The sequence below is a fragment of the Brevundimonas sp. genome, assembly GCF_030656255.1.
GTDB lineage: Bacteria > Pseudomonadota > Alphaproteobacteria > Caulobacterales > Caulobacteraceae > Brevundimonas.
Genome location: NZ_JAUSOE010000104.1, coordinates 1 through 57,671, shown reverse-complemented (window position 1 = coordinate 57,671; position 57,671 = coordinate 1). Strand labels below are relative to the sequence as shown.

Here is a 57,671-nt window from a genome sequence, read left to right as displayed (position 1 = left end):
GAACAGGTCCGAGAGGAAGGCGTGCAGCGTATTGGCGCCGACTGTCGGCTGCGACGTCTCGGTGTGCGGCCGCACGAACTCGTGGGCGCGCGCCAAGGCCGCGATCCGCGTCCGCAAGGACGCGGCGAACGCCCGCGCCTCCGGATACTGCCGCGCCGACAGGGCCACCAGGGCCGTGATGACGGCGAAGATGTTCTTGATCCGGTGGCTCAGCTCCTGGCTGATCAGTTCGCGGCCCTGCTCCAACCGCTTCAGTTCATCGATGTCGGTGCAGGTGCCGAACCAGCGGGTGATCTCGCCGTCCGGGTTCCGCACAGCCACCGCCCGTCCCAGGGTCCAGCGATAGACGCCGGAATGGTGTTTCAGTCGGTATTCGATCTCATAAGGCTCGCCGGACGCCAGGCAACGCCGCCAGCGGTCCATGGCTTTCGGCTGGTCCTCGGGGTGGAACATGTCGTTCCAGCCCTCGCCGTCGGTCGATCCGGCGGGCACGCCGGTGAACTCGTACCAGCGCGCATTGTAATAGTCGTGGAAACCGTCCGGCCGGGTCGACCACACCATCTGGGGCATGGCGTCGGCCAAAACCCGAAACTGGGCCTCGCTGGCGCTGAGCCGAGCGGCGACGGCTTCCAGCTCGGCGTCCGCCTGTTTCCGGTCGGTGATGTCGACGACGACGCCCGGAAAACGCATGGGCGCGCCGTCCTGATCGAAATAGACCTGGCCGCGGGCCACGATCCAGCGCACCTGGTCCTGGGCGTTACGGACCCGGTACTCGCTGTGGAAACGGCCCTCCCCGGACATGGCGGCCTGAATCTCGGCGTGGACCCGCGCCTCGTCCTGGGGATCCACGGATCGAGTGAAGTCGGCGATCGGCGCGCCCGTGCGGGCCACGGCGGGATCGACGCCGTACATGGCCGCAAACCGTTCGTCGGCGACCACCCGGTCCGCCACGATGTCCCAATCCCATGCGCCGACATAGTTCGACGCCTGCAACGCCCGACGGGTGGTGTCCTCGCTTTCCTCGCGCTGGCGCAGGACGCGGCGGAGCTCCAGCTGGGACATGACTTGGTCGGCCAGGGTCTGCAGCGCCATCTCCTGCAGATCGGTCAACCCCTGGGGACGGGCCTTGGTGTCGAGCACGCACAGGGTGCCCAGCGGCAGGCCGTCCTGCGTCTTCAGCAGTCGCCCGGCGTAGAAGCGCAAATGGGGTTCGCCCGTCACCAGGGGATTGGCGGCGAAGCGCGGATCCAGGGACGCGTCGCACACCACCATCCCATCCGCCTGCAACAGCGCATGGGCGCAGAAGGAGGTGGCCAGGGGCGTCTCGCGCACGCCCAGCCCCGTCTCGGCCTTGAACCACTGGCGGTCGGCGTCGATCAGATTGACCACGGCGATGGGCGCCTCGCAGATGCGCGCGATCAGAGCGACGATGTCGTCGAAGGCGGCCTCTCGGTCGGTATCCAGAACCCCGTAGTCTCTAAGGGTCGCCAGACGCTTGGACTCGTCCCACCGCGGACTGTCTTTATCGGCGTGGGTCAAGCAGGCGTCCTCGCTGGGCCGGGTGTTCCGGTCAATATATCAACGCCCTAATCCCGCGAAGCGTTGCAATGCGCAGGTCGGCTAATTTCAGGATGCCGGTCGGCCGACTTCTTCGACAGGCATGTCCGCAACGCCTTCCGGCGCGACCGTAACGACCGCAGCCGGCTGTTCCAGCGCGCGCAGCCGGGCGTTTATGGCGACGACTTCCTCCTGGGTCGGCAGACGACGGCCGCCCAGGCTGACGACGCCGACGACACGCTGCTGGCCGTCGATTTCGACCGTCTTGATCGGCGCCTCCCCGTCGGGCCCAGCCACACTGTCGGGATCGGCGCCGCCGGTCGCCTGACCGGGCTGAACGCCCGGCCGCGGCCGCGAGAACCGCGCCTCGTCGATCAACGGCTCATGACCCTTGTAGACGGTGCGGAAGGCGGCGGTTTCGCCGTAGAGACCCTTCCAGCGATAGAAGACGTGCAGGCCGATCTTGTTGACCCGGGCCACCGACGGCGCCCACCAGGGGTTCACATAGTCGGCATGATAATGGGTGGCCGTCCCGACCTGCTGGGCGACCGCGCCGTTCAGCGCCCTCTCCGCCACCTTGCGCGCCCGCTCCCAGGCCCAGGCGACCGGCGTCTGGGACAGGGAGCCGTCGCAGGTGAAACTGAACTGGCAACCCGTGGTCCGCTCGGCGCCTTCGAACACCACGCCGCATACGGTGTTGGCGTAGTTGGGATCGCGCACCCGGTTCAACACCACCTGAGCCACGCCGGCCTGACCGGCGTCCGGCTCCAGCGCCGCTTCGAAATAGACGGCCTGGGTCAGGCACCGCAGGGCGCGACGCCGATCTTCGGCGCTGCCCTTGAAGACAAAGGACTGGGCGGGACGCAGGGCGGCGGTCGCCAGGATCGCCCCGTCTGTGGAATAGGCCGCCGGCTGCAGAAGACTGGGATCATGACGCTGGGCCACGGCCAGCTGCGACGGCGTCAGACGCCCTTTCACGGCGTCCAGCCCCTGAGCGCTCATATCGCCGCCGGTGATCCGGGCCACGGCCTCTGCCGTGCGGTCGGCGTCGGGACGCACGCTGGACCCGGCCGCCATGGCGACGCCCAGCACGGCGCCGGCCGCGGGCAGAGCCGCCGCCGAGCGCCTCAGCGCCGTCCAGATCGTCTTCCAGTGGACCAGTGTCATTCAAATCCAGAAACGAGACGACGCTCCGTGAGCCGGAGCGTCGTCGTCATCAGCCCTATGCGCGGACTTCGGGGCGGTTTTCGGGCGCCCGCAGACCGATGTTATCGGCCGCCGAGCGTGGAGCGCAACATCCAGGCGAACTTCTCGTGCGAGCCCAGGCGCTGGGTCAGCAGATCGACGGTCACGTCGTCCCCGTCGCCGTCAGCCACGTCCAGGGCCGCCCGCATGGTGGCGATCAGGGTCTCGTGGTCGCGCATCAGTTCGCGCAACATTTCGGGCGCGTCCTTCTGGGGATCCCCGTCACGGATGCTGGTCAGGTTGGCGAAGGTGCCATAGCCCTGGGGCGCGAACTCGCCCAAGGCCCGAATACGTTCGGCGATGTCGTCCAGCGCCTCCCACTGATCGCGATACTGTTGCTCCAACAGATTGTGCAGGGCGAAGAATTCCGGCCCCCGCACGTTCCAGTGATAGCCGTGGGTCTTCAGATAGACGGCGTAGGCGTCCGCCAGGACGCGCGTCAGCTGTTCGGCGACGTCGCCCCGTTCGGTCTGGGACAGGCCGGTGTCGATCGTGTCAGTCATGTTGCGCTCCATGGGTGGATTAACTTTACGCCGGAGTAGGTCCGGTCGAATATGGCTGTCAGGAACGCGAAGCGCGAGCGAGCGTTGCATGAACAAGCGTCACTTTAGAACGACGCGTCGGGAGCGGGCGAAGCATGGACCCAGGCTCGGTCTTCAGGCGACTTCGGGACGCCGACGGCGGTCTGCTGGCGCTCGCTCGGCTCAAGCCAGGTTCGATCTGGAGCCGTATTATCATCGGCGTGATCGGGGCCGGCGCCGCCCTGTTGCTGCGCGCGGCCGGGGCCGCCTTCTACGGTGAAATCACCGGCTTCATGATCCTTCTGCCGGGCGTCATCCTGGCGGCCCTGGCAGGGGGCCGGCTTTCGGGCGCCACGGCCCTGGCGGCAGGCCTGATCGGGGGCTGGGCCGTGGTGATCGTCAGCACCGGTTCTGAACAGCGCATGCCCCCCGGCCTCAGCGCCGTGGCCACCTTCAACTTCATCGTCGTCGGCCTTTTCTGCGCCTGGCTGGGCGCCTCTTTGCGGGCGACTCTGGCGCGGCTGGATGCAACCGTCTCTGCGCTGTCCCTGTCCAACGCCCGCATCGACGAGACCGAAGGGCGGTTGCAGATCGTCAGCGAACTGGCCCCCGTCATGCTCTGGATGACCGACGAGACTGGCCATGTCATCCATCTGAACAACGACCAGCGACTGTTCTGGGGCGGGCTGGACGATCTCGGTGATTTCGACGCCGACGCCTTCCTTCACCCCGACGACCGGGACCATGTGCTGACCGTCTGCGATCAGGCCAATCACGACCATGTCGCCTATGTCGTCGAGGGGCGGCATCGTCGCCACGACGGCGAATGGCGCGTCCTGCGCAGCGAGGCCAGGCCTCGTCTGAACGCCGACGGCCGCTTCATGGGCATGATCGGCGTCAACATCGACGTCACCGAAGCCCGCGCAGCCGAAGCCGCCCTGCGCGACAGCGAAATCCGCTTCCGTCTTCTGGCGGACACGGCCCCCTCGCCCATCTGGCTGACGGATGTCGAAGGGGCGGTCGAATTCGCCAATATCGCCCTGACCGACTTCTATGGCGGCACGGCCGCTCCCTTGAGCGGCCAGGGCTGGAAACAGACTATCCATCCCGACGATCAGCCGCAGGTCGAGGCCGCCCAGGCCGCCGCCCGGCCTGATCTTCGCCCCTATGGATTCGAGGCTCGGTTCCGGCGTCACGACGGGGAATGGCGCTGGATGCGCGTCGCCGTGGAGCCGCGCTTCGACAAGACCGGCGTCTTTCTTGGCTACGCCGGCATCTCCTTCGACACCACCGAGAACCGTGAGGCGCTGGAAACCGCCGCCCGCGCAGAACGGCAGCAGGCTTTCCTTCTGGCCCTCAGCGACCGGCTGCGCGACCTGTCCGACCCCTGTCTCATCATGAACGAGGTCGAGGCGTCGGTCAGGGCTCTGATCACGGCCGACCGTGTCGGTTATGGCGAGATCGATCCGGATTCCGGCCTTGTTTCCGTGACCGGCCAGTGGACCGCCGAAGACGTGGACGTCTGGAAAAAAATGAGCCTCGGGGCCTTTGGCGAAGGCCTGATCGCCGACCTCGCCCAAGGCCGCACTGTCAAAATCGACGACGTCTACGAGGATCCGCGCACCGCCGAGGCCGCGGACGCCTTCGACGCCATCGGGACTCGCGCCCTGATCCGTGCGCCCCTGATCCGCGCGGGTCGTCTGCGCGCCTTCCTGTTCGCCCACGCCTCTGGTCCCCGTCGGTGGACCGAGGCCGAGGCGCGCCTTCTGGAAGAGGTCGCCGCCCGTACCTGGACCGAAATCGAGCGCGCCCGCGCCGAGATCCAGACCCGCGAGAGCGAGCAGAGGTTCCGGGCCATCGCCGATACGGCGCCGGTGCTGATCTGGGTCACGGATCAGGATCGCCAGCGCTCCTTCGTCAACCAGGCCTATGTCGACTTCTTCGGCGCCGACTATGAATCGGCGCGGGCCGCCGACTGGCGCTCGGCGCTTCATCCCGATGACGTCGCCCGCATTGTCCAGGAATCGGCCGACGGCGAGGCGACCGGCCAGCCCTTTTCCATGGAGGCCCGCTATCGCCGCCATGACGGCGAATGGCGCTGGCTCAAGTCCTTTTCGCGCCCCCGCCTGACGGGACCAGGGGTGGTCGGTTTCGTCGGCGTCGCCTTCGACGTCACCGACATGCGCGAGGCCCAGGCGCGGCTGACCGAATCGGAAGTCCGCTTCCGCACCGTCGCCGACAGCGCCCCGGCCCTGATCTGGATGACGGACGCCACGCCGTTGATCGTCTTCGGCAACAAACGCTATCGCATCTTCTGCGGCATCCGCTCCAGCCGGCAGTTGGCCGACGCCTGGCGCCGGCTGATCCACCCCGACGACGAGACCGTGTTCGACGCCGCCTTCGCCCGCGCCTTCCAGGCCCGTGACCGGTTCGAGGCGCTGAGCCGGGTCAATCATCCCACCCTGGGCCTGCGGTGGATCCGCACCGAGGGCGTGCCGCGCTTCGACGCCTCGGGCGTGTTCCAGGGCTATGTCGGCGCCAGCCTGGACGTCACCGACGCCAAACGGGCCGAGGACGACCTGAAACGCATCAACGAACTGCTCGAGGACCGGGTGGCCGAAGCCTTGACGGAAAAGGCCGCCGCCGAAGCCCACCTGATGCATGCCCAGCGGATGGAGGCCGTGGGCCGCCTGACCGGGGGCGTGGCCCACGACTTCAACAATCTGCTGACCGTCGTCATCGGCGCCCTGGACATCATCCTGCGCTCGGACGATCCGGCCAAGAAGAAGAAGCTGGGCGAGGCCGCCCTGGCCGCCGCTCGGCGGGGCGAGAGCCTGACCCATCAGTTGCTGGCCTTCTCGCGTCGCCAGGCGCTGCGCCCTGAAGCCATCGATCTGAACGGATTGATCCGCGAGGGCGAGCCCCTGCTGCGTCGCGCCGTCGGCGAGGCGGTCGATTTCAAGGTCAAGCTGAAGCGCGGGGGCGTCCGCGTGAATGTGGATCCGGCCCAGTTCGAGGCCGCCCTGCTGAATCTGATCGTCAACGCCCGCGACGCCCTGGGCGACGTCACCGGCGGTCCGCTACGCGACGGCGGCTCAAGGGATTCAGCCTCGGACGCGCAGGTCCGCGAGGGGGCGAGGATCACCGTCCAGACCATGGCCTGTGCGGTCGAACCCGGTCAGGTCGCGGAACTGGCCCCCGGCGACTATGTCTGCGTGTCGGTCTCGGACAACGGATCCGGCATGTCGGCCGAGGTCATCGACCGCGTCTTCGAACCCTTCTTCACGACCAAGCCCGTCGGCAAGGGTACGGGACTGGGCCTCAGCCAGGTCTATGGCTTCGCACGCCAGTCGGGCGGCGGGGTCCATATCGCCTCGACGGTCGGGCGTGGATCCGAGATCCGCCTCTACCTGCCGCCCCTGGTCGCTCAGGAAACCGCCACGCCCGCCGCTGCGCCCGCCGCTGCGGAAGACCCGTTCGCCACGGGCCGCCGCATGCTTCTGGTCGAGGACGACGCCAGCGTGGCGGCCGTCGCTCTGGATCTCCTGGAGAGTTTCGGCCTTGAGGTCGTGCTGGCTGAAAACGGACCCGACGCCCTGAAGGCCTTACAGGCGGCGCGCTTCGACATCATGCTGACCGACATCGTCATGCCGGGCGGCATGAGCGGCGTCGACCTGGCCCGGCAGGCGGCGCGAGACTGGCCGGACATGCGCATCGCCCTGACCTCGGGCTATGTCGGCGACGACGTGGATCAGGTTCTGGCCGACACCCCCTGGCCCTTCCTGCGCAAACCCTATTCGACGGACCAGTTGCGCAGCATCATCGACGGCCGCGCCGCCCTTCCCGCCGAATAGGCCCGGCCGCCGGGCAAAGAAAAACGCGCCGCAGAAACCCGCGACGCGTCGATCTTCAGAGCAGAGCCTTCAGAGACTTAGCGACGCGCCTTGCGGGCGGCATAGCGGGCGTCGCGCTTGGCCTTCTGCTCTTCCTTGGTCAGTTGCTTGCGCGCCTTGCGGTCGGCGCGCTTCTCGGCCTCGACCGCTTCCTGGGCTTCGAGATCGGCGGCCATGCGGGCCGCGTCCTTCTCGGCCTTTTCGCGGCGCTGTTCGGCCTTGGCCAGCTCGTGCTGCTGGCGCAGGGCTTCCTTCTCGGCGGCGCGTTTTTCGGCCAGGCGTTCGAATTCAGGGTCGGGGGCGGCGGCCTTCGGCTTGAATTTGGCGAGCAGGGCCTTTTTGGCCTCCTGCTGGGCGGTAATGCGGTCGGAAAATCCGGTCTTCAGATCTTTCATGCGAAAGCGTCAGGGTTCCTTGTGAACAGCCAGGGGCGGCTATCGGGGATCGGGCGGCGACGAAAAAACGCACGGCCAGAAGCGGGCCGCACAAAGCCGATACGCGCGCCAAAAGCAAGGTTCACCGCAGCGAAATCGGACGGACGCACGATTTGACGCGCATATGTCGCGCATCGCCCGTCCAGTGATGCAGATAGGTCGCGCCCCTGCCGAAACAAGGGCGCGGTCCACTCTAGTTCGGTTTCTGGGCCTGACCGACGGCCGCTCCGGCGGCCCCGCCGACAGCCGCGCCGACCGGTCCGCCGACGACGGCGCCGGCCACTGCGCCGCTCGCCGCCTTCTGTTCGATCGTGGTTCCGCAGGCGGCCAGGGCCAGGGTTGCGGCGGCGACGGCCGCCATCACTAGGGGTTTCGACATGAGGCTTCTCTCCAAAGGTGACGCTTCAACGCGACCGCAACGCACAGGTTCCCGAACCAGAACCAAGTCGCGAATACGATCCCTGATCGTAAAATGAACAGAACCCCACAGGCGTTTTAGCTGACATCGCCGACTGTCACATTTGCGAACGAAGACCTACTGCAATGCAATACAGTATTCGATATCATGACTGTCACATTCCAGCCCGGATTGTCATTCCCTCTGTGTGATACAGTGAAAATACCTAATCGTTTCGACGCCTTAACCGCAGGCTTGCGAATCAGCCACATTCAGGTCACAAACTTCGCTATATAGGCCCGTCCTCGACGTCGGGCACAGTGAGCCGAGCGTTGAACGCAGTTGGAACGCGACCGTCAGAGTCGCCCAGCAGGCGAGACTACCCGGGGGCAGCATTTCTCGCCCTGCTGAACAGGACTAACTCGTTGTCGCATTCCTCTCAGACGCGCGCCGCGTCGCGCGCCGATCGTGTGGCGAAGATCAAGCCCATGACGGCTGCAGCGGCCTTTGGCGGTCTGGTGGGACTGGCGATCGGCGGCGCCTATCTGGGCGGAACCCTGGCGCAGGCGAATACGCTGCGCGCCCAGGCCGAACGGATTCAGGGCGCCACCGCCGCCGGCTTCACCGAAGAAGCCCTCTCGGCCGCCGCCGGGGGCCTGGACGCCAGCGCGCTCTCGATCGCACGTCGACACGATCCCTACACCAGCGCAGGCTCCGCCCAGCGCGACCGCCAGGCGGAACTCCTGGCCGCCCGCCTCGACCAGTTGAACGACAACCGCGACCCGAACCTGCGTCGCGCCAATCTGACCACGCCGGTCGGCGCCAAGCCTTTCCGCATGGCCAACGCCCTGGACGCCAGCCGCGATCTCGATTGCCTGACCCAGGTCGTCTATTATGAAGCCCGCGGCGAAGGCCGCGACGGCATGCAGGCCGTGGCCCAGGTGGTCCTGAACCGCGTCCGCCACCCCGCCTTCCCCAAGACCATCTGCGGCGTCGTCTATCAGGGCGCCGCGCGCCGTACCGGCTGCCAGTTCTCGTTCACCTGCAACGGCGCGATGCGCGGTCGGGTGAACTCGGCGGCCTGGAACCGCGCCAAGAGCATCGCCTCGGGCGCCCTGTCGGGCTCGGTCTATTCGGCCGTCGGCAACGCCACCCATTTCCACACCACCGGCGTCTCGCCCGTGTGGCGCAACTCGCTGATCCGGGTGAACCAGGTCGGCAGCCACCTCTTCTATCGCTTCGGCGGTCGGTCGGGCTCCAGCGGGGCCTTCACCTACGCCGCGCGTCCTTCCACCTCGGGCGACCAGCCCCGCCTGATCCAGGCCGGGCTCGATCCGGTCGAGGCCGCCCGCCAGGCCGGCCAGGCCGTCGCCTATTCCCTGGTCCTGGCCCAGGAAGGCCTGACCGCTCCGGAACCGACCGCCCCGGCGCCCCAGCCGCGCCCGCAGACGACGCCTCAAGCCGAAACGACCGCGCCGCGCGCCCAGCCCGCGTCGCAGCCGGCCAACCAGACCGCCGCCCGCACGGCTCGGCCCGTGTCCACGTCCGCCAAGGTCGAGGCCACGGACGTTTCAAACCCGGTCTGATCGCAGCCGGGAGCGTCTTTTCGAAGCCGCTCCCGCGCTACGTCCTCACAGCGCGTCCAGGCCGATGTCCAGCACCGGCGCGGAATGGGTCAGGGCGCCGACCGAGATCACGTCCACCCCGGTCTCGGCGATGGCGCGCACGGTCGTCAGATCGACCCCGCCCGAGGCTTCCAGCATCAGCCGCCCCGCGACCCGCTCCACGGCGGTCCTCAGGTCGTCCAGGCCGAAGTTGTCCAGCATGACCACGTCCGGCGCAGCGCCCTCGGCGATCAGGTCCAGCACGATCTCCAGCTGATCCAGCCCATCCACCTCGACCTCGACCTTCATCAGATGGGGCGCAAAGGCCCGCGCCCGCCGCACGGCCTCGGCCACCCCGCCGCACACGGCCACATGGTTGTCCTTGATCAGGATGGCGTCATCCAGGCCGAAGCGATGGTTCATCCCCCCGCCGCACGCCACCGCATGTTTCTCCAGCGCCCGCAGGCCCGGCGTGGTCTTGCGCGTATCCGCGATCCGCGCCTTGGTCCCGTCCACCGCCTGAACATAGGCCCGCGTCAGGGTCGCCACGCCCGACAGGCGCCCGACCAGGTTCAGCGCCGTCCGCTCGGCCGACAGAAACGCCCGCGCCTCGGCCTCGACCACCGCCAGCACCGCCCCGGCCTCGAAGGCCGCGCCGTCCTTGAGCCGCCGATCGACCGAAGCCTTCGGGTCCATGGCCAGCACCGCCAACCGCACGCAGTCGATCCCCGCCAACACGCCGGGCTTGCGCGCCACAAAACCCGCCTTCATCCGGGCGTCTGCGGGAATACAGGCCATGGCCGTCACATCGCCCGCCCGGCCCAGATCCTCGGCCAGGGCCATCCGCACCACCGGCTCGATCAGAACATCCGGCAAGGACCGGCTCATGCGGCGGGCTCCAGCACGGCCGGACGCATCGCAGAGCGCACATTCCGCACCCGCGTATGGTCCGCCACGGCCGCCGTCTGCGGATAATCCGAGCGATAATGGCCGCCCCGGCTCTCACGCCGATCCAGCGCCGCCTGCACGACCAGACGCGCCGCCTCCAGCGCCGCCGCCGGGCCATGCTGGGTCTCCTGCCGGTCGATAAGGGCGATCAGGCCCGACAGGCCCGCCTCATCCCGCACCACCCCCGCATGGGCCGTCATCGCGGTTCTCAGCTCGGCCAGGACCGCCTCGGGCAGGTCCGGCGTAATCTCGACCGGTAATGGCCGTCCGCCGCCGGTCTCCAGCGCCGCCGCCTGTCCCGCACGCCGCCCGAAGGTCGCCGCCTCAAGCAGGGAGTTGGACGCCAGCCGGTTCGCCCCATGCACCCCGGCGGCCGCACACTCGCCGACCGCATACAGGCCCGCCACCGTGGTGCGCCCGTCGGCGTCGGCGGCGATCCCGCCCATATGATAATGACAGGCCGCCATCACCGGAATCGGACTGATGCGCGGGTCCAGGCCGCTGCGCATACAGGCGGCGAAGACGGCTGGAAACTCGTGCGGGAAGGCCTCGCCGATGGCCGCGCGTGCATCCAGATAGGCGCCCCGTCCCTCCATCCGCGCCGCATGGACCGCCCGCGCCACCACGTCGCGCGCCTTCAGGTCCGCATCGGGCGCCTCGCCCAGCAGGAACCGGCCCTCGCCGTCGATCAGACGCGCCCCCTCGCCCCGCAAAGCTTCGGTCGCCAGCGGCGCAGGATCCAGACCCACGTCGATGGCGGTGGGGTGAAACTGCACGAACTCGGGATCCAGAATTTCCGCCCCCGCCCGGGCCGCCAGCGCCAGGCCTTCGCCCTTCAGCGCCGCCGGCGTCGTGGTGGCCGCAAACAGACCGCCCGCCCCGCCGGTGGCCAACACCACCGCCGTCGCCGTGATCTCGACCAGACGCCCGCCCGGCCCGCGCGCCGCCACCGCCCCGACCACCCGGCCGTCGGCGTCCTGAACAAGCGCTTTCAGCCGCGCGTCTTCCCAGACCGTGATCCGCTTCTCGGCCCGCACGGCCGCTACCACGGCCGACAGGATGGCCCGTCCGGCCCCGTCGCCGCCGACCCGCGCCACGCGCGCCACCGAATGGGCGGCCTCCAGACTGACCACGAAGCCGCCGTCCGCATCCCGGTCGAACGGCGCGCCCAGGGCCGCCAGCCATTCCACCGTCTCGCGCCCCGCCTCGGTCAAGGCCCGCGTCGCCGTGGGCTCGACCAGGCCCGCGCCCGCCGCCTCGGTGTCCTTCGCGTGCAGCTCCGGCGAATCCACAGCCGTCAGCGCGGCCGCCATCCCGCCCTGAGCCCAGGCGGACGAACAGGCGTTCAGCAAAGGCTCCGGCGTCAGCACCAGAACCTCAGCCCCCGCCCGCGCCGCCTCCAGCGCGGCCGACAGGCCCGCCAGACCAGCGCCGACGATCAAGGGCCCGTCATGTCGCGTTCGGTTCATCGCCCGACTCCCAGATAGTTCAGGCCCAGGCTCACCGCCCCGGCCGGATCGCCCCCGACCATGGGCAACAGGGCGCCCAGGGCCGCCGCCGCGCACACGACCAGGGTCAGAAGGTAGAGGGCCAGGCTCTTGCCCGCCTCGGGCCAGCTCAGCGTGCCCCAGGCCGCGCGCCAGACGCCGCGCTTCAGATGGGCGAAGACCGACAGGGCCAGGAAGGCGGCCAGGATGAACCGCCCGGTGGACAGTCCCCACCAGACCACGGCCACGCCGATGACCAGCAGCACGATCTGCTCCAGCCGCGGATGCACCCGCGTCAGCACCGGTCCCAAGGCCCTGGACCCGTCCAGCGGCGGCGCGGGGACCAGGTTCACCAGGTTCAGCATGGCGATGAAGAAGGCGCCCATCAGCCACTCCCCCTGCCCTGTGGCCAGCCACACCCCGACAAACGGGATCATGGCCAACAGGCCGAAGGCCGGCCCGGCCAGGGACACCAGAACCCCGTCCCATTCGCTCTTCGGCTCCCGTCGCGCCTTGGCCAGCCCGCCCAGGAAGGGAATGATATAAATCCGCGCCGGCCCCATCCCCATCCTGTTCATCGCCAGGGCGTGCCCCGCCTCATGGACGAACAGACCGATCAGCACTGCGCCGGCCACGATGGCGCTACCGGTGATCCACCACAGGAAGCCGCCCATCAGGGCCGTCGACAGCAGGGCCCAGATCAGGCTCTGATCCTTCTCGACCGGAATCTCGGCCGGGGCTGCGGGGGCGGCGCGCACGGCCGGGTCCTCGGGCTTGGGATCCCAAGGGCCGGGGATGCGATCGGGCGTGCGGTTCGGGGTGTCGATATTGCTCATGGCGTCCAGATGGGCGCAGCAACCGGTCCCGACCACGAGACCGATCGCCGCGTCACGCTCAGATCAGCTCCACATCGACGTGATGGCGCGCCTTGACCAGGTCATAGCGGGCCGGGACCGCCGGCGGCGGCAGGTCGATCATCCGCTGCACGGCAAGGCGTCCGCGTTCGATCATGTCGGCCGGAACCGTCACCTCGAACTGCATGTGCAGCAGGCAGTCGTGGATGTTCTGCAGCGTGATCCGCTTCATGTGCGGGCACAGGTTGCACGGGCCGATGAACTGCACGCCCGGCACGTCCCCGGCCACATTCGCGGCCATCGAACATTCGGTGATCATCACCACCTGTTTGGGCCGACGCGCCTCGACGTAGTCGGTCATGGCCGCCGTCGAACCGGCGAAGTCCGCCGCCGCCAGCACGTCTTCAGGGCATTCGGGGTGGGCCAGAATTTCCGCGCCCGGATAGGCGGCCCGCATCTCGGCGATGTCGTCCACCGTGAACCGCTCGTGGACCTCGCAGCGGCCCTTCCAGGCGATGATCCCGACTGTCGTCTGGGCCGCGACATTGCGCGCCAGATATTCGTCGGGGATCAGGATGACCCGATCCACGCCCCATTCCTTGGCCGCCCATTCGACCACCTGGACGGCGTTGGCGCTGGTGCAGCAGATGTCGGTCTCGGCCTTCACATCGGCCGTGGTGTTCACATAGGTCACGACCGGCAGGCCCGGATAGCGCTGCTTGATCAGCCGCACGTCCGCCCCGGTGATGGACGAGGCCAGCGAACATCCCGCCCGCAGATCGGGGATCAGCACGGTCTTTTCCGGGCTCAGGATCTTCGAGGTCTCGGCCATGAAGTGCACGCCGGCCTGGACGATCACCTTCGCATCCGACCGCGCGGCCTCCTTGGCCAGGCCCAGGCTGTCGCCGACATAGTCGCCGACCCCGTGGAAGATCTCGGGCGTCATATAGTTATGGGCCAGGATCACGGCGTCGCGCTCGCGCTTCAGCCGGTTGATCTCGCTGATCAACCGCGCCTGTTCGGGCCACTCCAGCGGCGTGACGTGGTCCTTGACCTTCGCCCACACCCCGGCGGTCTCCCGCTCCAGTTCCTTCGTCAGACCAAAGGCCCCAAGGGTCGAACCCTCCGCCATGACCGTCTCCCTAGACCCTTATGCTCAAAGTTAGCATAAGCAAATCCAATGTAGGCCGATGGGGGCCGCGCGCAAGAGAAATCCATTGCGCCCCTCTCACGCATGGGAGAGTTCGCCGCCATCAACGCACGAACCTTTCACAAACGGGGCAATATCGCTTAGACGGACGGCGACTTCATTTCCTCACCCCCGCTTCGCCCGACATTTTGATGCAAGACACCATCCGCCGCATCCTCACCGCCCGCGTCTATGACGTGGCCGAGGAAACGCCCCTCGATCCGCTGCGTCGCCTGTCGGCGCGGCTCGCGCGGCCCGTGCTGCTGAAGCGCGAGGACCTGCAGCCCGTCTTCTCGTTCAAGATCCGCGGCGCCTACAACAAGATCGCCGGCCTGTCGCAGGCCGAACTGTCAAAGGGCGTGATCTGCGCCTCGGCCGGCAATCACGCCCAGGGCGTGGCCCTGGCCGCTGCCCGCCGCAACATCCCCGCCGTCATCGTCATGCCCACCACCACCCCCGCAATCAAGGTTGCGGCCGTCCGCGCCCTGGGCGGCGAGGTGGTCCTGCACGGCGACAGTTTCGACGAGGCCTACGCCCACGCCCGCCATCTGGAGAGCCAGACCGGCGCGGCTTTCATCCACCCCTTCGACGATCCCGACGTGATCGCCGGTCAGGGCACGGTGGGGCTTGAGATCGCCCGCCAGCACGCCGACCCGATCGAGGCCGTCTTCGTGCCCATCGGCGGCGGCGGCCTGGCCGCCGGCATGGCGGCCATCCTCAAATTCCTGCGCCCCGAGACCCGCGTCATCGGCGTCGAGCCGGTCGACGCCCCCACCATGAAGGCCGCCATCGACGCCGGCGAAGTCGTGACCTTGAACGAAGTCGGCCTGTTCGCCGACGGCGTGGCCGTGCGCCGCGCCGGGGATCACACCTTCCGCCTGTGCAAGGACCTGCTGGACGAAATCGTCCTGGTGGACACCGACGCCATCTGTGCCGCCATCAAGGACATCTTCGACGACAGCCGCGCCATCGCCGAACCCTCGGGCGCCGTCGCCCTGGCGGGCCTCAAGGCCTGGGCCGCCGCCCATCCCGGCGCGGGAACGCTGATCGCCGTCAACTCGGGCGCCAATCTCAACTTCGACCGGCTGCGCCATGTCGCCGAACGGGCCGAGATCGGCGAGGGCGCCGAGGCCCTGCTGGCCGTAGCCATGAAGGACGACCGCGACGACTACCGCCGCTTCCTGGACAGCCTCGACGGTCGTTCGGTGACCGAGTTCAACTACCGCTGGTCCGGCGACGGCGAGGCCCAGATCTTCGTCGGCGTCGCCTTGCGCAACGGCCCGCACGAGCGCGACGACCTGATCGCGACCCTGCGTTCCAACGGCTACGCCGTCGAGGACATGAGCGACAACGAGACCGCCAAGCTGCACGTCCGCTACATGGTCGGCGGCCGCACCGTCGGCCTGCCCCACGAACGGATCCTGCGCTTCCAGTTCCCCGAACGGCCGGGCGCCTTCCTGCGCTTCCTGAACAGCCTCCAGCCAGCCTGGGCCCTGACCCTGTTCCACTACCGCAACCACGGCGACGACGTCGGCCGGGTGCTGGCCGGCGTCAGCGTCCCCCCCGAAGAACAGGCCCAGCTGTCCGCCGCCCTCGCCGACCTCGGCTACCCCTACGTCGACGAAACCGCCAACCCCGCCTGCCGCCTGTTCCTGGACGGCGTCTAGACACGCCAAGGGCGGCGACCGTTTCCAGCCGCCGCCCTCAAATCAACCTGATTTAATTCAGGCTTTTTCGATCGCAGCTGCGATCTGATCGGTGCTGTGTCCCGTCAAATCCTTGGCGATTTCGCCGGCCAGCTTGGACTCCAGGTCCTTGTGCCAGTGTTTGCGCAGCTCACCCAGGGTCTTGGGCGCCGCAATCACCAGCAGTTCATCGATCTTGTTGGTGACCGACCATTTGTTCAGAACCTCGGCCACGCCCATGGCGAAACCGTCTTCGGCCTGGGTGTCGTTATCGGGGTTGGCCTCGCTGGAGCGACGGCCGGACGAGCCGGACACCCGATCCTCCATCGCCGGAATCTCCAGCGGCGACAGCCGGATTTCCTGGGCGTTCGTGTTCTTGAACAGGACCAGCTTTTCGCCGTCGACCACCGCCACCAGCGCGCCATTGGATAGTTTCATCGTCGATACTCTTTCGGTCTATGGTCTAGGGTAACGATCCCGGAGCCAGGCCGTTGCCTATCCATTGCGATGACCTGGTGTCGCGGGCCAGCCGATGCGAGCCTCTGCATGATCCCGCCTGCCCGCCTTGACCGTCGAAGCCTCCTGACGGGCGCGGTCGGCCTAAGTCTGCCGGGTTGCGCCGCCCTGCCGGCCCCGACGCTGCATCAGACGCCGCCCCAGGCCGTCTGGACCTTCGACCGGCTGACCGACATCGGCGGCGTCGCGACCAAGGTCGAGGGCGCTCCGGTCCTGATCGACAGCCCCTATGGACGGGCCGTGCGGTTCGACGGGGTGGACGACGCCTTGTTCATAGACCAGCACCCTCTGGCGGGCGCCGAGACCTTCACCTTCGAGGCTCTGTTCCGGCCCGACGGCGGCGCCTTTGAACAACGCTGGCTCCATCTGGCCGAAGAGGCTCCACCCGGCCAGCCGCCGTCCCAGACCCGGTTCCTGTTCGAGATCCGCGTGGTTCAGGACCGCTGGTACCTGGACGCCTTCACGCGCGGCCCCGGCTATAACCACACCCTGATCTTCCCCGAACGCCTCCATCCCTGCGGCCAGTGGTTCCATGTGGCCCAGACCTTCGACGGGCGGCTGTACCGGTCCTATGTCGACGGCGTGCTTCAGGGCGAGGCGCCCCTGGCCTTCACGGCGCAAGGCCCCGGCCGCGCCTCTGTCGGCTGTCGCATCAACCGGCTGAACTATTTCAACGGCGCCGTCCGCCAGGCCCGGTTCACCCCCGCCGCCCTGCCGCCCGAACGGTTCACCCGGCGCTAGATCAGTCGCCCGCCGGCGCCCTCGTGCGCCAGCAGCCAGCGTTTGCGCTCCAGCCCGCCCGCATAGCCTGTCAGGGTTCCGTTCGCCCCGATCACCCGGTGACAAGGCACGATCACCCCGACCGGATTGGAGCCGTTGGCCAGCCCCACCGCCCGCACCGCCCTGGGCGATCCGACGGCGGCGGCCAGCTGGCCATAGCTGCGTGTTTCGCCGGCGGGAATGGCCCGTAACGCCGCCCACACCGCCTGCTGAAACACGGTCCCGCCGGTCTTCACCACCACCGCGTCGAACGCCGCCAGATCGCCGTCGAAATAGGCCGCGACCGCCGCCCGCACCGGCTCAGGCGCCCGTCCTTCCGTCAGGGCGACCGGGCCGTAATGGCGACGCAGCAGGCGCCGCATCCGGTCCTCATAGTCGTGGAAATCCAGCGCCCGCACCGCCCCCTCGGCGTCGGTGACGACCAGCACCTGGCCCAGCGGCGAACCGATCCGATCCAGGGTCAGGGCCAGGCTCAAGCTCTGGGTCACGGGCCGCAGCACCGCCTTCGCTTCAATCTGTTCAGACATCGCCCGTCTCCTTCATCTTCCAGTACAGCGCCCCATAGGCCCGCCACGGCCGCCACCGCTCGGCCCGCGCCATCAGGGCCGCATCCGTTGTCTCAAGCCGGTCGCTGGGCGCATCTTCTCCGGCGTCGATCCAGTCGCCCGCAGGCCGCAGTCCGGCCCAGGCCTCAACGGCCGCGCGCAGGTCCGGATCGCCGGACAGATCGCGCCGGATCGCCTCGGGATCGGCGGCCAGGTCGAACACCCGCCGCACCCGCGCCAGCACCCCGGGCAGGGCTTTCAACTCGTCCACCCGCGCCTCGACCGCCGCCCGGCCCTCCGCCCCGGCGCGCACCGAAACCTCGCCGTCCGTCCCATCCATCGCGACCCGCAACCTGCGCCGCCAGACCCCGTCGGCCACCGCCTCGTCCGGCGCGCCCCGCGCCGCCAGGGCCGACATCATCGCGGTCCAGTCATAGGGCGGGCGATAGGCCAGGCCCAGTTTCACCGCGCCCCCGCCCTCGCTCTCCACCTTGCGCCGACGCAGCTCGGACGGCGGCCGGCCGTACAGGGCCTGAAACGTCTCGTTGAACCGCCGCACGCTGCCGAAGCCCGAGGCCATCGCCACCTCGGCCATCGACAGGTCGCTCTCATGGATCAGCTGTTTGGCCAGAAGCACGCGGCGCGTCTGGGCCACGCTGACGGGCGCCGCCCCCAGATGCTGGCGGAACAGCCGCCGCAGATGCCGTTCCCCCACCCCCAGCCGCGCCGCCAGGGTCTCGGCGTCGCCCCCGTCCAGCGCCCCCGCCTCGATCAGGGCCAGGGCCCGGCTGACGGTGTTCGACGTGCCCCGCCACGCCCCCATCTCCGGCGCCGTCTCGGGGCGGCAGCGCAGACAGGCGCGAAACCCCGCCGCCTCTGCCGAGGCCGCCGTGGGGTGGAACACCACATTCTCGCGCCGGGGCGTCCGCGCCGGACAGACCGGCCGACAATAGATGCCGGTCGAGGTCACGCCCGTGAAGAACCGCCCGTCGAACCGGGCGTCCCGCGCCCCCAAGGCCCGCCAGCAAGCCTCCTGATCCAGCGTCTGTTCCATGGCCCGCAGGATGGCGGTTCAGCCCGGCGATGTCTCGCGGTTTTCGGACATGGATGCTCAGTCCTTCAGATAGAAGATCGCCTCGACCGTCGTGTTCAGCGCCCGCGCCAGATCCAGGGCCACAATGGTCGAGGGGATGAAGACTCCGTTCTCCACCGTATTGATCGTCTTGCGCGACACCTTGGCGGCGTCGGCCAGTTGGGCCTGGGTAAGACCAGCCGCCGTGCGGACCTCCTTCAGCCTCAACCCCAGCCGACTACTCCCCATCGCCGGACGCCTCTCGATCCAGAAGCGCGAACCGCAAGGCCGCCGCCCCCGCCGAAGCCAGCAGAGAGAAGGCCAGCACCAGCGGCGTCCAGTTCGGCGCCCACACGCTGGCGGCCAGCGCCAGGGTGGCGCCCGCCATCAGGACGATGAAGGCCAAGCCCGTCGCGCGCGCTCGGATATGACGGGACAGTTCGTCGTCCAGGAACTTCTTCATCTTCCGCGAACCGCCGTCCCACTCCATCACCGTCATAACAATGAGCCAGCTGAACGTGACGACAATCAGTAAAGGCGCCACAGCCTCATTGACACGCCCGGCGAGCAGATCGTCCGAGAAGCCGACGATCATGATCCCCTCAACCAGAACCATCAGGCTCATGGTGAACAACTGGGTTGTGCGGTTCCGTTGAACGCGATCCCGATACGTCATGATCGCGTCCAGCCGTCGCCGATCTTCGCCGGGCTTGCTGAACCAAGCCAGGATCGCCCCGACTAGCATGGCGGCGCCGCCTGCCCCTGCGACCGCTACGGCCCATTGCGGATAAGGACCGTCTTCGCCGAGGGCCAGCGCGCCGATTCCGATGACGCCCAGCATGAAGACCAACAGAGCAAACCCATGCCGACGGCGGCGGCGACGTTCACGCGCCAGGGTCGCCTGCTTTTCATCCTCATCCATAGGCGCCGCTCCTCAAGACTTTCGCGCCGCAATCCGATTGCAAATCAGCCATCGCGCCCGGCCTCCCGATCCAGCCAGGCGAACCGCAGCCCCGCCGAGGCCCCGCCCAAGGCCAGGACATAGGGCAAGGCCATGACCCCGTACTGGGCACGCCACAACCCCAGGCCCAGGGCCACGGTCAGACCCGTCATCAGCACGACGAAGGCCAGGATCATCGATCTGGCCCGCATCAACTGGGTCAATTCGTCTTCCAGGAACCGGCGGTTCTTGCGTGTGTGCGCGTCCCAACCCATGACGATAAGCGGGATCAGCCAGCCGTACAGAACCGGCAGCAGCACCTGCACATAGGCGCCCAGATTATGGTCCCCGCCCAGGATCCGCCCCATCGCCTGATGCGCCTGCGCCATGAAGAGCAGCAGCACGACGGGCAGCATCACCAGCTGTTGGGTGCGCGCACGCTCCAGCTTGTCACGCCGCGCTCCTTCGCCGCTCGCCGCCACGATGATTGACTGGCCCGGACGCGCGCTCCACGCCCAGATCGCCCCGATGAGCGTCAGAGCAAATCCGATCCCCGTCGCCACGCCGGCCGCCGTCGCCTGGTCGCCTTCTACGCCGGAAACCATCGCGAACCCCGCGCCGCCGACCATGGCTGCGGCGCCGACGACGGCCAGGGCGATCGCCGTCCACCAGCACCGTTTTCTTTCCAGTTTCACGCGCTGGATCGCTTGATCGTCGATGTTGCTCATGTCGCCCTCCTGACGTAACCTTGAGGTGACATATCACCTATAGGTTACACGTCAAGGCCGTTTTCTTTTTCCGTGCCCCGATTAAGGTGTCCCTCTCCCGGGGGGTTCAGTTCATGTCCAGTCATCGTCGTTCCGTGCGTCCGCTCGCCTTCAGCCTGGCCGGCGCCTGCGCCGCCGCCCTGCTGGCGGTTCAGCCCGCCGCCGCGCGCCAGACGGACGCCGACATCCCCACGGTGCGTCAGACCCTGGGCTATGACAGCGGTCAGGAGATCACGCGGGCCGCCGACGTGCGCCGCTATTTCGAGGCCCTGCGCGCCGCCGCTCCGGATCGGATGGCGATGGGCGATTATGCGACGACCTGGGAGGGCCGGCCCCTGTTCTGGGCCGCCGTCGGCTCGCCCGCCAACATCGCCCGGCTGGACCGGATCAAGGCCGACGCCCGCGCCCTCGCCGATCCGCGCCGCACCTCGCCCCAGCAGGCCGCCGCCCTGATCGCGGATCAGCCGGTCCTGGTCTGGATGGCCTATTCGGTCCACGGCAACGAGATCAGCCCCGCCGACGCCGCCATGGAGGCCGCCCGCCGCCTGCTGACCGACCCGACCGCCCAGGCCTGGCTGGCCAACACCGTCGTCGTCTTCGTCCCGACCCAGAACCCGGACGGGCGCGAGCGTTTCCTCAACAGCTTCGCCTCGGGCCGTGGGTCCGCGCCCAATCCAGACCCCGCCTCGGCCGAGCGCGACGAGCCCTGGCCCAGCGGCCGCTACAACCACTATCTGTTCGACCTGAACCGCGACTGGTTCATCCAGACCCAGCCGGAGACCCAGGGCCATTCGGCCCAGGTCCGCGAATGGCGGCCCCAGGTGGTCGTCGACAGCCACGAGATGGGCTCGGACGAGACCTTCTTCTTCCCGCCCGAGGCCGAGCCCCTGAACCCGTGGATATGGCCGCGCACTCTGGAGAACCGCGCCCTGTTCGGCCGCAATACCGGCGCCCGGTTCGACGCGGCGGGCCTGCCCTACTTCAACCGCAAGGTCTATGACGCCTTCTATCCGGGCTATGGCGACGGCTGGCCCGGCTATCTGGGCGCGGTCTCCATGACCTATGAGGCCGGTTCGGCCCGGGGTCTGGCCGCGCGGCGCAGCTCGGGCGAGGTCTTCACCTATGCCGACACGGTCCGCGCCCATCTGACCGCCACCCTGGCCACCATCGAGACGGCCTCGCGCAATCACGACCGGCTGCTGAACGACTTCTACGCCTATCACCGCGACGGGGTGGCGGGACGCGGCGCCTATGTCCTGTCGCGCGCGTCGGATCCCGCCGCCGCCGACCGTCTGGCGGGACTGCTGGTCCGCTCTGGGATCGAGGTCGGGGTCGCGCGCCAGGCCTTCTCCTGCGCCGGTCAGCACCGTGCGGGCGACTATGTGATCAACCTGGCCCAGCCCCAGCGCCGGATGGCCGAGGTGCTGCTGACCCGCGACGTGCCCGTCCCGCCCGCCTTCCTGGCCGAACAGGAGCGCCGTCGCGCGCGCGGCCTGGGCGACGAGATCTATGACGTCACCGCCTGGTCCCTGCCCCTGATGTTCGGCGTCGACGCCGCCCGTTGCAGCAGCGCGCCCGGCGTCGCCGTCGATGCGCGCGGCCCCGAACTGGTCACGCCTGCCGCCGTCCAGAACGCCGAGGCCCGCTACGGCTTCCTCGTCGCCCCCGGTTCGAGCCAGCCGCGTTTCCTCGCCGCCGCCCTCCAGGCCGGGCTGACGATCAGCTCCGCCGACCAGGCCTTCACTCAGAACGGCCGCGACTGGCCCGCAGGCACCCTGGTTCTGCCGAAAGCCGGCGCGCCCGCCTACCTGGTCGCAACCCTGAACCGTCTCGCCGCCGCCACGGGCGCCGAGATCGTGGGCGTGGACGAGTCCTGGGTCGAGCGCGGCGCCGGCTTCGGCTCCAGCGACGTGGTGCGGCTGCGCGCGCCGCGCATCGCTCTGGCCTGGGACAGCCCGGCCGCCCCCGACGCCGCCGGCGCGACCCGTTGGCTGCTGGAACGCGACCTAGGCTATCCCGTCACCGCCATCCGCGCCGCCAGCTTCGGCGAGGCCGACCTGTCGCAATACCAGGTCCTGATCCTGCCCGAGGGCCGGGACTACAAGTCCGTCCTGGGCGAGGACGGGGTCAAGGCGCTCCACGACTGGGTCTCGCGCGGCGGCACCCTGATCAGCCTGGGAACCGCCACCCGCCTGCTGACCGACCCCGACAGCGACATGCTGGCGTCGCGTCGCGAGGACGGCGCCTCGGACAAGGACGACGACAAGCCCGAGAGCCCCGCCCGGATCGCCAACCAGACCGACTACGCCGCCCTGCTGGCCCACAGCGACCACGGCCCGGACTCGGTCGCCGGCGTCCTGGCCCGCGCCCATGTCGATCCCGACCACTGGATCGGCGCCGGCCTGCCGTCCGAGTTGAATGTCCTGGTGCGGGGCGCCGACATCTACGCCCCGCTGATGCGCGGCGAGGGCGTCAACGCCGTGCGGTTCGAAGGTTCCGACCGACTGTTAGCCTCGGGCCAGCTGTGGGCCGAGAACCAGGCCCAGCTCGGTTTCAAGCCGGTCGTGATGGTCGAGACCCTCGGATCGGGCCAGTTGATCGCCTTCACCCAGGACCCGACGGTGCGCGGCTATCTGGAGGGGCTGAAACCTCTGTTCGCCAATGCGGTGTTCAAGGGGCCGGCCCACGTCTCGCCCCGCTGGTAACGACCCGGCGATCAGGGCTGGACACAGGCCCAGACAGGCATAACCTCGTTTTTCGCCCGCAGAGGCGCAAATAGAAAAACGGGAGCTACGCCTTGATACGACTGTCTCTTTCCACCCTCGCCACCATCAGCGCGGCCATCGGGGCCGCCGGCCTGGTCGCCTTCACCGCCACGGCCCAGGACCGTCCGAGCCCGGAACCGGCCGCCTCGGGCCGCGCCCTGCCGGTGGGCGCCTATCGCGAGACCTGCCGCAGCATCAGCCTGAATGGCGACCGCCTGCGCGCGCGCTGCATCGCCAAGGACGGCCAGTCGGTCTCTTCGACCCTGAGCGTCCGCAGCTGCCGGGGGGCCCAGATCCAGAACGACAACGGCCGACTGACCTGCGCCGTCGCGCCCTCCCGCTCGACCTAACGGCCGCTAGCGCCGGTCCCAGCACAGGGACCGGCGCTTCTCACATCGGCCAGAACAGCAGGATGACCGGCGGACCGATCACCAGCACCAGCAGGCTTAGCGGCGCCCCCAGCTTGGGATAGTCTGAGAACTTGTATCCCCCCGGCCCCATGACCAGCGTATTGCACTGGTGCCCTATGGGGGTCAGGAAGTCGCACGCCGCCCCCACCGCCACCGCCATCAGGAATGGGTCGGGCCGGTAGCCCAACTGCTGGGCCAGGGTCGCGGCGATGGGCGCCACCACCAAAACCGTCGCGGCATTGTTCAGGAAGGGCGTCACCGCCATGGCCGCGAACATCATGCCCGCCACCGCCACCACGGGCGGAATGCCTTGGAACACCGACTTCAGCCCCCCGGCGATCAGGTCCGCCCCACCCGTCTGCTGGATCGCGTCCGACACCGGGATCAGGGCGGCGATCAGCACCAGCAGCGGCCCGTCCAGCGCGGCATAGGCCTCGCGCATCTTCAGCCCGCCCATGGCCACGATCACCACCGCCGCCCCGAAGAAGGCGATGGCCACAGGGATCAGGCCGAACCCGACCATCACCATGGCCGCCGCCAGCACCACGGCCGGCAGGAATTTGCGCCGCTTGCCGCCCAGCCGCATCTCGCGCTCGGCCAGCGGCAGCAGGCCCAGGGTCGCCAGCCGCCCCGGCAGGCCGGATTCCGATCCCTGCAACAGCAGCACGTCCCCGGCCTGAAGCTTGGCCGTCCGCAGATGCTGGGTCAGTTCATAGCCGCTGCGCGACACGCCCAGCAGGTTCAGCCCGTATTGGCCGTAAAGGTCCAGCGACCGCACCGACTGCCCCGTCAGGGACGAGTCCGCCCCGATCACCGCCTCGACCAGATGGACCTCGTCCTTGGCCTCTTCCAGCAGCACCGGCCGGTCGCCGCGCACCAGCTTCAGCTTGGTCGCGACGATGAATTCTTCCAGCGCTTCCTGATCGCCCTTGATCAGCAGGGTGTCCCCGGCCCGCACCAGGGTGTTGCCGCGCGGCCGGGTCTTGCGCTTGCCGTCACGGATCAGGGCCATCACCTGGATATCGTCCGGCGCCATGGCCCTGAGGGCGCTGATCGGCCTGACCTCCAGGGTCCAGTCGTCGGGCACCCGCGCCTCGGTCAGATAGGCGTTGGCCGACAGGGCCGCCGATAGGCCGATGCTCCCCGTCCGGTCCTTGGGCAGCAGCCGATAGCCGAAGGCCAGAAACACCAGGGCCACGCCGGTCAGGATCAGACCCACCGGCGCATAGTCGAACATCTGGAACGGCTCGCCGATCATGTCCTGGCGCACCTCGGCGACCAGGATGTTGGGCGCGGTCCCCACCAGGGTCACCATCCCCCCAGCCATGGCGCCAAAGGCCATGGGCATCAGCAGCCGCGACTGTTTGGTCCCCGTGCGCCGGCTGACCTGCAGCGCGACCGGCATCATGATGGCCAGGGCGCCGACGTTCTTCGTCACCATCGACAACAGGGTCACGGCCGTGGTCAGCACCGGCACCTGAGACCGCTCAGTCTTCAGATACGGCATGATCCGCTTCAGGGCCATTTCGACGATGCCGGACTTGGCGAAGGCCGCCGACACGATCAAGGCGCAGGCGATGATCACCGTCACATCGTTGGAGAACCCCTCGAACGCCGCCTCGGCCGGGATCACCCCGATGGCCAACCCCGCCACCAGGGCCGCGACGGCGACCAGGTCATAGCGGAACCGCCCCCAGATGAAGGCCGCGACCGTCAGGCCCACCAGGCCGAAGGCCAAACCCTGTTGTAAAGTCACTCAGTCGCTCTCGCCCCCGGCCGCCCAGCGCCGCCGATGGACAGCAACGGCGAAACCGGCCGGAGGTTCAACGCCCCTTCAACGTCCCGCGACCAGTCGCCCCGCCGCCCGCACCATCCGCCAGATTTCGCCCAGGAAGGCCCAGACCACGATCAGCATCAGGATCGCCGCCAGCCCGCCGCCGTCGCCCGCCGTCCGATGGAAGGTCGACTGGAGGCGCTCGGCGAACTCCGTCACCGTTCCGACCCAGATCACCGGCGTCAGCGGCGACCAGAACCACAGCCACAGCAGACCCCAGGCCGCCGCCGCCCCAAACCCGATGTCGCCCAGGGCCGTCAGCCGCACATCGCCGCCCGACGCCGCCCGCATCAGGTCGAACACCACCTTGGCCGCCGCGAACAGGGTCACGGGCCAATAGGCGGCCTCCACGATCTGTCCCAGGATCCGGCCGTAGTCGACGCCGTCCAGCACCCCCGCCACCTCGTCGGGCCGGATCGAGGCGACCGGCAGCAGACCGGTCCACCACAGCAGCAGGACCGCCCAGGCGATGGCGCTGGACACCGCCCGCGCCACCGGCGACATCTCGGCGCTCTTCCTGACCGCCGGCCCCGACTTGGCGGCCGCGCCCTCGCGCAGCGCCGCCCCGCCGCGCGCCAGCCTCTGGCCCCAGGTCTCGGCGTCGATGTCGCCGCCCAATTCGAACAGGCCCAGGTCCTTGACCCGCCATTTGGCGATGAAGTCCGGCTTCTTCTCCTGCCGCTCCAGCACGAAGCCGATCAAGGTCACCACCCCGATCACCGACACCGCCCCGCTGACCAGGCCGCCGACGACATCGCCGAGGGACTGCCCCACATACAGGTCGCCCCCCAGCACCCGCGCCACCACCCCGACCAGGGTGACGCACGCCATCACCAGCAGCGCGGTCTTCACCGCGAACAGCCACCACGGATACAGCTCCGGCCCGATCAGCGCCTGCGGCCCCGACCGATAGCGCGCCGCCACGGTCAGCGGGTGCCCGACCTCGCGCAGCAGGGCCTCGACCTCGTCATCGCTCGGCGTCCGGCCCAGCCGCTCTTCCAGCGCCTCGAGCCGCCCCATGATCTCGTCACGCAGCTCGGCGACGATGTCGTCGCGCGTCGCCTTCGGCAGCTGGGCCGCCACGGCCTTCAGATAGGATTCAACCAGGTCCATCCCACGCTCTCCCTCTTTCCCGATGTTCACAGCATCTTCTCCAGCGAGGCCGACAGGCCCCGCCATTCGGCCGCCAGCCGCGCCAGCATGGCCTCCCCGCGCGGCGACAGACGATAGAACCGCTTCCTGCGCCGCTCCTCCTCGCGCCACTCGCTGTCCAGCAGCCCCTGACTCTCCAGCCGACGCAGCAGCGGATACAAGGTGCTCTCCTCCATCTCGATCCCGGCTTCGCCCAGCGCGACCCGTAGCGAATAGCCGTATTGCTCGCGCCGCAAGCTCGCCAGCACGGCCAGGATCAACGACCCCCGCCGCAGCTCCAGCCGCAGGCTCTCGAACAGCAGTTCCTCATCCTGGCTCAAACCCGCGCTCCCGACTGACGACGTCGTATAGTGTGTGACACACAGTGTATGGGACATACTGTATGAGGGAGTCAAGTTCGTGACGTTCTCTACGCTTTCAAGAACGAAAAAGGGCGGCGAACCGAAGTCCGCCGCCCTTAGTCCGGTTCGCTTGACGCCGTCCTTAGAAGGACTTGGTCAGGTTCACGAAGGCCGTGCGGCCCAGGTAGTCGTAGCCCGAGTACAGCGGAGCGTTGCCGACCCGGTTGTAATAGCCAGACGAGATGGTCGGCGGGTCTTCGTTGAACAGGTTGCGAACGCCGAGCGTGGCGGTCCAACCGTCGGACGCATATTGGACCGAAGCGTTGTGCAACCAGTAGTCGTCGGTCTCGAGGTCCAGGTCAGAGGTCGCCGGATCTTCTTCGTAATAGGCGTAGCTGTCGGTGCCCTGGATCCATTCGACGCCGTAGCGCACGCGCCACTTGTCCCAGGCGTAGGAGACGTCAGCCGTTCCGGTGAACTCCGGATTGTTGATCATGCCGGTGTAGTCTTCCAGCGGATCTTCGGCGAACAGCTTGCTCGAAATTTCCGTGTACTGGGTGACCGCCAGGTTGAACAGCGCCGTGCCGGGGCCGACGTCCTTGCGATAACGGACCGTGTAATCCAGCCCCTTCACATTGTCGGTGGCCAGGTTGACGTAGCTGTCCGAGACGGTCAGGCCGTTGTCGGCCGGATCACGCGACACCAGGCGGCAGAAGCCGGCGTCGGCCGCGAAATCTTCCGGATTGGAGTCGTAACAACGGTCCAGGATTTCCGCGGCGCCGGTGCGCGACACGCCGTTCTCGACCTCGATCTCGTAATAATCGACGGCGAAGGCCAGATCGCCCCAACCCGAGGGCAGCGGCGGCTGGATCACCAGGCCGACGGTCATGTTGGTCGAAGTCTCGGCCGACAGGCCGGCGTCGGCGCCGCCTTCGGTAATGACCTGAACGCCGGTGGTCGCCTCATAGGTGTCCGGCAGGCCTTCGGCCCGGCAGTTGGCGACCCGGTTGGCGTTTACGCCGTCTGCGCCGAACTCGTTGCAGGCGTCGCTGGCGTTCGACAGGAAGCCCGAGGTGGCGCCCACATACTGCTCGAACAGCGCCGGGGCGCGATACGAGGTGCCATAGGTGCCGCGCAGGGTGATCCAGTCGATCGGACGATAGACCAGACCGACCTTGTAGGTCGTGTCGTCGCCGTAGGAGTCATAATCGGTATAGCGGAACGAACCGTTCAGGGTCAGTTCGCGCACGCCCGGCAGATCGACCAGGATCGGCGCTTCGATTTCGCCGAACACTTCCTTCACCGAGTCCGAGCCGCGCGTGATGGCCGAGGTCGAGTAGTTGTAGGTGTTGCCCAGCTGGGAATCGAGACCAGGGGTGTCGTCGATCTCGGACTCGCGCCATTCGGCTCCGAAATAGCCCATGACGCGGCCGGCCGGCAGGCTGAACAGAGGACCGTCGATGCCGAAGCTGACCACCTTCTCGATGAACTCGGTCGTGCCGGTCACCGGACGGAAGACATAGTCGACCCAATCCTGCGGCAGGGCGCCGGCTATGGTCTGGGTTGTCAGGGCCGGGGCGGCGATACAGCCCGGGTTCGACGCCAGATCAGCGCACTGGAAACCGCCCGAACCGTTGCTGACCACGTCCAGAGACGCGATCAGGTTATCGGTCAGGAACTGTTCGCTGGTGTAGGTCGACTTGGAGCGCGAATAGCTGGCGTAGGCGTCATAGCGCCATTCCGGCAGGAAGAAGTCGCCCTTGATGCCGACGACATAGCGGCCGAAATCGACTTCCTGTTCGGAATGATCGTTGCCGAAGCCGATGAAGGCGCGGACGCCGACGTCATCGCCCTGGTTCAGGCCTTGGTCTGCGAAGGCGACGCTGCCCTGCAAATTGGTCGGGATCAGCGGGCTGCCGACGGCGTAGTCCAGCGCCAGCTGGCGATAGCCGGTCTGCGACGACTTGCGCTGGTTGAACAGGGCTTCGCCGTAGATCTCGGCATTGCCCAGAGCTTGCAGATCGTAGCCGACTTCGCCGTACAGGGTGGTGATGTCCACCGGGGTGACCAGCGACTCGTTCAGCATCCGGTCTTCGAAGGTGTCACGAACATTGACGTCGTTGCCGGTGCCGCCGACGCCTTCAAACCCGACCAGGCCGGTCGTAACGGCCGAGTTCGGACGCCAGCGGTTGAAGGTCGTGCCGACCGCGCCGGGAGCGGCGACGCCGGTTGTCGCGCCCGTGGCGATGGTGTTGATCGTCACGCCGTTTGAGCCGGTCGTGGTGATCGGGTAGCATTTCGACTGGCCGGTCAGCGGATCGATCGAATCCTGACCGTTGCGGAAGCCGTCGGTCTGGCAACGCGTGAACTCGCGGTCGCGCAGGGTCAGTTCGTCGCGCTCGTAGCGTTCGACCGAACCGGCCGCGCGCCAGCGGTCGCCACGCACGCCGGCCGTCAGCGACAGACGGGTCGAACCGCCGGCGCCATTGGCTTCCAGCGGCTCGTTACGCTGGGCCTCGACCGTCACGCCTTCGAAGTTCTGGCGCGTCTGGATGTTGACCACGCCGGCGACGGCGTCCGAGCCATAGACCGACGAGGCGCCGTCGCGCAGCACTTCGACCCGGTCGATGATGGCGGTGGGCAGAACGTTCAGGTCGGCCGCGCCGACCGAGCCGCGCGAACCGGCCGGCGAGACGCGACGGCCGTTCAGCAGCACCAGGGTGCGGCTGGGGCTCATGCCGCGCAGGCCGATGGTGTTGGCGCCCGGACCGCCGTCGGTGACATAGCCGCCGTACGAGTTGTTGATCTGCGAGGTGCCGCCCGTGACGGCGGTGCTTTGCAGCGCCTCGGTGGTCGAGGCGAAGCCCTGCAGGGTCGCCTCTTCGCGCGTCACGACCTGGGTCGGCGACGGGGCGTTATAGTTGTCGCGACGAATGCGCGAACCGATGACGACGATGTCTTCGACGCTGGCGGACCCGTCAGCCTGAGCAACGGCCGCGTCCTGAGCCATCGCGGCAGGAGCTGCAAGCATTGACAGCGACGCCGCCACAATTCCGCCAACCATGGTCGACGACAAAAGGTGATTTTTACGAGTACGCATACGCCTCATTCACAAACAGTATTGAACAATACTTACGGAAACAGCTGGATATCACGGATATATACCACTGCGATGTCAAATACATCCGTTCGGTGACCTTGGTAGGCACACGATTTACATACCGCAACTAAAAAGTCGCATAATTGTACGGAAAAAGGAGAATTTAAGCGCCAATGGCCACACATTGCGACGGAATGAAGCATTACATTTCCACATCACGCCGTTTTCCTGCCATTTTTAGACCTTGAACCGAACACTGACGCCCGCCGCCCACCCTCACTGGCGCCGCAGCATCCCGCACACTAAGTTCTGTTCATGAACCGTTCTTCGACGCCGAAGCCCGCCGCCGCCAAACCCGCCAAGCCCGTCCACACGCCCGACCCCGGCGTGCGCGAGGCCGCCGCGGCCTTCAAGCGCGACACCGGGAAAATGCCGATGTTCGCCCCCGTCACCGGCCCGCGCCTGACGCCGGAGGAGCCCGTCGCCGCGCCCGCCGACTGGGTCCCGCACCGCCCCTCGCATGAGGGCAAGAAGAAGGGCGGCCGCTTCCGGCTCGAGACCAAATACACCCCCGCCGGCGACCAGCCCGCCGCCATCGCCGAACTGGTGGCCCAGGCCGAGGCGGGCGACCGCGATCAGGTGCTGCTGGGCGTCACCGGCTCGGGCAAGACCTTCACCATGGCCAAGGTCATCGAACAGACCCAGCGCCCGGCCCTGATCCTGGCCCCGAACAAGACCCTGGCCGCCCAGCTCTATTCCGAATTCAAGTCATTCTTCCCGGACAACGCCGTCGAATATTTCGTCAGCTACTACGACTACTACCAGCCCGAAGCCTACGTCCCCCGCACCGACACCTATATCGAGAAGGACTCGTCCATAAACGAGCAGATCGACCGGATGCGGCACTCGGCGACGCGGGCGATCCTGGAGCGGGAGGATGTGATCGTGGTGGCCAGCGTCAGCTGCATCTACGGCATCGGCTCGGTCGAGACCTATACGGCCATGACCTTCACCCTGAAGGTGGGGGACCAGATCGACGAGTCGAAGCTGCGGGCCGACCTGATCGCGCTGCAGTACAAGCGTAACGACCTGACCTTCGACCGGGGCATGTTCCGCAAACGCGGCGACACCATCGAGATCTTCCCCGTCCACCAGGAGGACCGGGCCTGGCGCGTCTCCCTGTTCGGCGACGAGATCGAGTCCATCGCCGAGTTCGACCCCCTGACCGGCAAGAAGACCGCCGACCTGGCCGAGATCACCGTCTACGCCGCCAGCCACTATGTGACCCCGCGCCCGACGCTGAACCAGGCCGCCGCCGGCATCAAGGCCGAGCTGAAGGAGACGCTGGACTGGATGATCGAGAACGGCAAACTGCTCGAGGCCCAGCGGCTGGAGCAACGCACCCGTTTCGACCTGGAGATGATGGAGGCCACCGGCAGCTGCGCCGGCATCGAGAACTATTCCCGCTGGCTGACCGGCCGCGCCCCCGGCGAGCCCCCGCCCACCTTCTTCGAATACATCCCCGACAACGCCCTGCTGTTCGTGGACGAGAGCCACGTCACCATCGGCCAGATCAACGGCATGTTCCGCGGCGACTACCGCCGCAAATCCACCCTGGCCGAATACGGCTTCCGCCTGCCCTCCTGCATCGACAACCGCCCGCTGAAGTTCGAGGAATGGGAGGCCATGCGCCCCCAGACGATCCACGTCAGCGCCACCCCCGGCGCCTGGGAGATGGACCAGGCCGGCGGCGTCTTCGTCGAACAGGTCATCCGCCCCACCGGCCTGATCGACCCGCCGGTCGAGATCCGCCCGGTCAGCGGCCAGACCCGCAACCAAGTCGACGACGTTATCGACGAGGTCAAGGCCACCACCCGCGCCGGCTACCGCTCCCTGGTCACCACCCTGACCAAGAAGATGGCCGAGGACCTGACCGAATACATGCATGAACAGGGGATCCGCGTCCGCTACATGCACTCCGACGTCGACACGCTGGAACGGATCGAGATCCTGCGCGACCTGCGTCTGGGATCCTTCGACTGCCTGATCGGCATCAACCTGCTGCGCGAGGGTCTGGACATCCCCGAGTGCGGCCTGGTCGCCATCCTGGACGCGGACAAGGAGGGCTTCCTGCGCTCCGAGACGTCGCTGATCCAGACCATCGGCCGCGCCGCGCGCAACATCGACGGCCGCGTCATCCTCTACGCCGACCGCATGACCGGCAGTATGGAGCGCGCCATCGCCGAGACCGACCGCCGCCGCGAACGCCAGATGGCCTACAACACCGAACACGGCATCACGCCCGAAAGCGTCAAGCGCGACATCAAGGAGCTGATGGACAGCCCCTATGAGTCCCGCGAGATGGACCGCCTGACCCGCCCCGGCGTCGCCGAAGCCTCCAAACCCTTCGTCGGCTCAAACTTCCAGGCCGCGCTCAAGGATCTGGAAGGCCGCATGCGCGAAGCCGCCTCCAACCTGGAGTTCGAGGAAGCCGGCCGCCTGCGCGACGAGATCAAGCGCATGAAGCTGCTGGACCTGGAATTCGCCAACGAGGCCCTGACGGGGGCGGGGGAAGAGGTGGACCGGTCGGCGCCGAAGAAGTGGCGCGCGGAAGCGGCGGCGGAGAAGGCGGAGGCGTTTAGGAAGGGGCGGCTGTAGGCTAAATTTCTGCTGTCGAACCAACCCCAAGTTCGGTCGCGATTCTCTTAACAAGCCACTCAACGTCTTTTAGCATTTCAACTGCGAACAAACGCTCAGACGGTATGTAATGACCAAGATGAAGGGGATTTCCGCACATTTGCACAGATGACGTTGCTACACCTCCCCATTCTGCGTGCGCATACATTGACCCTACGTCATAGTAGGTATCGTAAACATCTTTTGCACCACACTCGATCGCTGTATCTCTTACGCTTTTCTTGTAGAAGGCGTTGACTGGCATATCGATAAACATCGCAGCCCGCCTTTCATTTGAAACGTTTTCAAGTTCTTCCACAAATAGGTAGTTAGCTGAAATTCCGATTTCATCGGCTTTCTCTGCGAGGAGACGCGCCCGACCAGCTCCATAAGATCTGTACCGTCCCACAGCTGTGTTATCTTTGATGATGTGACTAATCAGGATATTAATTTCAGCTAGCGATCGCACCAATATCGCCCCTTGAGCGTGGGACGCAGACCCCGATATTCCGGCCGATATCGCTATGTCTGTGGCATACAGGCCAAGCGCCGCCAACACCTCACGCTGTTCGTTGTAACCGGACGCCTGAAAATCCGCGGTCAGCCGACGTGCGCAACAATCGCGTATCTCGACGATTTGAGCCATTATGCGTCGCGCGCCATCCTCATAGCTGGAACTGTCGTCATCCGAACTGATGTAAATCCCGCGACATACGGAGCTTTCTCTTCCCCAATTATAGAAGAAGTCTACCCAGTCACGGTTATGGCCAGCCTCTTCCCGGTCGTGATTTAACCAACCGTTCCTCATTGATCGCGCCAAGCCAGAAATATTGGGCACCGAGTCCGGATTGAAGGCGTAAGCATCAAGATCCGCAGGATTGAGAAGGCCCGCGTTGAACGACATTCTGTCTTGGACGATCAAGTTGACTAGCATCAAAAAGGCAATATCAGTCGCCGGTCGAGAATTCTGAGGGGCTGCTTCTGCGACCGCAGCTTCAATAAGATCGTTGTCACCTTTCTCCCCCTCTCCGAGCTTCGCTCGCCAACGGTCCGCACCAGGCAGTTGATCAAGTACAGCGAGGGGCCGCAACGCCTCTCTCAATTCTTTGATTGCTAGTATTGGAGCGAAAATGGAATCGAATAGATTGATATCTAGATCGGCTAGCCGTTGATGGCTGAAACCGATCAGACCGTTTTGCTGCCGGTTGTCATGAAGAACATCCAGAACAGCTCTGAACGCCACAAAAGTCTGCGTTCGATATTTCGCTCGAGTTAGCAGGACGAGCCAGAGGTAGTCGGGAAGATGGTCGTGATACCACGAGACTGAATTGGTAGGCGCTATCTTATCTAGGGCATTCCAAGGAGATGGGATTTTTCCCTTCTCCACCTTCATTCGTGAAAGCGGTTCTCTGCGTGATTTGGCTTTACGCTTTTTCATGCCGTCTCCGGTTGGATTGAAGCCGATTCTGGAAGCCATCACATCTAAGCGGCGCTTAAAACAACTCCAACTTCCGCGAGTGGCCAACACCCGCGTTACACGGCTCGGGGGGATCCGGCATTTACGCTCAACGCCTCCTGATCGGAGAAGCGGTTTAGTTGAGTGCGGCTGATCTCCATTTCGACGGCCATGGCGGCGTGGGTCAGGCCCTAGGCCTTCATCGCCGTTCTGATCCCTTCTCCCCTTGCGGGAGAAGGTGGCCGAGCGCAGCGAGGTCGGATGAGGGGTTTCACCGGCCCTGACGATCCACGCCGAACCGACCCCTCATCCGGCCCTGCGGGCCACCTTCTCCCGCAGGGGGAGAAGGAAGGGCGATTAGCGCCCTGGTAAAGACCGTCGCCGTCATACTAACCTAAGGTTGGCGGGGAGACTGGGTTGGTCGATCAGGGCAAATATGGCCGCGACTGGGATGAGGAGGAGTTAGACCTCATCGTCGCCGACTATTTCGCCATGCTCGACGACGCCGTCTCTGGTCGCCCGCTGGTCAAGGCCCGTCACGCCAAGGCCTTGTCACAACAGATCGGCCGTACGGTCGGCTCGGTCGGTCAGAAATACGGAAACATCTCCGCCGTCCTGACCGAACTGGGCATGCCCAAGCTGAATGGTTTCGGTAGTCGGCCGAACTACCAAGAAGCCATCTTCTCCGCACTGGAACGCCATCTCGACCAGAATCCAGCCACTTGGGACATCGGGATGCCATTGCGCGACTCCCTGCGGGCCCAAGCGACCGAACAGCCGACGTATGGAAGCGGGGTGTCGGAGCCCTCGACCGCGTTTGAGCCGGCGCCCCTGCTGATGACCTCGGCCCCTCCCCTTGGCGCGGAGAGGCCCCGACGACCCGCGGGCCTGTCGCGACTGGTTCGGAAATTCGATCCGGCGGCTCGCGATCAGCGGAACCGGCAGCTTGGCTTGTTGGGCGAGGAGCGCATCTTCCACCACGAACGCGCCCATCTGATCGCCCATGATCGGGCGGATCTAGCGAAGAAGATCGAATGGACGTCGCAGGAGCGCGGAGACGGGGCCGGATACGACATTCGCAGCTTCGACCCGACGGATGGTCGTGAGCGACTGATCGAGGTGAAGGCCACGCGTGGCGGCGCATCGACGGACTTCTTCCTGACCCGAACGGAATGCGAGGTGGCGCAGGAGCGGCCTGACGCATGGCGGCTTTACCGCGTGCATAGCTTGCCCGTCCGGCCGGATTCTTCGTCCTCGCGCCACCGTTGGAAAGCGCGGTGGTGCTGACGCCGGAGGCGTGGCGGGCGTCCTTCTGACCCCTCATCCGACCTCGCTGCGCTCGGCCACCTTCTCCCGCAGGGGGAGAAGGAAGAGGTTGCAATCTTGGCGAGCGTTACGCACAATCTGGATATGGACGACTGGCTGCAATCCCGCGCCAAACAGATGCGCCGCGAGCCCGTCCATTATGAGCGGCGGCTGTGGGGACTATTGCGGGATCGGCGGCTGGCTGGGCTGAAGTTTCGGCGGCAGATGGTGATCGGGCGGTATATCGTCGACTTCGTCTGTCTGAGGCATCGGCTGATCGTCGAGGCGGACGGGCCGCAGCATGACGACCGGATCGAGGACGCCGAGCGGGACGCCTGGCTGCGCGAACAGGGGTTCCGGGTGTTGCGGTTTCCGAATGGGATGATCGGGAACCAGCGGGAAGAGGTGCTGTCGGCCATTGTGGCGGCGACGGAGGAAAGACTGACGCGAGACTAAACCTTCCTTCTCCCCTTGCGGGAGAAGGTGGCAGCCGAAGGCTGACGGATGAGGGGTTTCACCGGCCCTGACGATCCACGCCAAACCGACCCCCCATCCGGCCCTGCGGGCCACCTTCTCCCGCAAGGGGAGAAGGAAGACGCCGCTCACAACCCGTCCAGCGTCTTGTCCCAGTCCTTCGCGGACATGACCTTGCCGCAGCAGTCGATGACCATATCGACCCCGGTGCGGATGCGTCGGTCGCTTTCCGTCTCGGCGACCGGCTCCATCCCGGCCGCCTTCAGCTGGTCCTCCAGGGCGGCGACCCGACGATCCAGCGCCGCGCGCCGGTGGAGCTGGGCGTGCCGAAACTCCTGGTTCTTCTCACCCAGGGTCTGCTGCTGGTTCCAGTAGGCTTCTTTCAGCGCCAGATGGGTGTCGGCGGCGCCGGGGCGGATGGCCAATCGGTCGCTCGCCGCCAGAGGGTTCATCAGTATGTCGTACACCAGTTGCAGCGGCGCATTCTCGACCGTCATGGCCCCGTGCGCCGTCTCGCCCCGCGCCTCCAGCTTGCGATAGGTGGCGGCCAGCCCCGCCAGGGCGCGCGCCTCCAACAGCCGGCCGGCGCGCATGGCCCGGCCCGAGGCCTGGGCGGCGGCCTCGGCCAGGACGGCCGGATCCCCGCCGGCCGCGTCGTCGGATGATACGTCGAACAGGCTCGGCGGCGGGGGCGGCGGATCGACCGGCTCGGCCGGGGCGTGCAGATAGCGGGACCAGCCGTCGCGCGTGGCGCGGGCGCGCAGGGCGTGGGCGGTCACGCCGTATTTGGCCGCGACCTCTTCGGCGCCCAGGCCGGCCAGATAGTCCTGGCGCACCTTGTCCCAGACTTCGGCGGGTTGAATCTTGTATTTGCGTCTTTCCATGCCGCCAGTATGGGGCATGGAGAAACCCTGGCTGGAAAGTCGGTGATATTCGGGGTTAAGAGCCTGAAATCACACAAGTCGATATGTCAGTTCGAACCCGCCAGCGCTCCTAATTCCTCTCCCTCCCCGTTCCGGGGAGGGGGGGCGAGCCGGAGGCGAGACCGGGTGGGAACGGCAGGGCGACGCTTCACCGACCTGCCTAAATCACAACGGCAGGGCGACGCTTCACCGACCTGCCTAAATCAGATCTGTGCGGCCTTGCCTGGCCGCCCCCACCCCGTTGCTTCGCAACGCCCCTCCCCCGCAGGGGGAGGGAGAGGGCGGGGCGCTGGAGTCAATCCTCGTCCATCTTAAGCGCGGCGATGAAGGCTTCCTGCGGGATTTCGACCTTGCCGAACTGACGCATCTTCTTCTTGCCGGCCTTCTGCTTCTCCAGCAGCTTCTTCTTGCGCGTGGCGTCGCCGCCGTAGCATTTCGAGGTCACGTCCTTGCGGAGCGCACGCACCGTCTCACGGGCGATGATCTTGCCGCCGATGGCCGCCTGGATCGGGATGACGAACAGGTGGGGCGGGATCAGCTCCTTCATCTTCTCGACCATGCCCCGGCCGCGCGTCTCGGCGCGGGCGCGGTGGACCAGCATGGACAGGGCGTCCACCGGTTCGGCGTTGACCAGGATGGACATCTTCACCAGGTCGCCGACCTTGTATTCGGTGATCTCGTAGTCGAACGAGGCATAGCCCTTCGAGATCGACTTCAGCCGGTCGTAGAAGTCGAACACCACCTCGTTCAGCGGCAGCTCATAGACCACCATGGCGCGGCTGCCGACGTAGGACAGTTCGACCTGCGAGCCGCGGCGGTCCTGGCACAGCTTGATGACGCTGCCGAGGTATTCGTCGGGCGTCAGGATGGTGGCCTTGATCCAGGGCTCGGAAATGGTCTCGATCTGCATCACGTCGGGCAGGTCGGCCGGATTGTGCAGGTCGATCTCGGAGCCGTCGCGCAGGCCGATCTTGTAGACCACCGACGGGGCGGTCGCGATCAGGTCCAGGTTGAACTCGCGGCTGAGCCGTTCCTGGATGATCTCGAGGTGCAGCAGGCCCAGGAAGCCGCAGCGGAAGCCGAAGCCCAGGGCGGCGCTGGATTCCATCTCGTAGGTGAATGACGCATCATTCAGGCGCAGCTTGCCGATGGCGGCGCGCAGGTCCTCGAAATCGGCGGCGTCCACCGGGAACAGGCCGCAGAAGACCACCGACTGGACTTCCTTGAACCCCTTCAGCGGTTCGGCGGTCGGCTTTCTTTCATCGGTGATGGTGTCGCCGACGGCGGCGTGGGCCACTTCCTTGATCTGGGCGGTGATGAAGCCGACCTCGCCGGGGCCGAGCTGGTCCACGGGGGTGTTCTTGGGCAGGAAGACGCCGACGCGGTCGATCAGGTGGGTCGAGCCGTTGCGCATCATCTTGACCCGCATGCCGGTCTTCAGCACCCCGTCGAAGACGCGGACCAGGACGACGACGCCGAGGTAGGGGTCGTACCAGGCGTCGACCAGCATGGCCTTCAGCGGGGCGTCGGGGTCGCCCTTCGGCGCCGGGAGTTTGGTGACGATGGCTTCGAGGACGTCCTCGATGCCGATGCCGGACTTGGCGCTGCACAGCACGGCCTCGGAGGCGTCGATGCCGATGACGTCCTCGATCTGGGCGCGGACCCGCTCGGGCTCGGCGGCCGGCAGATCGACCTTGTTCAGGACGGGGACGATCTCGTGGTTGTTATCAATGGCCTGATAGACGTTCGCCAGGGTCTGGGCCTCGACCCCCTGCGACGCATCCACCACCAGCAGCGACCCCTCGCACGCCGCCAGGCTGCGCGACACCTCATAGGCGAAGTCCACGTGGCCCGGCGTGTCCATCAGGTTCAGGACATAGTCCTGCCCGTCCTTGGCGCGGTAGTTCAGACGCACCGTCTGCGCCTTGATCGTAATCCCCCGCTCCTTCTCGATATCCATATTGTCGAGCACCTGCTCGGACATCTCCCGCGCGGTCAGGCCGCCGGTGAACTGGATCAGTCGATCGGACAGGGTGGACTTGCCGTGGTCGATGTGCGCGACCACGCTGAAGTTCCGAATGTTCGAGATAGGGGGAGTCGTCATCCGCGCGGCCCTATCACGCGCGCGTGTCGGGGGCCAGTCGCGTGGCGTATCCGGGCGATGTCACAGCGTCACATTAAGCCTTAGCAACAAAGTGTATCGCCGTTTGAGGACGGCTCGCAGACACGGTATGGGAAGGCTCCAGATCACCGGCGCGAGCCGGCGGTCCGCTTCGCCTGCAACCGAGGAAGACCCCCCGTGTCCAAGACGACCCGAACCGCCCGCCTCTCCCTGGGCCTCAGCGCCGTCGCCCTGTCGGCCGTCCTGCTGGCCGGTTGCGGCGGGCACGGCGACGAGACGACCGAGGAAAAGGCCGCCGGCGGCTCGCGCCAGACCGTGACCGCCGCCACCGTGTCTCAGACCAGTCTCCGCCGCACCGTCACCGCCTCGGGCACCGTCTCCGCCTGGGAGGAAGTGCCGGTCGCGGCCGAGACGGGCGGCCTGACCGCCGTCGCCGTCTATGTCGATGAAGGCTCCTACGTGCGTCAGGGCCAGGCCCTGGTGCAGATGAACGACGTCCTGTTGCGCGCCCAGCTGCGCCAGCAGCAGGCCCAGGTCCAACTGGCCGAAGCCAATGTGGCGCGCGACGACGCCGCCCTGGACCGGGCGCAGCAGCTGAAGGAACGCGGCTTCCTCAGTCAGGCCTCGCTGGACACCGCTCTGGCCAACCAGCGCGCGTCGAACGCCAATCTGGCCGCCGCCCGGGCGACCCTGGCCCAGACCCAGACCCAGCTGTCCCAGGCCACCATCCGCGCGCCCGTCGCCGGCCTGGTGATCAGCCGCAGCGTGACCAAGGGCCAGATCATCGCCGCCGGAACCGAACTGTTCCGCATGGTCCGCGACGGCCGTCTGGAGCTGGACGCCCAGGTGCCCGAGACCGAACTGGCCCAGGTCCGGGCCGGCCAGTCGGCGACCGTGACATCCAGCGAGGCGGGAACGACCAGCGGCACGGTCCGGATCGTCACACCCGAGGTCAACGCCAACACCCGACTGGGCCTGGCCCGCATCTCGCTGTCGCCCGGCGCCCAGCTGCGGCCGGGCATGTTCGCCCGCGCCGACATCGACGTCGGCGACCAGCCCGCCAACACCGTACCGACGGGCGCGGTCCTGTACCGGGACAACAAGCCGGGGGTCTTCAGCCTGGCCGCCGACGGCCGGGTCCACTTCCAGCCGATCGTCATCCTGTCGCGGACCGACACCCAGACGGCTGTCACCGGCGTCAACCTGGGCGGCCGCGTCATCGTAGACGGTGCCGGCTTCCTGAACGAGGGCGACCGCGTCAACGTCGCCCAGGCCCCCGGCGGGGCCCGCCCCGCCGCCCAGCCCGCGGCCAAGTAGGACCGACCGATGAACCAGATGTCGTCCTGGGCGATCAAGAACCCGATTCCGATCATCCTGCTGTTCCTGCTGCTGACGCTCGGCGGCGTGGTCGGCTTCACGGGGATGCGGATCAATGAGAACCCCGACATTGACTTCCCGCTGGTCTCGGTCACGGCCTCCCGGCCCGGCGCGGCCCCGGCGGAAATGGAAGTTCAGGTCACGCGGCTGATCGAGGATTCCATCGCCGGCCTGTCCGGCGTGCGACACATCTATTCCAGCGTCACCGACGGCGTCTCCTCGACCAGTATCGAATTCGAGCTGGGCACGGACACCGAGCGCGCGACCAACGACGTTCGCAACGCCATGAGCGGCGTGCGCGCCAGCCTGCCTCAGGACATGCAGGAGCCGACGGTCCAGCGCGTCGACATCACCGGCGACGCCCTGATCACCTATGTGGTCCGTTCACCGACCATGACGCCGGAACAGATCAGCTGGTTCATCGACAACGAGATGAGCCGCGCCCTGCTGGCCCTCGGCGGCGTGGGCGAGGTCAACCGCTCGGGCGGGGTGGATCGCGAGATGCGGGTCGAGCTGGATCCGCAGCGGCTCGCCGCCTACGGCGTCACCGCAGCCGAAGTCAGCCAGGCCCTGAACAACGTCAACAACAACCTGCCCGGCGGTCGCGTCACCATCGCCGGGGCCGAGCGCGCCGTCCGCACCCTGGGCGCCGCCACCTCGCTCGCGCAGCTGCGCGAGACCCTGGTGCCGCTGGGCGACGGCAAGACCGTGCGTCTGGATAATCTGGGCACGGTCGAGGACAAGTGGAGCGAGCCGCGCACCCTGGCCCGCTACAACGGGCAAGAGGCCGTGACCTTCAACTTCCTGCGCTCGCGCACGGCGTCCGAGGTCAAGGTCGCCGAGAAGGTCCGCGAAGAGGTCAAAAAGATCGACGAGGCCCATCCCGAGCTGACGATCAGCCAGGTCAACGCCAGCGTCGAGGAGATCGAGGAATCCTATCTGGCCTCGCTGGAGGCCCTGCTGCTGGGCGCCGTCCTGGCGGTCATCATCGTCTTCATCTTCCTGCGCGACTGGCGCGCCACCCTGATCGCGGCGACGGCGATGCCGATGTCGCTGATCCCGACCTTCGCCATCCTGGGTCCGCTGGACCAGTCGCTGAACGTCGTGACCCTGCTGGCCCTGTCATTGACCATCGGCATCCTGGTCGACGACGCCATCGTGGAGATCGAGAACATCGTCCGCCACATGCGCGACGGCAAACCGCCCTATGACGCCTCGCTGGAGGCGGCCGACGAGATCGGCCTGGCGGTCGTGGCGACCACCGCCACCATCATCGCCGTCTTCGCTCCGGTCGGCTTCATGCCGGGCATCATCGGCCAGTTCTTCAAAGCCTTCGCCCTGGCGGCCTGCGTCTCCGTGGCCTTCTCGCTGCTGGTGGCGCGGACCCTGACGCCGCTGATGGCGGCCTTCATCCTGAAACACACCCACCACGAGGATCGCGATCCGTTCTGGATGAGCGGCTATCTGAAGGCCCTGCGCTGGTCGCTGAGCAATCGGTGGAAGGTCTTCATCATCGGCATCCTGTTCCTGGTCGGATCGATCGCGACCTCCGTCGTGGCCAAGATGTCGTTCGAGTTCATGTCGCCGGGCGACACGGCGCGCGCGTCCTTCCAGGTCGAACTGCCGCCGGGTTCGACCCTGGGCCAGACCGACGCCGTGGTGCAGCGGATCACCGGCCAGCTGGAGGCCCGCCCCGAAGTCACCTCCGTCTATGCCGCCATCGGCGGCCAGGACGTGACCCAAGCCTACATCTATGCCGACATGGTGCCCAAGGGCGACCGCGAGCTGAGCCAGCAGGCCTTTGCGCGGGTCATGGTCGACGAAATGAAGCAGATTCCCGGCGCGCGCATTCGCGCCGGCATCGCCCAGTCGGGCGGCGGTCCGGGCGACGGCACCAGCTACACCTTCTCGATCCTGAGCGACGATCCCGTCGCCCTGACAGCAGCAGCGCGCAAGGTGGAAGAAGAGATGCGCGGCGTTCCGGGTCTGGCCAACGTCGTCAACTCGGCCGCCATCGCGCGTCCGGAAATCCTGGTCACGCCCCGTCCGGACGAAGCCGCCCTGGCCGGGGTTTCGGCCAGCACCATCTCCCAGGCGGTCCGGGTCTCCACCATCGGCGACGTCGATCAAAACCTGCCCAAATACAATCTGGGCGACCGCCAGATCCCGATCCGGCTTCAGCTGACGGAAGAGGCGCGCCAGGACCTGAGCGTGCTGAAGACCCTGCGCGTTCCCGGCAACAACGGCGCCTCGGTGCCGTTGAGCGCCGTCGCCGACATCGAGTTCGGCGCCGGTCCGGCCACCGTGTCCCGCCAGGACCGGTCGCGCATCGCCTCGATCAGCGCCGAACTGGACGGGATCACCACCGGCGCGGCGGGCATCGCGGTCAACCAACTGCCCTCCGTCAAGGCCCTGCCTGCCGGCGTGCGCCAGGTGCCGGCCGGCGACACGGAGTTCATCCAGGAAATGCTGACCGGCTTCGGCGTCGCCTTCGCCTCCGGCATCCTGCTGATGTATGCGGTTCTGACCCTGCTGTTCAAAAGCTTCGCCTATCCGATCACCATCATGGCGGCCCTGCCCCTGGCCATCGGGGGCGCCTTCATCGCCCTGGCCATCGGCGGCGCCAACTTCTCCATGTCGGCCCTGATCGGGGTGCTGATGCTGATGGGGATCGCGGCCAAGAACTCCATCCTGCTGGTCGACTATGTCATCATGGCCGAGAAGGACGGGATGCCGCGTTACGAGGCCATCATGGACGCGGCGCACAAGCGCGCCCGCCCCATCCTGATGACCACCTTCGCCATGGGCGCCGGCATGGTGCCCATCGCCATGGGCATCGGGGCCGACGTCCAGTTCCGCTCGCCCATGGCCATCGCGGTGCTGGGGGGACTGATCTCCTCGACCTTCCTGTCCCTGCTCTACATCCCGGCCATCTTCACCATCGTCGACGACGTGGCCCAGTGGGCGCGGCGTATCCTGCGCCGGTCGACGGCGGGGCAGCGGGAGCTGGCCAAGCCGAGGCAAGGGCCGTTGGTGGAGTGAGGTCGATCAGCCCTTTGCGGACCGTCGTTGGGTCCGCAAAGGGTGGGAAGCGGACATTTGCCCGAGTGCTCACGGCTGAACTTTAGTTCATTTGATCGCGTCTCGCGTCCTCGTCATCGTCGCGGCGTGGATGGATGTGTGAGGATGGAAATGAAGCCGCTGCTGATTGCGACCGCCATGGCTCTTGCTATCGCTATGCCGGCGGCGTCCCAGGACTCGGTCTCCATGTCGGACAACACGGAGATGGCTGCGATCCTGGCCGCCGATCAGGCCGTCCGTCAGGACTTTGCGGCCATTCTGGCTGGTGGTCGAGAAAACGCGGTGCGCCTGCACGCTGAGGACGCCGTCCGTCGGGCGCAGGTCAAGGCCCTGCTGGACGCCGGAGCCCTGCGCACCGCAGCGGACTTCTATGCCGCCGCCTTAGTCTATCAGCACGGTGATACGGCACAGGACTACCTCATGGCCCACACCCTCGCCGTGGCCGCCTTGGGTGAAGGTTCGACCGAGTCGCCTTGGCTCGCGGCGGCAACCCTGGACCGATACCTTCAGAAAATCGGGCAGCCCCAGATATACGGCACCCAGACCCTGGTGCGCCGGGGAGAGCGGCCGACCCGCGAACCCTTCGACCACGCGCTCATTCCCGACAGCATTAGGAAGGTTCTGAACGTCTCGACCCGCGCCGCCGAGGAGGCCCGTCACGCGGCTGAAACTTCCGCTGATCAGCCCGCCACGCCGCAGTAGATGCCAGGGCCTGCGGCGACTGGTTGGCGCGAGCATGAAAGACGGTGTGTAGGCCCGGGGGTGGAATGCGGTCATCGGCTTAGTGCCGATAGCCGAGTTGCGAGGCACAAGCCGCAAGCGGACTTCGCAGGCGTCGCCTTTGGGTCGATTTCGGTCCTGGTCTTCGAGGCCGAAAGCGGACGTTGGCCTCCAGGCCGGAAAGCGGTCGCGGTCGATGTCAGCTAGGGGTGGTTAGTGGACTTACAGTTACATGCTCGGCATTAGGTCTGGTGACCGTTTTTACGCGCGATGCCGACGAGGAGAAATCATGTTTCAGTTCGTCCTGATGGCATCTCTCGAGATCGCCGGCCACCTCACCCAGCCTGCGGTTGATCGGCGTTTCTCTGCCATCAAAGGGCTGCCTTCCTGGTTGCGGGCGCCAGCCATCACTCTGGTCATTGCAATTTGGCTCACGGCAGTACTTGGGGGGAGTTTGCTCGTGGCGGCTGTGGTGACGATCTTCGTCACAATTCTGCAGGCGATTCTGCAGGCGATGTTCTGACGTTGCAACTTCCTCAAAGGGTCGAAAGCCGACTGAGACCAGACGTTCCCGCCCTCCCGCATCACCCAAGAAAAAGGGCCGACCGGTTTCCCGGTCGGCCCTTCGTCGTTCCCCCCCTTTGAGCCTTACGGCCTGGGCGGCTGGACGATCAGTATTTGACCTTCAGCGTCACGCCACAGGTGCGCGGGGCGCCGAGGCCGTTAATACTCAGAGGCTAAAAGCAGAATGCCGGCGCTTTCGCGCCGGCATTCCCCCTTGCTCGCTCGAAGATCAGGCCCACTCAGAAGGAGTAGCGGGCTCCAAGCACGGCGCGACGAGGCGAGACCCAGGAATTGGCTTCCTGGTAATCGTACACACCGCTACCGGCGAGACGCGACTCGACACCGGTCGCCGATTGCTTGTTGAACAGGTTGAACACGTCCAGGAACAGTTCGGTTTTACCGAACGGCATGTCGACGGTGTAAGTCGCCTTCACATCCATTGTCCAATAGGATGGCGCAGTTTCGGATCCGATATAGCCTGGCAGATACCACGTATCGGTCACACCACCGAACTCATAAGGGTCAGCCGTCGGAGCAAAGTAGCGTCCGCCCACGGGCTGGGCTGGCGTATAAAGATAGCCCGAATTCCAGTTGAACACGCCAGCGAGTTCCAGGCCCCAGTCGAACTCATAACCAGCATAAGCCTTGAACTGGTGTTCGATGTTTCCGGGCTGCGGCCCAGAGGCGTTGGGTGCGCGGGGATCCAGGAAGATGAGGTCGCCCTGGTAATCGGCGTTCGAGTCGGAGTTCGTGTTCCCGTCAGCGTCGTTGTACGTGTACGATATCTGGCCAAACCAATTGTCTGTCTTGTACTTCGTCAGTGTCAGTTCCAGACCCGTGTAGTTCCGCTCGCCACCCGGCAGGGTGCCAATGACGTAGTTCGAATTCGGCGCACTGTCGTAGCCAAAGTACGAATACGGCAGGTAGAAGAACGAACCAGGGTAGGCGTAACCATTCACGCCGCAGTCCTCAGCGGTGCAACTCGGATCCGAGTAGAGCGCCAGATCAAAGTCTTCCATGATGTCGCGCGTCTGACGCCGCGTGACCGTCGCCGAGAAGCCGATATCCGACCTGAAGGTGGTCGAATAGCCGATCAGGAACTCGTCGGTGTACGGCGTCTTCGTGTTCGGAGAGAACAGTGCGTCCGGAGTGGACGCACCACCGCGAGTACGGAAGGTGACCCATTCGCCAGCGACGTTGATCTGCTCTTCATCGACCGGCCCAGTCAAACCGCCCGCAAAGTCTGTCATATTGTTGCGGACAGGGTCGTAATAGCGCCCAGCATAGCCGAAGACCTTACTGCGACCATCGCCGAAGAGGTCATAAACCACCGACAAGCGCGGGGCGATCTCCCAATCGAAGTTGGCGATCTCCTCGCCGTTGGAGTCGAAGTGCGTCCACTTCTCGGCGCGAGCGCCGGCGTTTACGGTCAGCTTGTCCAAGGTCCAGGTGTCTTGCAAATAGACGCTCTGTCCTTCGCTCTTCACCTCATAGGCGCCCGTCGCCACGCGGTTCACACGATATAGCGCGACATTGCCATAGGGACTGTCGGCGGTGTTCGTGAAGGTCAGCGCGTTGACTTCGGCTGACGTGACCACGCCGTCGCGGTTGGTATCCACGGCGGCGAGCGCCGTGGCGTTGGCCGTGATGCCCGTGATCAGCCGGGTCATGTCGCCCGCCACGATCGGACGCGCAGTCCAGGCCGGGGCGCTGCTGACCGCCGTCGCGAAGGTCGTGCCCGAATATTGCGCCGCCAGTGAGGTGTAACGATCCGGGTTGGGCACCGAGCTGTCGATCATCGTCGAGTTTTCGGTGAAGGTGTAGCCCGCCTTAAATGTGTGCGTGCCGAAGCCTGTCTCTAGGAAGTATTCGGCGTTGAGGCCGTACTCGTCCCGATCGCGGTTCCGGATCGTGTCCCCGCCCGCGCCGCCGAGAGAGCGTTGCGCCAAGGTCGAGCCCGCTGCCGAAGCATAGATCACGTTTTCGGTGATCGAGGTGTCGGCGGCGTAGTCCGAAATCTCGCCCTCGTGGCGGAACCAGTAGGCGTTGACCGTCAGATCGTCGAACACGCCTGTATAGTCGATCTTGTAGTTGTCACCACCCTGAACACGGCGCGTGTCGCGGTTGTTCAACACCGTGGCCGACGACGAACCGGTCGTCTCATATGGGTCATTGAAGAAGCTAGCGGACAGGCGGTTTTCCTCGTTGACTTGCCACGTCAACTTTCCAAACGAATATTCGGAATCCTGCTCGACTGTACGGCGTACTTCGCCGGTGGTCGGATCCAGCACTTCGTCTTCGCGATTTTTCTTCTGATAAGAACCGAAGAACCACAGGCGATCTTTCAGGATCGGCCCGCCAAGAGTTACTGCGGCGTCATAGGTAGAGAAGCCGCCGGAGTTGTTGTGGTAATCCTCCTGCACGAGGGTATCGTTCTGGAAGTAGTAGTTCGCGGAGCCGTGCCACTCGTTTGATCCCGACTTGGTAATGACCCGTGAGATCAGACCTGAACCACCCGCGTATTCCGCCGGTATGGCGCCCACCAGAACCTGCTGTTCCTGGATGATTTCCGAGTTGAAGTTGGCGCCGAAAGTACCCGAGACAGGATCCGTCACATCCACGCCGTCGAGATAATACAGGTTGTCGGTCGAACTGCCGACGGCCCCGCCAACGTCCGAATAGTTCACGCCGGAACGTGAAGACGGATTGTTGCCGGGCTTGGTGCCAGGAACCAGTTGCAGATAGCTCTGATAGCTGCGGCCTGTGGGCAGGGATTCCACCGTCTCCAGCGTCAGGATCGTAGAGACTGTCGCGGAGGTCGTATCGATCGCGGCCAGAGACGTGCCAGTGACGACGATATCGCCCAGGTCCGTTGCACCGCTGCGATCAGCGAGGCTGTAACCGACTGACAGGTCGCGGCCGCTGACGATGGCAACATTGCTCGCGCTGAAGTTGCTGTAATTCGGCGCGTCAACCGATACCGTATAGTTGGTCGCAGGGTCTAGCCCGGTGACGCGGACACGCCCCTCAGCGTCCGTGACCGCAGTACGGCTGACGAGGCTGCTCGGCGAACTCACCACAACCGTCGCCCCCGCGATCGGTTGATTGTCCGAGCCGGTGACTGCGATACGCAGCCCGCCGGTCTGAGACTGAGCAAGCGCTGTCGTCGGCGCGAGAACGACCGGCATGACGGCCAGAGCCGCAAGGGCGACCCCTCCCGCCATGGTTCCGGTCAGCAGGCGCTCACGAATGGTACGAACTCTCAAAATCCCCATCCTTCATAGTGGCGGTCGATCACGCTCTGGCGACGACCACACGTTTGTCCGCGCCCCCAGTGCACGCGGATGGGGGACGTTATCCCCATACCGATGATTTTCTAGACCACATTACATTCCAGCAATGTAATCATCGCTCACATGTCGTAATGAAGCCACATATTCGACATTTTCGAAAAAACAGTAATATTTTGGAAACTTTCGAAATCGAGAAATTTTTCACTCTCGCGACCCCACTCAAGAGAGTGAATGGCCCAACAATTTCTGTAAAAGGATAAACTATCTCCTCCCGCGCCAATCCGCCAAAATCTTAAGAAAAAGAAAAAGGGCCGACCGGTTGCCCGGTCGGCCCTTCGTCGTTCCCCCCTTGGAGCCTTACGGCCCGGGCGGCTGGACGATCAGTATTTGACCTTCAGCGTCACGCCCCAGGTGCGCGGGGCGCCGAGGTAGGCGTTGTAGGTCGCCGTGTCGGTGGCGATATTATAATAGGTGCCGTCGGCTTGCGGCGTGGTCGTGTTGGTGAAGGCCGTGCCCTGAAGCGGGGCGGCGAAACCGACCTGGGTGTATTCCTCTTCCAGCAGGTTCTGGGCCCAGATATCGACCGTCCAGCGTTCGTCTTCGGCGCCGATGGAGATGCGGCCGTTGACGACGGTGAAGGCTTCCTGGTCCTTGTACGGCAGCAGGTCCGAGCCGGTGTTGTAGTCGGTCGAATATTTAGCCGACAGGTTGAAGCCGCCGCGCAGGCCGCCGCCCAGCGAGCGGTCGAAGGCCAGGGCGCCGGTCAGCGACCATTCCGGAGCGAACGAGGCGCGGGCGCCCGGCAGCAGGGACAGGGCCGGGAAGCGCGCCGGGTTGGACAGGTCGTTGGCGCCGAAGTCGCCGTATTTGGCGTCGGTGTAGGTAACGCCGCCCTGGAACATCAGGCCCTCGATCGGGGTGAACCAGACCATGTCGGCGTCGACGCCGCGCGAGGTCAGTTCGGGGATCGACTCCACCACGAAGGCGGTCCCGAGGAAGGTGTTCAGTTGGAAGTTCTCGAACTTCTGGTCGAAGTAGGTGAGGTTCAGCAGCATCGAGCGATTGAACAGGGTCGTCTTCACCCCGATCTCGTAGCTATCCACCGTCTCGGCGTCGAAGAACAGCGAGGCGTCAGGCGTCACGCCCGTCTGCACGCGGTCCATGTTGTAGCCGGCGCCCTTGTAGCCCCGCGCATAGGAGGCATAGGCCATGACGGCGTCGTTGAACCGGTACGAGCCCTTGAACGTGCCGCTGATGTCGGTGTCGCTGAACTTCTCTTGGATCCGGCGATTGTCGTAGAGCGGGTTCGACCAGGGCAGGCAGAGCAGGCCAAGGGCGGCCGCCGGGGTCGCCGTCGTGCCGGGCAGGCGGTTGGCCGGATTCTGGTTGGCCAGGGCGCCGCCGCAGGCCGCGCCATTGGTCCCCAGATTATCCTGCACGCCGAGCAGGCGCTTGCTGTCGTAGGTGTAGCGCAGGCCCAGGTTCAGGTCGAAGGCCTCGGTCACCCGCCAGGTGTTGTTGGTGAACAGGGCCACCGACTCCGACCGCTGGGAATAGTGGTCCTCATAGGCCTTGCCCGTGGCGAACAGGGGCGCCGAGGCGCTGGGCGCCGTCAGGCCCAAGGTGCAGAGCGGCTGCCCCAGCAGGGCGCCGCTGGTCCCGACGGCGTAGCCTTGCGGATTGGTGAAACAGCCGGTGCGAGTCGCGCTGGGGCCGCCGAAGGTCGCCGGCACCGTCGCCGTCAGCAGGAAGGAGACGAAGCCGTTGTAGTCCGCGCCGTAAGAATAGGAGTCGTCGCGATAGACGCCTTCCTTGGTGGCGAACAGGCCGACCAGCCAGTCGAACTTGTCCGTCGTGCCCGCCAGGCGGAATTCCTGGGTCAGGTTGTCGACGCCGTAGCCGTTCGACCCGTCGTTCTCACGATGCTGGATATCGGCCCCGGTGTAGTCCAGATCCATCCCTTGCTGGAACGACCAGTCACGCCACGAGGTCTGCGACGTCAGGGTGGCGTTGATGCTGGGGAAGTCGATGGTGGCTTCCGCCGACAGGCCCATGTCCTCGATCTCTTGAGGCGTCTCGCGGTTCGAATAGGCGGTGCGGCTGAAGGGCACCGTGCCGTAACCGGCGACCGGGGGCGTCTGGCCGGGGCCGTTCGGCGCGGTCAGGGCGGCGATGAAGGCCTGGGTCGGGCCGACCCGGGTCTGGACCGCCGAGCAGCAGTATTCGTCGCGCTTGGTGTAGTCGGCGATCAGGCGGATCGACACCTCGTCGCTGGGCAGGATCAGCAGCTGGCCGCGACCGGTCCAGTAGTCCTGGGTGTTGTCTTCGGTCAGGGTGCGCGGACCGTCGCCGACGTTGACGTCATAGAAGCCGTCACGCTCGCGGTGCGCCACGAAGATGCGGCCGGCGATCATGTCGCTGAGCGGGCCGGTCGCCGAGACCGAGCCGCCAATGGCGCCGAAGTTGCCGGCGGTCAGTTCCGCCGAAACCGACGGATCGAACGACGGGCGTTCGGTGATGATGTTGATGACGCCTGCCGAGGTGTTCTTGCCGAACAGGGTGCCCTGCGGCCCCTTCAGGACCTCGATACGGCTCAGTTCGCCCAGGTCGCCGAAGCCGACCGAGTTGCGCGAGCGATAGACGCCGTCGATCACGACGCCGACCGAGGATTCCAGACCGGGGTTGTCGCCCACGGTGCCGGCGCCGCGGATGCGGACCGTGGTCGAGGCTTCCGACTGGGTCGAGGTGACGGTCATGCCCGGCGTCAGGATCTGCAGATCCTTGATGTCCTGCACCCCGGCGCCGTCCAGCACCTCCTGCGACAGAGTCGTGACCACGATCGGCACGTCCTGCAGGCTCTGTTCGCGCTTCTGGGCGGTGACGATGATGTCGTCCACGCTGGTGGGCGCATCCTGGGCGGCGGCGATGCCGGCGAAGCCGAACACGGCGGCGCCGACGACGGCGGCGGACACGGTGGTCCGAAGATAGCGGTTAGTGTGGCGCATGAAGCGTCCTCCCGGCTCTGAAGCCCGGTCACGCGGAGCGCGACCGCAGCGTTTCCTAGTTCCCATTCGGCCCGCCTCTACGTGGAGACGCGCTCAATATGGCGGAGGCTAAGCCCGCTTCGGCCCGGGGTACAAGCGAGCGTTGTTCGCCGCGACGATTTTTCGCCGCAGTTCACCCCTGCTGTGACAAGGAAGCGACATAAAATGCTGACGTTGCGTCAGTTTTGACCCGATTTCGAGCCGATCGGCTCAATCTCCGGCTTGAGAGCGGCCGGGTCGGTCACGCGGCGCCGGCCTGCCAATCCCAGCACCAGGGCCGCCGCCACGGCCGACAAGATCGAGCCGCCGATGACGCCCAGCTTGACCTCGACCTGTTCGGGCGAGTCGACCGCGCCGGGGAAGGCCAGGACGCCGATGAACAGGCTCATGGTGAAGCCCACCCCGCACAGCAGCGACACGCCATAGACCTGCAGCCAGGTCGCGTCAGTCGGCCGGGCGCCGATCCGCAACGCCGAGGCCAGCCAGGCCATGCCCAGCACGCCGATCTGCTTGCCGAAGAACAGGCCCAGGGCGATGGCGATGACCAGGGGCGCGAAGGCCTGGTCCATCGTCAGGCCGGCGAAGGAGACCCCCGCCTTGGCGAAGGCGAACAGCGGAAGGACCAGGAAGGCGTTCCACGGATGCAGGTCGTGCATCGCCTCCTTCAGCGGGCTCTGGCGATCTTCCTTGCGCGCCGCGATCGGCACGATCATGGCGAAGGCCACGGCGGTCAGCGAGGTGCTCAGCCCCGACAGGACCGTCAGATACCAGACCGCCGCAAAGCCCAGCACCCAGAAGGGCGTCGGAATGCGGATCCGGTGCGCGACCACTCCCCCTAGAGCGATCAGGCCCAGGGCCCAGAACAGCGGCGCCCAGTTGGCGCCCTCGCTGAACAGGACGGCGATCAGGGCGATGGCGCCCAGGTCGTCGACGATGGCCAGGGTGAGCAGGAAGACCCGCAGCGACGACGGCAGGCCCTTGCCGACGAAGCCGAAGATGGCCAGGGCGAAGGCGATGTCGGTAGCCAGCGGAATGGGCCAGCCCGCATGGGGCGCCCCCATGGTCGCCGACAGCGCCAGATAGACGGCGGCCGGCCCGGCCATGCCGCCGATGGCCGCCAGCACCGGCGTCGCCAGCTTGCGCGGATCGCTGAGCTCGCCGCGCACGATCTCGTATTTGATCTCCAACCCCACGACGAGGAAGAAGATCGCCATCAGACCTTCCTTGATCCAGTCGGAGATCGACTCCTCCAGCCGGATCGGACCGATCTGAAGCACATGATAGCTCTTCAGCCAGGTGAAATAGTCCGCCGACCAGGGCGAGTTGGCCACCAGCACCGCCGCGATGGCCGCCAGGGCCAGGGCCGAGCCGGACGCGGCCTCGGTCTTGAGGAAGTCGAGAGTCAGTTTGCGCGCCACGGCGGCCTCCGATCGAAAGGATGAGCTGTCGTGACGCCAGGTTATCGACGGGCGTCGGACCGGATTCGCCGCTTCATCGTGTGAAGACGGCGCCGGCCTGGCCGCAAGCGCGACCTGATGTCTGCCGACAAGAATACGGCATGGGCCGAGAGGTTCAACAGAAACCGTCACCATAGGCGACTTGCGAAACAGATGCGGCGGTCGCACCTAGCCCCCATGCTCCCCTCCCCCGCCTACCGCCCCGAACCGCGCGTCTTCGATCTGGGTCCCGATTTCGCCGACGCCGTACAGGCGGCCGATTTCCCGCAGGCCGTGCTCAGGTTCCGCAACGACCGCGCCGCCGCCGAGGTGGGGCTGGAGGGGCTGGACGACGCCGAATGGATCGCCGCCTTCGGCCGGTTCGCCCCCCTGCCCGGACAACCCGGCCCCCTGGCCATGCGCTATCACGGGCACCAGTTCCGCCAGTACAATCCGGACCTGGGCGACGGACGCGGATTTCTGGCCGCGCAGATGCGCGACGCCTCCGGCCGGTTGTTGGATTTAGGCACCAAGGGTTCGGGCACGACGCCCTGGTCGCGCGGCGGCGACGGGCGGCTGACGCTGAAGGGCGGGATGCGCGAGGTGCTGGCGGCCGCGATGCTGGAGGCCCAGGGCGTGCCGACCAGCCGGGCCTTTTCCCTGATCGAGACCGGCGAGGCGCTGGAACGCGGCGACGAGCCGTCGCCGACCCGTTCGGCCGTGCTGGTGCGCCTGTCCCACTCCCATATCCGCTTCGGCACCTTCCAGCGCGCGGCCTATCTGGGCCGCGTGGATCAGATCGAGGCGCTGATCGAACACGTCCGCACCCTGTATCATCCGACGGTCGCCGCCGGGGACGCGCCCGGCCTGCTGCGCGCCGTCGTCGAGGCCTCGGCGAAACTGACCGCGCGCTGGATCGCGGCCGGCTTCGTCCATGGGGTGCTGAACACCGATAATCTGAACGTCACGGGCGAGAGTTTCGACTATGGCCCCTGGCGGTTCCTGCCCTTCTATGATCCCGGCTTCACCGCCGCCTATTTCGACCAGACGGGCCTCTACGCCTTCGCGCGCCAGCCCGAGGCGGTGTTTTGGAACCTGACGCAACTGGCCGGCTGTCTGAAGCTGGTGGCGGAGGTCGAGCCCCTGACGGACGCCCTGAACAGTTTCGGCCCCGCCTATATCCGCGAACTGCGCGCGGCCTTCCTGATGCGGCTGGGCGTGTTGAGCCTGGGCGAGGCGGCGGACCAGCGGCTGGTGGATGCGACCCTGGCCCTGCTGCGGGAAGGCGGCGAGGCCCTGCGCTGGGAGCCGGTCTTCTTCGACTGGTTCGGGGGCTTCGCCTCGTCCGCCCGCGCCCTGTCAGGGCCGCGCGCGAAACTGTACCAGGGCGAGGCCTTCGACGCCTTCCGCTTCGCCCTGCTGGAGCATGAGCCCGACCGGATCGAACGTCTGGAGCACCCGATGTTCGCCGCCCGCGAGCCCGAGGAGATGCGGATCGACGAGGTCGAGACGATCTGGGCCGCCATAGACGCCGACGACGACTGGGCGCCCTTCTACGCCAAGCTGGCCCGTCTGGAAGCCGCCCGCACGGCCTGGGGCTTCACCGCCTGAGCCGAATCTTACGAAAGCTTCATCTCGTTTATCGATAATTTTCTTGCCCGTTTATCGATAAATCCATATCGATAGTCATGAAGGCGTCGCGGAGGGCGACCCGATTGGAGTGACGAAAAATGAAAATGATCGGTAAGCGATCCATCGCCAGCGCAGTGCGTCTGGTCTTGGGTTTTGGAAACATCTTCGTGATGATCGGCGCCATCGCGGTCGGGGGCGCCTTGGTCGTCAGCCTGATCTTTCCAAGCTTCGGCGCAGGCCTGATGGACGGGTTAAAAGGCGTAGACGTCGATTCCCATACCAATTTCGAAATGACGGGCAGGCTGACCTTGCTGGGCGCCTTCCTGGCCTGCGGCTTCACCTGGTGGATCATCAACCGGCTGCGGCGCATCCTGTTGTCGGTCAATCAGGGCGACGCCTTCGAGTTCGCTAACGTCAAACGGCTTCAGGCCGTGGGCTTCGGCCTGATTGGAATCCAGTTGACCGCCTTGCTGCTGGTCTTCGTCGCGCCTCAAGCCATCGGCCAGTCGCCGTCCGACTATGACTTCGACCTGGGGTCCTGGCTGGGCATCCTCGTGGTCTTCATCCTGGCCGAGGTCTTCCGCCAGGGCTCGGCCATGCGCGACGAACATCTGACCACGGTCTGAGGGGCGCGCCATGATCATGATCCAACTGGACCGGCTGCTGCTCGAACGCCGCATGTCCCTGACCGAACTGTCCGACCGCGTCGGACTGACCCTGGCCAATCTGTCGATCCTGAAGACCGGCAAGGCCCGCGCCGTCCGCTTCTCGACCCTGGACGCCCTGTGCCGCGAGCTGGATTGCCAGCCCGGCGACCTGATCGTCCAGACGCCGGGCCCCCAGCCTGAAGAGACCTGACCGGACGAACCCTGATCGGTCGAAATATCGTCCGAACCCGTTGCAGGGGCGGCGCGAATCGGGCCACTCGCGCCGCCCCTGAAACACAAAGTCATCAACTGATGTCATCGATTGATGTCATCGTCTGATGACAAATATCGAAAGGGCCTCTACATCCCCCCTTGCGAACGGAGACGCTCAATCCGATATCGCAACTGTTACCAATCAGGTCCCTCCCCAATGACCACAACACATCTCCCCGTCGCCCAGGCCGCAGCCGCGCCGCCTACAAGAACATCACCCTGTGGACGCTGCAGGGCTGGATCGCGATGTTCTTCATCGCCGCCGGCTACGCCAAGCTGACCGAGCCGATGACCAACCTCATCACCCTGATGGGCTGGCCCGCCGTCGCGCCCGAGAACATGGTGCGCGGCCTGGGCATGGTCGAACTGGTGCTGGCGCTGGGCGTCCTGGCGCCGCTGATCTCGTGGCGCGTCGGACGGCCCCTGCTGCTGACCTCGGCCGCCGGTCTGATCGTGCTGGAATCGACCATGCTGATCATCCACGCCCTCAGCCAGGACATCGGCCTGGCCGTGGTCAACCTCATTCTGCTGGGCTTCACCCTCCCGGTTCTGCTGGGTCGCCGCACGGCCTGAACCGCATTTAGAGATCGATCGCCGGGCCCTCTCCCCCCTCCTGTCCCGGTGTGTCGCGCCCGGAGCCTTCTCCCCCCAGGCTCCGGGCTTTTCTTTGCCTGCCGCCCGCCTCAGCGAAAGCTTACCCTTACGCGCACGTAAAGCCTTTCCTTTACGCGCACGTAAAGTTATGATGTCGCCATGGCCACCGCCGACGACCACCGCACCTATTCCATCCGCCAGCTGTGCCGCGAGTTCGACGCCACGGCCCGCGCCCTCAGATTCTATGAGGACAAGGGTCTGCTGACGCCGGCCCGCAAGGGACAGACGCGCGTCTATGATTCGCGCGACCGCGCGCGGCTGAAACTGATCCTGAGAGGCCGCCGCATCGGCTTCACCCTGCAGGAAATCCAGGAGATGCTGGACCTGTATGACCGCAAGGATCACAACGTCCACCAGATGGCGGTGGCCCTGCGTCGCCACCGCGCCCAGATCGCAGCGTTGAAACAGCAGCTGGAAGACATCGAGGGCGCGATCCAGACGGCGGAGGACGCCTGCGCCTGGATGGAGTCCAAGCTGGGCGAACACCGACCGGACCTGCTGCCCGGCGCCGAAGACTATGAGAAGTTGCTGCGCGCACGCCTCAACCACGACCATCACCCCTTCAAAGCGAGAGCCTGACCCATGGCCTATAAGTCGCCCGTCCGCGATTTCACCTTCATCCTGAATGAAGTGCTGGAGATCGACCGCTACACCAACCAGCCCGGCTTCCAGGACGTCTCGTCCGACCTGGTCAACCAGATCCTGGAAGAGGGCGGCAAGTTCGCCGACGAGGTCATCGCTCCGATCAACAATCCGGGCGACAAGGAAGGCTGTCACTGGTCCGAAGGCGGCGTCGTCACCGGGCCCAAGGGCTGGAAGGAAGCCTATAAGGCCATGTCGGACGCCGGCTGGATGGCGCTGGCCGCCGACCCGGCCTACGGCGGCCAGGGCATGCCCAGCATCGTCGCCTCCGCCTTCGGCCAGATGACAGCCGGCGCCTCGGCGGCCTTCTCCATGTATCCCGGCCTGACCGCCTCGGCCTACGCCGGCATCCACGCCAGCGCCTCGGACGAGATCAAGGCCAAATACCTGCCCAAGATGGTCTCGGGCGAATGGTCGGGCACCATGAACCTGACCGAGCCCCAGTGCGGCACGGACCTGGGCATGGTCCGCACCAAGGCCGTGCGCAATGACGACGGCAGCTTCTCGATCACCGGCCAGAAGATCTGGATCTCGGCGGGCGAGCACGACTTCTCGGACAACATCATCCACACCGTCCTGGCCCGTATCGAAGGCGCGGTTCCGGGCATCAAGGGCCTGTCCCTGTTCGTCGTGCCCAAATACCTGGTCAACGAGGACGGCTCGCTGGGCGAGCGCAACACCCTCGAATGCGCCGGCCTGGAGCACAAGATGGGCATCCACGGCAACGCCACCGCCGTGATGCAATATGACGGCGCCAAGGGCTGGCTGCTGGGCGAAGAAGGCCGTGGCATGAACAACATGTTCGTGGTCATGAACGAGGCCCGCCTGGGCACCGGCCTGCAAGGCCTGGCCATCGGCACCGCCGCCTATCAGGCCGCCGCCGAGTTCGCCAAGGACCGCCTGCAGGGCCGCAGCCTGACCGGACCCAAGAACCCCGAAGGTCCGGCCGATCCGATCATCGTCCACCCCGACGTGCGCCGCATGCTGCTGGAGGCCAAGGCCTTCGTCGAAGGCGGTCAGGCCTTCATCCTGTGGACCGCGCTGCACGCCGATCTGGAGAAGTCGGAAGACGAGGCCGTGGCGACCAAGGCCAAGGACTACATGGGCCTGCTGACGCCCGTGCTGAAGGCCTATCTGACCGACAAGGGCTTCCACGTGGCCTCGCTGGCGATGCAGGTCCACGGCGGTTCGGGCTATACCGAACACTTCCCGGCCAGCCAGTATCTGCGTGATGCGCGCATCACCATGATCTACGAGGGCACGAACGGCATCCAGGCGCTGGACTTGGTCGGCCGCAAGCTGCCCGCCAACGGCGG

The 57,671-nt window shown here is 66.3% G+C and carries 44 protein-coding genes (1 of these 44 running past the window's edge); 19 read left to right on the top strand and 25 right to left on the bottom strand.

The window, feature by feature from the left end; translation table 11 throughout:
- From Q7J26_RS10705 to Q7J26_RS10695, 3 genes are all read right to left on the bottom strand, one after another.
- Positions 1–1,539, bottom strand: the 5' portion of a protein-coding gene (locus Q7J26_RS10705) for a PAS domain-containing protein (protein WP_304936436.1). Its footprint begins 399 nt before the window's first position; the window shows 1,539 of its 1,938 coding nt (coding positions 1–1,539); its start codon is at positions 1,537–1,539; the stop codon falls past the left edge of the window.
- A gap of 87 nt (positions 1,540–1,626) precedes the next feature.
- Positions 1,627–2,724, bottom strand: a complete 1,098-nt coding sequence (locus tag Q7J26_RS10700; RefSeq protein ID WP_304936435.1) for a cell wall hydrolase — start codon at positions 2,722–2,724, stop codon at positions 1,627–1,629.
- A gap of 101 nt (positions 2,725–2,825) precedes the next feature.
- A complete protein-coding gene (locus Q7J26_RS10695) occupies positions 2,826–3,305 on the bottom strand; it encodes a Dps family protein (RefSeq protein WP_304936434.1) in 480 nt (159 codons plus the stop codon).
- A gap of 134 nt (positions 3,306–3,439) precedes the next feature.
- Here Q7J26_RS10695 and Q7J26_RS10690 point away from each other — a divergent pair, with 134 nt between their 5' ends.
- Positions 3,440–7,177 carry a PAS domain S-box protein gene (locus tag Q7J26_RS10690; RefSeq protein ID WP_304936433.1) on the top strand — a complete coding sequence of 1,246 codons (3,738 nt, stop codon included), beginning with the start codon at positions 3,440–3,442 and terminating at the stop codon, positions 7,175–7,177.
- A gap of 77 nt (positions 7,178–7,254) precedes the next feature.
- Here Q7J26_RS10690 and Q7J26_RS10685 read toward each other — a convergent pair whose 3' ends face one another.
- On the bottom strand, positions 7,255–7,611 hold the full coding sequence (locus tag Q7J26_RS10685; RefSeq protein ID WP_304936432.1) for a DUF6481 family protein: 357 nt from the start codon (positions 7,609–7,611) through the stop codon (positions 7,255–7,257).
- A gap of 232 nt (positions 7,612–7,843) precedes the next feature.
- A complete protein-coding gene (locus Q7J26_RS10680; protein ID WP_304936431.1) occupies positions 7,844–8,029 on the bottom strand; it encodes a hypothetical protein in 186 nt (61 codons plus the stop codon).
- A 506-nt stretch (positions 8,030–8,535) separates the two neighbouring features.
- On the opposite strand from Q7J26_RS10680, the gene Q7J26_RS10675 reads away from it, so the two are divergent.
- The gene (locus Q7J26_RS10675; protein WP_304936430.1) at positions 8,536–9,633 is read left to right on the top strand and encodes a cell wall hydrolase; all 1,098 of its coding nucleotides are present in this window, start codon (positions 8,536–8,538) and stop codon (positions 9,631–9,633) included.
- A gap of 45 nt (positions 9,634–9,678) precedes the next feature.
- Here the strand turns inward: Q7J26_RS10675 and nadC are convergent, their stop codons facing one another.
- The 4 genes from nadC to nadA are packed head-to-tail and all read right to left on the bottom strand — an operon-like array spanning position 9,679 to position 14,072.
- Positions 9,679–10,539: a carboxylating nicotinate-nucleotide diphosphorylase gene (gene nadC, locus Q7J26_RS10670; RefSeq protein WP_304936429.1), complete on the bottom strand. Its 861-nt coding sequence runs from the start codon at positions 10,537–10,539 to the stop codon at positions 9,679–9,681.
- The gene (locus tag Q7J26_RS10665; protein ID WP_304936428.1) at positions 10,536–12,068 is read right to left on the bottom strand and encodes an L-aspartate oxidase; all 1,533 of its coding nucleotides are present in this window, start codon (positions 12,066–12,068) and stop codon (positions 10,536–10,538) included. The genes nadC and Q7J26_RS10665 overlap by 4 nt, the downstream gene beginning before the upstream one ends.
- Positions 12,065–12,958 (bottom strand): metalloprotease, encoded by an 894-nt coding sequence (locus Q7J26_RS10660; protein ID WP_304936427.1) that lies wholly within the window; start codon positions 12,956–12,958, stop codon positions 12,065–12,067. Before Q7J26_RS10660 ends, Q7J26_RS10665 begins: the two co-directional genes overlap by 4 nt.
- Before the next feature lie 22 nt (positions 12,959–12,980).
- Positions 12,981–14,072, bottom strand: a complete 1,092-nt coding sequence (gene nadA, locus Q7J26_RS10655) for a quinolinate synthase NadA (RefSeq protein WP_304936426.1) — start codon at positions 14,070–14,072, stop codon at positions 12,981–12,983.
- A 206-nt stretch (positions 14,073–14,278) separates the two neighbouring features.
- On the opposite strand from nadA, the gene ilvA reads away from it, so the two are divergent.
- Complete coding sequence (ilvA, locus tag Q7J26_RS10650; RefSeq protein ID WP_370651935.1) at positions 14,279–15,796, top strand: threonine ammonia-lyase, biosynthetic; 1,518 nt, start codon at positions 14,279–14,281, stop codon at positions 15,794–15,796.
- Positions 15,797–15,853: 57 nt separating this feature from the next.
- On the opposite strand, the gene Q7J26_RS10645 is transcribed toward ilvA, so the two are convergent.
- Entirely contained in the window at positions 15,854–16,252 is a 399-nt protein-coding gene (locus Q7J26_RS10645) for a host attachment protein (protein ID WP_183198216.1), read from the bottom strand.
- A gap of 108 nt (positions 16,253–16,360) precedes the next feature.
- Between Q7J26_RS10645 and Q7J26_RS10640 the strand changes: the two genes are divergently transcribed.
- Entirely contained in the window at positions 16,361–17,071 is a 711-nt protein-coding gene (locus tag Q7J26_RS10640; RefSeq protein ID WP_304936424.1) for a LamG-like jellyroll fold domain-containing protein, read from the top strand.
- Here Q7J26_RS10640 and Q7J26_RS10635 read toward each other — a convergent pair.
- Genes Q7J26_RS10635 through Q7J26_RS10615 form a run of 5 tightly spaced genes read right to left on the bottom strand, consistent with a single transcriptional unit; the run spans position 17,068 to position 20,395 of the window.
- A complete protein-coding gene (locus Q7J26_RS10635; protein WP_304936423.1) occupies positions 17,068–17,637 on the bottom strand; it encodes a methylated-DNA--[protein]-cysteine S-methyltransferase in 570 nt (189 codons plus the stop codon). The genes Q7J26_RS10640 and Q7J26_RS10635 overlap by 4 nt on opposite strands.
- A complete protein-coding gene (locus tag Q7J26_RS10630) occupies positions 17,630–18,709 on the bottom strand; it encodes a bifunctional transcriptional activator/DNA repair enzyme AdaA (protein ID WP_304936422.1) in 1,080 nt (359 codons plus the stop codon). Before Q7J26_RS10630 ends, Q7J26_RS10635 begins: the two co-directional genes overlap by 8 nt.
- A gap of 57 nt (positions 18,710–18,766) precedes the next feature.
- Positions 18,767–18,976 (bottom strand): helix-turn-helix transcriptional regulator, encoded by a 210-nt coding sequence (locus tag Q7J26_RS10625; protein WP_154726509.1) that lies wholly within the window; start codon positions 18,974–18,976, stop codon positions 18,767–18,769.
- Positions 18,966–19,649 (bottom strand): hypothetical protein, encoded by a 684-nt coding sequence (locus Q7J26_RS10620; RefSeq protein ID WP_304936421.1) that lies wholly within the window; start codon positions 19,647–19,649, stop codon positions 18,966–18,968. The genes Q7J26_RS10625 and Q7J26_RS10620 overlap by 11 nt, the downstream gene beginning before the upstream one ends.
- A gap of 44 nt (positions 19,650–19,693) precedes the next feature.
- Positions 19,694–20,395, bottom strand: a complete 702-nt coding sequence (locus Q7J26_RS10615) for a hypothetical protein (RefSeq protein WP_304936420.1) — start codon at positions 20,393–20,395, stop codon at positions 19,694–19,696.
- 113 nt (positions 20,396–20,508) lie between these two features.
- Between Q7J26_RS10615 and Q7J26_RS10610 the strand changes: the two genes are divergently transcribed.
- Together Q7J26_RS10610 and Q7J26_RS10605 are read left to right on the top strand one after the other, a co-directional pair.
- Entirely contained in the window at positions 20,509–23,139 is a 2,631-nt protein-coding gene (locus Q7J26_RS10610) for a M14 family metallopeptidase (RefSeq protein ID WP_304936419.1), read from the top strand.
- 92 nt (positions 23,140–23,231) lie between these two features.
- Complete coding sequence (locus Q7J26_RS10605) at positions 23,232–23,549, top strand: hypothetical protein (protein ID WP_304936418.1); 318 nt, start codon at positions 23,232–23,234, stop codon at positions 23,547–23,549.
- A 40-nt stretch (positions 23,550–23,589) separates the two neighbouring features.
- Here Q7J26_RS10605 and Q7J26_RS10600 read toward each other — a convergent pair whose 3' ends face one another.
- The 4 genes from Q7J26_RS10600 to Q7J26_RS10585 all read right to left on the bottom strand — a co-directional run bounded on the left by Q7J26_RS10600 (position 23,590) and on the right by Q7J26_RS10585 (position 29,967).
- Complete coding sequence (locus tag Q7J26_RS10600; RefSeq protein ID WP_304936417.1) at positions 23,590–25,365, bottom strand: SLC13 family permease; 1,776 nt, start codon at positions 25,363–25,365, stop codon at positions 23,590–23,592.
- Between the two features lie 78 nt (positions 25,366–25,443).
- A complete protein-coding gene (locus Q7J26_RS10595) occupies positions 25,444–26,556 on the bottom strand; it encodes a hypothetical protein (protein ID WP_304936416.1) in 1,113 nt (370 codons plus the stop codon).
- A gap of 26 nt (positions 26,557–26,582) precedes the next feature.
- A complete protein-coding gene (locus Q7J26_RS10590) occupies positions 26,583–26,915 on the bottom strand; it encodes a PadR family transcriptional regulator (protein WP_304936415.1) in 333 nt (110 codons plus the stop codon).
- Positions 26,916–27,078: 163 nt separating this feature from the next.
- Entirely contained in the window at positions 27,079–29,967 is a 2,889-nt protein-coding gene (locus Q7J26_RS10585; RefSeq protein ID WP_304936414.1) for a TonB-dependent receptor domain-containing protein, read from the bottom strand.
- A gap of 384 nt (positions 29,968–30,351) precedes the next feature.
- Here Q7J26_RS10585 and uvrB point away from each other — a divergent pair, with 384 nt between their 5' ends.
- Entirely contained in the window at positions 30,352–32,694 is a 2,343-nt protein-coding gene (gene uvrB, locus Q7J26_RS10580; RefSeq protein WP_304936413.1) for an excinuclease ABC subunit UvrB, read from the top strand.
- 1 nt (position 32,695) lies between these two features.
- On the opposite strand, the gene Q7J26_RS10575 is transcribed toward uvrB, so the two are convergent.
- Positions 32,696–34,150, bottom strand: a complete 1,455-nt coding sequence (locus Q7J26_RS10575; protein WP_304936412.1) for a DUF5677 domain-containing protein — start codon at positions 34,148–34,150, stop codon at positions 32,696–32,698.
- A 435-nt stretch (positions 34,151–34,585) separates the two neighbouring features.
- On the opposite strand from Q7J26_RS10575, the gene Q7J26_RS10570 reads away from it, so the two are divergent.
- Together Q7J26_RS10570 and Q7J26_RS10565 are read left to right on the top strand one after the other, a co-directional pair.
- Positions 34,586–35,455 (top strand): DUF3883 domain-containing protein, encoded by an 870-nt coding sequence (locus Q7J26_RS10570; RefSeq protein ID WP_304936411.1) that lies wholly within the window; start codon positions 34,586–34,588, stop codon positions 35,453–35,455.
- Between the two features lie 96 nt (positions 35,456–35,551).
- Positions 35,552–35,929, top strand: coding sequence for an endonuclease domain-containing protein (locus Q7J26_RS10565; protein WP_370651934.1), 378 nt, complete (start codon positions 35,552–35,554; stop codon positions 35,927–35,929).
- Positions 35,930–36,075: 146 nt separating this feature from the next.
- On the opposite strand, the gene Q7J26_RS10560 is transcribed toward Q7J26_RS10565, so the two are convergent.
- Together Q7J26_RS10560 and lepA are read right to left on the bottom strand one after the other, a co-directional pair.
- Positions 36,076–36,849, bottom strand: coding sequence for a hypothetical protein (locus Q7J26_RS10560; RefSeq protein ID WP_304936410.1), 774 nt, complete (start codon positions 36,847–36,849; stop codon positions 36,076–36,078).
- 316 nt (positions 36,850–37,165) lie between these two features.
- On the bottom strand, positions 37,166–38,974 hold the full coding sequence (gene lepA / locus Q7J26_RS10555) for a translation elongation factor 4 (protein WP_304936409.1): 1,809 nt from the start codon (positions 38,972–38,974) through the stop codon (positions 37,166–37,168).
- A 195-nt stretch (positions 38,975–39,169) separates the two neighbouring features.
- On the opposite strand from lepA, the gene Q7J26_RS10550 reads away from it, so the two are divergent.
- The 4 genes from Q7J26_RS10550 to Q7J26_RS10535 all read left to right on the top strand — a co-directional run bounded on the left by Q7J26_RS10550 (position 39,170) and on the right by Q7J26_RS10535 (position 44,693).
- Positions 39,170–40,309, top strand: a complete 1,140-nt coding sequence (locus Q7J26_RS10550) for an efflux RND transporter periplasmic adaptor subunit (RefSeq protein WP_304936408.1) — start codon at positions 39,170–39,172, stop codon at positions 40,307–40,309.
- A 9-nt stretch (positions 40,310–40,318) separates the two neighbouring features.
- Positions 40,319–43,411 (top strand): efflux RND transporter permease subunit, encoded by a 3,093-nt coding sequence (locus tag Q7J26_RS10545; protein WP_304936407.1) that lies wholly within the window; start codon positions 40,319–40,321, stop codon positions 43,409–43,411.
- A gap of 144 nt (positions 43,412–43,555) precedes the next feature.
- Positions 43,556–44,152 carry a hypothetical protein gene (locus Q7J26_RS10540; RefSeq protein ID WP_304936406.1) on the top strand — a complete coding sequence of 199 codons (597 nt, stop codon included), beginning with the start codon at positions 43,556–43,558 and terminating at the stop codon, positions 44,150–44,152.
- A 307-nt stretch (positions 44,153–44,459) separates the two neighbouring features.
- Positions 44,460–44,693, top strand: coding sequence for a hypothetical protein (locus Q7J26_RS10535; RefSeq protein ID WP_304936405.1), 234 nt, complete (start codon positions 44,460–44,462; stop codon positions 44,691–44,693).
- A 280-nt stretch (positions 44,694–44,973) separates the two neighbouring features.
- Here the strand turns inward: Q7J26_RS10535 and Q7J26_RS10530 are convergent, their stop codons facing one another.
- From Q7J26_RS10530 to nhaA, 3 genes are all read right to left on the bottom strand, one after another.
- On the bottom strand, positions 44,974–48,009 hold the full coding sequence (locus Q7J26_RS10530) for a TonB-dependent receptor (RefSeq protein ID WP_304936404.1): 3,036 nt from the start codon (positions 48,007–48,009) through the stop codon (positions 44,974–44,976).
- Positions 48,010–48,407: 398 nt separating this feature from the next.
- On the bottom strand, positions 48,408–51,032 hold the full coding sequence (locus Q7J26_RS10525) for a TonB-dependent receptor (protein WP_304936403.1): 2,625 nt from the start codon (positions 51,030–51,032) through the stop codon (positions 48,408–48,410).
- A 218-nt stretch (positions 51,033–51,250) separates the two neighbouring features.
- The gene (nhaA, locus tag Q7J26_RS10520; RefSeq protein ID WP_304936402.1) at positions 51,251–52,489 is read right to left on the bottom strand and encodes a Na+/H+ antiporter NhaA; all 1,239 of its coding nucleotides are present in this window, start codon (positions 52,487–52,489) and stop codon (positions 51,251–51,253) included.
- A gap of 216 nt (positions 52,490–52,705) precedes the next feature.
- Between nhaA and Q7J26_RS10515 the strand changes: the two genes are divergently transcribed.
- From Q7J26_RS10515 to Q7J26_RS10490, 6 genes are all read left to right on the top strand, one after another.
- A complete protein-coding gene (locus tag Q7J26_RS10515) occupies positions 52,706–54,118 on the top strand; it encodes a protein adenylyltransferase SelO (RefSeq protein WP_304936401.1) in 1,413 nt (470 codons plus the stop codon).
- A 119-nt stretch (positions 54,119–54,237) separates the two neighbouring features.
- A complete protein-coding gene (locus Q7J26_RS10510) occupies positions 54,238–54,765 on the top strand; it encodes a DUF2975 domain-containing protein (protein ID WP_304936400.1) in 528 nt (175 codons plus the stop codon).
- Positions 54,766–54,775: 10 nt separating this feature from the next.
- On the top strand, positions 54,776–54,997 hold the full coding sequence (locus Q7J26_RS10505) for a helix-turn-helix transcriptional regulator (RefSeq protein ID WP_304936399.1): 222 nt from the start codon (positions 54,776–54,778) through the stop codon (positions 54,995–54,997).
- 308 nt (positions 54,998–55,305) lie between these two features.
- Positions 55,306–55,632, top strand: coding sequence for a DoxX family protein (locus Q7J26_RS10500; RefSeq protein ID WP_304936398.1), 327 nt, complete (start codon positions 55,306–55,308; stop codon positions 55,630–55,632).
- 180 nt (positions 55,633–55,812) lie between these two features.
- A complete protein-coding gene (locus Q7J26_RS10495) occupies positions 55,813–56,292 on the top strand; it encodes a MerR family DNA-binding transcriptional regulator (protein ID WP_008261152.1) in 480 nt (159 codons plus the stop codon).
- 3 nt (positions 56,293–56,295) lie between these two features.
- Positions 56,296–57,671 (top strand): acyl-CoA dehydrogenase family protein (locus tag Q7J26_RS10490; RefSeq protein ID WP_304936397.1); only part of this gene is annotated, 1,376 nt, incomplete at its 3' end.

Coding starts and splice junctions, on each gene's coding strand:
- Q7J26_RS10635 (WP_304936423.1), bottom strand. CDS start 17,637: ATGTCTGAACAGATTGAAGCGAAGGCGGTGCTGCGGCCCGTGACCCAG.
- Q7J26_RS10615 (WP_304936420.1), bottom strand. CDS start 20,395: ATGAGCAACATCGACGATCAAGCGATCCAGCGCGTGAAACTGGAAAGA.
- uvrB (WP_304936413.1), top strand. CDS start 30,352: ATGAACCGTTCTTCGACGCCGAAGCCCGCCGCCGCCAAACCCGCCAAG.
- nadA (WP_304936426.1), bottom strand. CDS start 14,072: ATGGCGGAGGGTTCGACCCTTGGGGCCTTTGGTCTGACGAAGGAACTG.
- Q7J26_RS10585 (WP_304936414.1), bottom strand. CDS start 29,967: ATGCTTGCAGCTCCTGCCGCGATGGCTCAGGACGCGGCCGTTGCTCAG.
- Q7J26_RS10575 (WP_304936412.1), bottom strand. CDS start 34,150: ATGAAAAAGCGTAAAGCCAAATCACGCAGAGAACCGCTTTCACGAATG.
- Q7J26_RS10625 (WP_154726509.1), bottom strand. CDS start 18,976: ATGGGGAGTAGTCGGCTGGGGTTGAGGCTGAAGGAGGTCCGCACGGCG.
- lepA (WP_304936409.1), bottom strand. CDS start 38,974: ATGACGACTCCCCCTATCTCGAACATTCGGAACTTCAGCGTGGTCGCG.
- Q7J26_RS10545 (WP_304936407.1), top strand. CDS start 40,319: ATGAACCAGATGTCGTCCTGGGCGATCAAGAACCCGATTCCGATCATC.
- Q7J26_RS10695 (WP_304936434.1), bottom strand. CDS start 3,305: ATGACTGACACGATCGACACCGGCCTGTCCCAGACCGAACGGGGCGAC.
- Q7J26_RS10510 (WP_304936400.1), top strand. CDS start 54,238: ATGAAAATGATCGGTAAGCGATCCATCGCCAGCGCAGTGCGTCTGGTC.
- Q7J26_RS10495 (WP_008261152.1), top strand. CDS start 55,813: ATGGCCACCGCCGACGACCACCGCACCTATTCCATCCGCCAGCTGTGC.
- Q7J26_RS10610 (WP_304936419.1), top strand. CDS start 20,509: ATGTCCAGTCATCGTCGTTCCGTGCGTCCGCTCGCCTTCAGCCTGGCC.
- Q7J26_RS10640 (WP_304936424.1), top strand. CDS start 16,361: ATGATCCCGCCTGCCCGCCTTGACCGTCGAAGCCTCCTGACGGGCGCG.
- Q7J26_RS10675 (WP_304936430.1), top strand. CDS start 8,536: ATGACGGCTGCAGCGGCCTTTGGCGGTCTGGTGGGACTGGCGATCGGC.
- Q7J26_RS10530 (WP_304936404.1), bottom strand. CDS start 48,009: ATGGGGATTTTGAGAGTTCGTACCATTCGTGAGCGCCTGCTGACCGGA.
- Q7J26_RS10505 (WP_304936399.1), top strand. CDS start 54,776: ATGATCATGATCCAACTGGACCGGCTGCTGCTCGAACGCCGCATGTCC.
- Q7J26_RS10500 (WP_304936398.1), top strand. CDS start 55,306: ATGTTCTTCATCGCCGCCGGCTACGCCAAGCTGACCGAGCCGATGACC.
- Q7J26_RS10665 (WP_304936428.1), bottom strand. CDS start 12,068: ATGAACCGAACGCGACATGACGGGCCCTTGATCGTCGGCGCTGGTCTG.
- Q7J26_RS10535 (WP_304936405.1), top strand. CDS start 44,460: ATGTTTCAGTTCGTCCTGATGGCATCTCTCGAGATCGCCGGCCACCTC.
- Q7J26_RS10620 (WP_304936421.1), bottom strand. CDS start 19,649: ATGGATGAGGATGAAAAGCAGGCGACCCTGGCGCGTGAACGTCGCCGC.
- Q7J26_RS10685 (WP_304936432.1), bottom strand. CDS start 7,611: ATGAAAGATCTGAAGACCGGATTTTCCGACCGCATTACCGCCCAGCAG.
- Q7J26_RS10525 (WP_304936403.1), bottom strand. CDS start 51,032: ATGCGCCACACTAACCGCTATCTTCGGACCACCGTGTCCGCCGCCGTC.
- Q7J26_RS10630 (WP_304936422.1), bottom strand. CDS start 18,709: ATGGAACAGACGCTGGATCAGGAGGCTTGCTGGCGGGCCTTGGGGGCG.
- Q7J26_RS10680 (WP_304936431.1), bottom strand. CDS start 8,029: ATGTCGAAACCCCTAGTGATGGCGGCCGTCGCCGCCGCAACCCTGGCC.
- Q7J26_RS10595 (WP_304936416.1), bottom strand. CDS start 26,556: ATGGACCTGGTTGAATCCTATCTGAAGGCCGTGGCGGCCCAGCTGCCG.
- nadC (WP_304936429.1), bottom strand. CDS start 10,539: ATGAGCCGGTCCTTGCCGGATGTTCTGATCGAGCCGGTGGTGCGGATG.
- Q7J26_RS10540 (WP_304936406.1), top strand. CDS start 43,556: ATGGAAATGAAGCCGCTGCTGATTGCGACCGCCATGGCTCTTGCTATC.
- Q7J26_RS10700 (WP_304936435.1), bottom strand. CDS start 2,724: ATGACACTGGTCCACTGGAAGACGATCTGGACGGCGCTGAGGCGCTCG.
- Q7J26_RS10690 (WP_304936433.1), top strand. CDS start 3,440: ATGGACCCAGGCTCGGTCTTCAGGCGACTTCGGGACGCCGACGGCGGT.
- Q7J26_RS10515 (WP_304936401.1), top strand. CDS start 52,706: ATGCTCCCCTCCCCCGCCTACCGCCCCGAACCGCGCGTCTTCGATCTG.
- Q7J26_RS10560 (WP_304936410.1), bottom strand. CDS start 36,849: ATGCCCCATACTGGCGGCATGGAAAGACGCAAATACAAGATTCAACCC.
- Q7J26_RS10645 (WP_183198216.1), bottom strand. CDS start 16,252: ATGAAACTATCCAATGGCGCGCTGGTGGCGGTGGTCGACGGCGAAAAG.